Annotated in this window: 59 protein-coding genes, 1 pseudogene and 1 riboswitch (1 of these 61 only partly in view); of the genes and pseudogenes, 31 read left to right on the forward strand and 29 right to left on the reverse strand. The window is 65.9% G+C overall.

The features are described 5' to 3' along the window. Window positions 1-366: 366 nt before the first annotated feature. From EYB42_RS05100 to EYB42_RS05115, 4 genes are all read right to left on the reverse strand, one after another. Window positions 367-1,317 carry a hypothetical protein gene (locus EYB42_RS05100; protein WP_135448792.1) on the reverse strand — a complete coding sequence of 317 codons (951 nt, stop codon included), beginning with the start codon at window positions 1,315-1,317 and terminating at the stop codon, window positions 367-369. A gap of 431 nt (window positions 1,318-1,748) precedes the next feature. Then, window positions 1,749-2,360: a hypothetical protein gene (locus tag EYB42_RS05105; RefSeq protein WP_135448793.1), complete on the reverse strand. Its 612-nt coding sequence runs from the start codon at window positions 2,358-2,360 to the stop codon at window positions 1,749-1,751. Between the two features lie 503 nt (window positions 2,361-2,863). Then, window positions 2,864-3,214, reverse strand: a complete 351-nt coding sequence (locus tag EYB42_RS05110; RefSeq protein ID WP_135448794.1) for a hypothetical protein — start codon at window positions 3,212-3,214, stop codon at window positions 2,864-2,866. A gap of 426 nt (window positions 3,215-3,640) precedes the next feature. Continuing rightward, a complete protein-coding gene (locus EYB42_RS05115; RefSeq protein WP_135448795.1) occupies window positions 3,641-4,303 on the reverse strand; it encodes a recombinase family protein in 663 nt (220 codons plus the stop codon). 527 nt (window positions 4,304-4,830) lie between these two features. On the opposite strand from EYB42_RS05115, the gene EYB42_RS05120 reads away from it, so the two are divergent. After that, window positions 4,831-5,088: a hypothetical protein gene (locus EYB42_RS05120; RefSeq protein WP_167850933.1), complete on the forward strand. Its 258-nt coding sequence runs from the start codon at window positions 4,831-4,833 to the stop codon at window positions 5,086-5,088. Window positions 5,089-5,398: 310 nt separating this feature from the next. On the opposite strand, the gene EYB42_RS05125 is transcribed toward EYB42_RS05120, so the two are convergent. From EYB42_RS05125 to fabA, 3 genes are all read right to left on the reverse strand, one after another. Beyond that, a complete protein-coding gene (locus EYB42_RS05125; RefSeq protein ID WP_135448797.1) occupies window positions 5,399-6,187 on the reverse strand; it encodes an enoyl-ACP reductase FabI in 789 nt (262 codons plus the stop codon). A gap of 6 nt (window positions 6,188-6,193) precedes the next feature. Next, window positions 6,194-7,423, reverse strand: a complete 1,230-nt coding sequence (gene fabB / locus EYB42_RS05130) for a beta-ketoacyl-ACP synthase I (protein ID WP_135448798.1) — start codon at window positions 7,421-7,423, stop codon at window positions 6,194-6,196. Window positions 7,424-7,565: 142 nt separating this feature from the next. Further along, entirely contained in the window at window positions 7,566-8,075 is a 510-nt protein-coding gene (gene fabA / locus EYB42_RS05135) for a bifunctional 3-hydroxydecanoyl-ACP dehydratase/trans-2-decenoyl-ACP isomerase (protein WP_135448799.1), read from the reverse strand. 308 nt (window positions 8,076-8,383) lie between these two features. Between fabA and irrA the strand changes: the two genes are divergently transcribed. Next, window positions 8,384-8,794: an iron response transcriptional regulator IrrA gene (gene irrA, locus EYB42_RS05140; protein WP_135448800.1), complete on the forward strand. Its 411-nt coding sequence runs from the start codon at window positions 8,384-8,386 to the stop codon at window positions 8,792-8,794. A gap of 155 nt (window positions 8,795-8,949) precedes the next feature. Here the strand turns inward: irrA and EYB42_RS05145 are convergent, their stop codons facing one another. Next, window positions 8,950-9,819 (reverse strand): hypothetical protein, encoded by an 870-nt coding sequence (locus EYB42_RS05145; RefSeq protein WP_135448801.1) that lies wholly within the window; start codon window positions 9,817-9,819, stop codon window positions 8,950-8,952. A 120-nt stretch (window positions 9,820-9,939) separates the two neighbouring features. Here EYB42_RS05145 and miaB point away from each other — a divergent pair, with 120 nt between their 5' ends. The 9 genes and pseudogenes from miaB to trmB all read left to right on the forward strand — a co-directional run bounded on the left by miaB (window position 9,940) and on the right by trmB (window position 18,893). Beyond that, window positions 9,940-11,259, forward strand: coding sequence for a tRNA (N6-isopentenyl adenosine(37)-C2)-methylthiotransferase MiaB (gene miaB, locus EYB42_RS05150; RefSeq protein WP_135448802.1), 1,320 nt, complete (start codon window positions 9,940-9,942; stop codon window positions 11,257-11,259). A gap of 170 nt (window positions 11,260-11,429) precedes the next feature. Further along, window positions 11,430-11,993: an OmpA family protein gene (locus tag EYB42_RS17700; RefSeq protein WP_135448803.1), complete on the forward strand. Its 564-nt coding sequence runs from the start codon at window positions 11,430-11,432 to the stop codon at window positions 11,991-11,993. Next, window positions 11,993-12,415 (forward strand): hypothetical protein, encoded by a 423-nt coding sequence (locus EYB42_RS05160; RefSeq protein WP_135448804.1) that lies wholly within the window; start codon window positions 11,993-11,995, stop codon window positions 12,413-12,415. The genes EYB42_RS17700 and EYB42_RS05160 overlap by 1 nt, the downstream gene beginning before the upstream one ends. A 191-nt stretch (window positions 12,416-12,606) precedes the next feature. Continuing rightward, window positions 12,607-13,614, forward strand: a complete 1,008-nt coding sequence (locus EYB42_RS05165; protein WP_240783984.1) for a PhoH family protein — start codon at window positions 12,607-12,609, stop codon at window positions 13,612-13,614. Between the two features lie 292 nt (window positions 13,615-13,906). Beyond that, complete coding sequence (gene ybeY / locus EYB42_RS05170) at window positions 13,907-14,458, forward strand: rRNA maturation RNase YbeY (protein ID WP_135448805.1); 552 nt, start codon at window positions 13,907-13,909, stop codon at window positions 14,456-14,458. Further along, window positions 14,448-15,335: a transporter associated domain-containing protein gene (locus EYB42_RS05175; RefSeq protein ID WP_135448806.1), complete on the forward strand. Its 888-nt coding sequence runs from the start codon at window positions 14,448-14,450 to the stop codon at window positions 15,333-15,335. The genes ybeY and EYB42_RS05175 overlap by 11 nt, the downstream gene beginning before the upstream one ends. Continuing rightward, window positions 15,336-16,640: pseudogene (gene lnt / locus EYB42_RS17280) on the forward strand (apolipoprotein N-acyltransferase); the annotation flags it as partial. A gap of 195 nt (window positions 16,641-16,835) precedes the next feature. Then, window positions 16,836-16,885, forward strand: a riboswitch (SAM-SAH riboswitch). Window positions 16,886-16,892: 7 nt separating this feature from the next. Further along, window positions 16,893-18,059, forward strand: a complete 1,167-nt coding sequence (metK, locus tag EYB42_RS17285) for a methionine adenosyltransferase (protein WP_136645100.1) — start codon at window positions 16,893-16,895, stop codon at window positions 18,057-18,059. 141 nt (window positions 18,060-18,200) lie between these two features. After that, window positions 18,201-18,893, forward strand: coding sequence for a tRNA (guanine(46)-N(7))-methyltransferase TrmB (gene trmB, locus EYB42_RS05185; RefSeq protein ID WP_135448808.1), 693 nt, complete (start codon window positions 18,201-18,203; stop codon window positions 18,891-18,893). 6 nt (window positions 18,894-18,899) lie between these two features. Here trmB and EYB42_RS05190 read toward each other — a convergent pair whose 3' ends face one another. The 4 genes from EYB42_RS05190 to iolD are packed head-to-tail and all read right to left on the reverse strand — an operon-like array spanning window position 18,900 to window position 23,440. Beyond that, window positions 18,900-19,739: a class II fructose-bisphosphate aldolase gene (locus tag EYB42_RS05190; RefSeq protein ID WP_135448809.1), complete on the reverse strand. Its 840-nt coding sequence runs from the start codon at window positions 19,737-19,739 to the stop codon at window positions 18,900-18,902. Next, the gene (locus tag EYB42_RS05195) at window positions 19,736-20,590 is read right to left on the reverse strand and encodes a 5-deoxy-glucuronate isomerase (RefSeq protein ID WP_135448810.1); all 855 of its coding nucleotides are present in this window, start codon (window positions 20,588-20,590) and stop codon (window positions 19,736-19,738) included. The genes EYB42_RS05190 and EYB42_RS05195 overlap by 4 nt, the downstream gene beginning before the upstream one ends. 10 nt (window positions 20,591-20,600) lie before the next feature. Continuing rightward, a complete protein-coding gene (iolC, locus tag EYB42_RS05200) occupies window positions 20,601-21,578 on the reverse strand; it encodes a 5-dehydro-2-deoxygluconokinase (RefSeq protein WP_135448811.1) in 978 nt (325 codons plus the stop codon). Next, window positions 21,578-23,440: a 3D-(3,5/4)-trihydroxycyclohexane-1,2-dione acylhydrolase (decyclizing) gene (gene iolD, locus EYB42_RS05205; RefSeq protein ID WP_135448812.1), complete on the reverse strand. Its 1,863-nt coding sequence runs from the start codon at window positions 23,438-23,440 to the stop codon at window positions 21,578-21,580. Before iolD ends, iolC begins: the two co-directional genes overlap by 1 nt. Window positions 23,441-23,559: 119 nt before the next feature. On the opposite strand from iolD, the gene EYB42_RS05210 reads away from it, so the two are divergent. From EYB42_RS05210 to EYB42_RS05220, 3 genes are read left to right on the forward strand one after another with little or no spacing between them, the layout of a single operon-like run. Beyond that, window positions 23,560-24,675: a Gfo/Idh/MocA family protein gene (locus tag EYB42_RS05210; RefSeq protein WP_205909958.1), complete on the forward strand. Its 1,116-nt coding sequence runs from the start codon at window positions 23,560-23,562 to the stop codon at window positions 24,673-24,675. Window positions 24,676-24,682: 7 nt separating this feature from the next. Then, on the forward strand, window positions 24,683-25,573 hold the full coding sequence (locus EYB42_RS05215; RefSeq protein ID WP_135448814.1) for a TIM barrel protein: 891 nt from the start codon (window positions 24,683-24,685) through the stop codon (window positions 25,571-25,573). Between the two features lie 10 nt (window positions 25,574-25,583). Continuing rightward, window positions 25,584-26,726, forward strand: coding sequence for a Gfo/Idh/MocA family protein (locus EYB42_RS05220; RefSeq protein ID WP_135448815.1), 1,143 nt, complete (start codon window positions 25,584-25,586; stop codon window positions 26,724-26,726). A 91-nt stretch (window positions 26,727-26,817) separates the two neighbouring features. Here the strand turns inward: EYB42_RS05220 and EYB42_RS05225 are convergent, their stop codons facing one another. After that, window positions 26,818-27,852, reverse strand: a complete 1,035-nt coding sequence (locus tag EYB42_RS05225; RefSeq protein ID WP_135448816.1) for a LacI family DNA-binding transcriptional regulator — start codon at window positions 27,850-27,852, stop codon at window positions 26,818-26,820. 130 nt (window positions 27,853-27,982) lie between these two features. Here EYB42_RS05225 and EYB42_RS05230 point away from each other — a divergent pair, with 130 nt between their 5' ends. Next, complete coding sequence (locus tag EYB42_RS05230) at window positions 27,983-28,681, forward strand: SDR family oxidoreductase (protein WP_135448817.1); 699 nt, start codon at window positions 27,983-27,985, stop codon at window positions 28,679-28,681. 9 nt (window positions 28,682-28,690) lie between these two features. On the opposite strand, the gene EYB42_RS05235 is transcribed toward EYB42_RS05230, so the two are convergent. The 3 genes from EYB42_RS05235 to EYB42_RS05245 form a co-directional block, all read right to left on the reverse strand. Then, the gene (locus tag EYB42_RS05235; protein WP_135448818.1) at window positions 28,691-30,247 is read right to left on the reverse strand and encodes a trimethylamine methyltransferase family protein; all 1,557 of its coding nucleotides are present in this window, start codon (window positions 30,245-30,247) and stop codon (window positions 28,691-28,693) included. 102 nt (window positions 30,248-30,349) lie between these two features. After that, on the reverse strand, window positions 30,350-31,042 hold the full coding sequence (locus EYB42_RS05240) for an HAD family hydrolase (protein ID WP_135448819.1): 693 nt from the start codon (window positions 31,040-31,042) through the stop codon (window positions 30,350-30,352). Window positions 31,043-31,056: 14 nt separating this feature from the next. Continuing rightward, complete coding sequence (locus EYB42_RS05245; RefSeq protein ID WP_135448820.1) at window positions 31,057-31,341, reverse strand: DUF3572 domain-containing protein; 285 nt, start codon at window positions 31,339-31,341, stop codon at window positions 31,057-31,059. A gap of 128 nt (window positions 31,342-31,469) precedes the next feature. On the opposite strand from EYB42_RS05245, the gene EYB42_RS05250 reads away from it, so the two are divergent. Then, window positions 31,470-32,855 (forward strand): diguanylate cyclase, encoded by a 1,386-nt coding sequence (locus EYB42_RS05250; RefSeq protein WP_135448978.1) that lies wholly within the window; start codon window positions 31,470-31,472, stop codon window positions 32,853-32,855. Window positions 32,856-32,859: 4 nt separating this feature from the next. Here EYB42_RS05250 and EYB42_RS05255 read toward each other — a convergent pair whose 3' ends face one another. From EYB42_RS05255 to EYB42_RS05270, 4 genes are read right to left on the reverse strand one after another with little or no spacing between them, the layout of a single operon-like run. Then, window positions 32,860-33,333 (reverse strand): periplasmic heavy metal sensor, encoded by a 474-nt coding sequence (locus tag EYB42_RS05255; protein WP_135448821.1) that lies wholly within the window; start codon window positions 33,331-33,333, stop codon window positions 32,860-32,862. A gap of 3 nt (window positions 33,334-33,336) precedes the next feature. Next, entirely contained in the window at window positions 33,337-33,675 is a 339-nt protein-coding gene (locus EYB42_RS05260) for a dihydroorotate dehydrogenase (RefSeq protein ID WP_135448822.1), read from the reverse strand. After that, window positions 33,665-34,273, reverse strand: coding sequence for an RNA polymerase sigma factor (locus EYB42_RS05265; protein ID WP_135448823.1), 609 nt, complete (start codon window positions 34,271-34,273; stop codon window positions 33,665-33,667). Before EYB42_RS05265 ends, EYB42_RS05260 begins: the two co-directional genes overlap by 11 nt. A gap of 44 nt (window positions 34,274-34,317) precedes the next feature. After that, window positions 34,318-34,860, reverse strand: coding sequence for an EF-hand domain-containing protein (locus EYB42_RS05270; protein ID WP_167850934.1), 543 nt, complete (start codon window positions 34,858-34,860; stop codon window positions 34,318-34,320). A gap of 149 nt (window positions 34,861-35,009) precedes the next feature. Here EYB42_RS05270 and EYB42_RS05275 point away from each other — a divergent pair, with 149 nt between their 5' ends. Further along, window positions 35,010-35,426, forward strand: coding sequence for a DUF983 domain-containing protein (locus tag EYB42_RS05275; RefSeq protein WP_135448825.1), 417 nt, complete (start codon window positions 35,010-35,012; stop codon window positions 35,424-35,426). Continuing rightward, on the forward strand, window positions 35,419-36,027 hold the full coding sequence (locus tag EYB42_RS05280; protein WP_135448826.1) for an NUDIX hydrolase: 609 nt from the start codon (window positions 35,419-35,421) through the stop codon (window positions 36,025-36,027). Before EYB42_RS05275 ends, EYB42_RS05280 begins: the two co-directional genes overlap by 8 nt. Here the strand turns inward: EYB42_RS05280 and EYB42_RS05285 are convergent. Continuing rightward, entirely contained in the window at window positions 35,947-36,939 is a 993-nt protein-coding gene (locus tag EYB42_RS05285; protein ID WP_346763298.1) for a fatty acid desaturase, read from the reverse strand. The two genes, EYB42_RS05280 and EYB42_RS05285, sit on opposite strands and share 81 nt — an antisense overlap. A gap of 109 nt (window positions 36,940-37,048) precedes the next feature. Between EYB42_RS05285 and EYB42_RS05290 the strand changes: the two genes are divergently transcribed. Further along, a complete protein-coding gene (locus tag EYB42_RS05290; RefSeq protein WP_135448828.1) occupies window positions 37,049-37,915 on the forward strand; it encodes a helix-turn-helix domain-containing protein in 867 nt (288 codons plus the stop codon). A 74-nt stretch (window positions 37,916-37,989) separates the two neighbouring features. Here EYB42_RS05290 and EYB42_RS05295 read toward each other — a convergent pair whose 3' ends face one another. The 3 genes from EYB42_RS05295 to EYB42_RS05305 are packed head-to-tail and all read right to left on the reverse strand — an operon-like array spanning window position 37,990 to window position 40,171. Then, window positions 37,990-38,481 carry a lipocalin family protein gene (locus EYB42_RS05295; RefSeq protein WP_449342965.1) on the reverse strand — a complete coding sequence of 164 codons (492 nt, stop codon included), beginning with the start codon at window positions 38,479-38,481 and terminating at the stop codon, window positions 37,990-37,992. Further along, on the reverse strand, window positions 38,478-39,071 hold the full coding sequence (locus EYB42_RS05300; RefSeq protein WP_135448830.1) for a hypothetical protein: 594 nt from the start codon (window positions 39,069-39,071) through the stop codon (window positions 38,478-38,480). The genes EYB42_RS05295 and EYB42_RS05300 overlap by 4 nt, the downstream gene beginning before the upstream one ends. Window positions 39,072-39,130: 59 nt before the next feature. Next, the gene (locus EYB42_RS05305) at window positions 39,131-40,171 is read right to left on the reverse strand and encodes an aldo/keto reductase (RefSeq protein WP_135448831.1); all 1,041 of its coding nucleotides are present in this window, start codon (window positions 40,169-40,171) and stop codon (window positions 39,131-39,133) included. A 71-nt stretch (window positions 40,172-40,242) separates the two neighbouring features. On the opposite strand from EYB42_RS05305, the gene EYB42_RS05310 reads away from it, so the two are divergent. Next, the gene (locus EYB42_RS05310; protein WP_240783986.1) at window positions 40,243-40,902 is read left to right on the forward strand and encodes an ImuA family protein; all 660 of its coding nucleotides are present in this window, start codon (window positions 40,243-40,245) and stop codon (window positions 40,900-40,902) included. Window positions 40,903-40,912: 10 nt separating this feature from the next. On the opposite strand, the gene EYB42_RS05315 is transcribed toward EYB42_RS05310, so the two are convergent. The 4 genes from EYB42_RS05315 to fsa form a co-directional block, all read right to left on the reverse strand. Continuing rightward, window positions 40,913-41,617, reverse strand: a complete 705-nt coding sequence (locus EYB42_RS05315) for a CDP-alcohol phosphatidyltransferase family protein (protein WP_135448979.1) — start codon at window positions 41,615-41,617, stop codon at window positions 40,913-40,915. A 55-nt stretch (window positions 41,618-41,672) separates the two neighbouring features. Further along, window positions 41,673-42,596 carry a tyrosine recombinase XerC gene (locus EYB42_RS05320; RefSeq protein ID WP_135448980.1) on the reverse strand — a complete coding sequence of 308 codons (924 nt, stop codon included), beginning with the start codon at window positions 42,594-42,596 and terminating at the stop codon, window positions 41,673-41,675. Beyond that, entirely contained in the window at window positions 42,593-43,291 is a 699-nt protein-coding gene (locus tag EYB42_RS05325; RefSeq protein ID WP_135448833.1) for a DUF484 family protein, read from the reverse strand. Before EYB42_RS05325 ends, EYB42_RS05320 begins: the two co-directional genes overlap by 4 nt. Before the next feature lie 301 nt (window positions 43,292-43,592). Next, complete coding sequence (gene fsa / locus EYB42_RS05330; protein WP_135448834.1) at window positions 43,593-44,246, reverse strand: fructose-6-phosphate aldolase; 654 nt, start codon at window positions 44,244-44,246, stop codon at window positions 43,593-43,595. 132 nt (window positions 44,247-44,378) lie between these two features. Between fsa and EYB42_RS05335 the strand changes: the two genes are divergently transcribed. The 5 genes from EYB42_RS05335 to EYB42_RS05355 all read left to right on the forward strand — a co-directional run bounded on the left by EYB42_RS05335 (window position 44,379) and on the right by EYB42_RS05355 (window position 50,093). Then, window positions 44,379-46,553, forward strand: a complete 2,175-nt coding sequence (locus EYB42_RS05335) for a primosomal protein N' (RefSeq protein WP_135448981.1) — start codon at window positions 44,379-44,381, stop codon at window positions 46,551-46,553. A 185-nt stretch (window positions 46,554-46,738) separates the two neighbouring features. Further along, entirely contained in the window at window positions 46,739-47,971 is a 1,233-nt protein-coding gene (locus tag EYB42_RS05340) for an MFS transporter (protein WP_135448835.1), read from the forward strand. 50 nt (window positions 47,972-48,021) lie between these two features. Beyond that, entirely contained in the window at window positions 48,022-48,675 is a 654-nt protein-coding gene (msrA, locus tag EYB42_RS05345; RefSeq protein ID WP_135448836.1) for a peptide-methionine (S)-S-oxide reductase MsrA, read from the forward strand. 76 nt (window positions 48,676-48,751) lie between these two features. Beyond that, entirely contained in the window at window positions 48,752-49,624 is an 873-nt protein-coding gene (locus tag EYB42_RS05350) for a 50S ribosomal protein L11 methyltransferase (protein ID WP_135448837.1), read from the forward strand. 121 nt (window positions 49,625-49,745) lie between these two features. After that, on the forward strand, window positions 49,746-50,093 hold the full coding sequence (locus tag EYB42_RS05355) for a hypothetical protein (protein ID WP_135448838.1): 348 nt from the start codon (window positions 49,746-49,748) through the stop codon (window positions 50,091-50,093). 112 nt (window positions 50,094-50,205) lie between these two features. Here the strand turns inward: EYB42_RS05355 and EYB42_RS05360 are convergent, their stop codons facing one another. Beyond that, entirely contained in the window at window positions 50,206-50,409 is a 204-nt protein-coding gene (locus EYB42_RS05360; protein ID WP_135448839.1) for a DUF1127 domain-containing protein, read from the reverse strand. Between the two features lie 320 nt (window positions 50,410-50,729). Between EYB42_RS05360 and ruvC the strand changes: the two genes are divergently transcribed. The 6 genes from ruvC to tolQ all read left to right on the forward strand — a co-directional run. Continuing rightward, window positions 50,730-51,239, forward strand: a complete 510-nt coding sequence (ruvC, locus tag EYB42_RS05365; RefSeq protein ID WP_135448840.1) for a crossover junction endodeoxyribonuclease RuvC — start codon at window positions 50,730-50,732, stop codon at window positions 51,237-51,239. After that, window positions 51,236-51,910, forward strand: coding sequence for a Holliday junction branch migration protein RuvA (ruvA, locus tag EYB42_RS05370; protein WP_135448841.1), 675 nt, complete (start codon window positions 51,236-51,238; stop codon window positions 51,908-51,910). Before ruvC ends, ruvA begins: the two co-directional genes overlap by 4 nt. Then, window positions 51,907-52,935, forward strand: a complete 1,029-nt coding sequence (gene ruvB / locus EYB42_RS05375; protein WP_135448842.1) for a Holliday junction branch migration DNA helicase RuvB — start codon at window positions 51,907-51,909, stop codon at window positions 52,933-52,935. The genes ruvA and ruvB overlap by 4 nt, the downstream gene beginning before the upstream one ends. A 172-nt stretch (window positions 52,936-53,107) precedes the next feature. Continuing rightward, window positions 53,108-53,728 carry a hypothetical protein gene (locus EYB42_RS05380; protein WP_135448843.1) on the forward strand — a complete coding sequence of 207 codons (621 nt, stop codon included), beginning with the start codon at window positions 53,108-53,110 and terminating at the stop codon, window positions 53,726-53,728. Window positions 53,729-53,756: 28 nt separating this feature from the next. After that, window positions 53,757-54,161 carry a tol-pal system-associated acyl-CoA thioesterase gene (gene ybgC / locus EYB42_RS05385; protein WP_135448844.1) on the forward strand — a complete coding sequence of 135 codons (405 nt, stop codon included), beginning with the start codon at window positions 53,757-53,759 and terminating at the stop codon, window positions 54,159-54,161. A 209-nt stretch (window positions 54,162-54,370) separates the two neighbouring features. Next, on the forward strand, window positions 54,371-54,429 hold the start of the coding sequence (gene tolQ / locus EYB42_RS05390) for a protein TolQ (protein WP_135448845.1). It continues 637 nt past the right edge of the window; the window shows 59 of its 696 coding nt (coding positions 1-59); the start codon lies at window positions 54,371-54,373; its stop codon lies off the right edge, out of view.

Genomic DNA, 54,429 nt, shown 5'->3' on the forward strand with positions numbered 1-54,429 from the left:
AGCCGCAGCGACCCGCAAAAAGAAGGAAGACAGCCATGCCTTGACCCCAGCCTGAGCCGAAATCCATAATCAGAGGTGGCTCACTTCTCGATGGAAAACCCGGCTCAGTTCTGGGTGGAAATCAACAGCTCTGCTTGTATCAACTTGATACGAGCGACCGTATGGACCGCGCCGCCGCCATGTGGGCAGCCCATGACCCCGCATGGTTCGTCAACTTCCGCCATCTGCACCCCAAGGTCCGCACGGTGCGCGGCCTTCACGCCAAGTGGAAGGAAGCCCAGAAGCCCCAGCCTGAGGCACCCAAGGTGGGTAACCGAGGAGGAGGGCTTCCCCTCCCCGGTGCGTCGCAAGTTGCTGCTCACGACCTCAGGCGTTGCGGCTCAACTTGATGTAGCCAAGGCTGACCGCCTGCTTGAAGGTCATCTGGCCGAGGCCCTGTGCCGTGAGGTCGAGAAGGACGCCCCCTCCACCCATCCGGCTGAACTTGATGCCTGCCTCATGGAGGGCATCCTCCACGGATACCGGGTCTACCTTGTCGGCTGACATTGCGAACTCTTCCGCCAAGCCCTCAAAGCCCTTTGTCGAGTTGCTCATCATCAGGTCGCGGGTGCTCTCCACAAATCGCTGATGCATCTTCGGGTCGCTGTAGAGGAAGTTGGAGAAGGCGTCCGGGTCATAGACCCCGAGAGGTGCCAGGCGTTGCAGCACTGCCCCCGCCACTCCGTCCCGTGCGGTCTCCACGGCTTCCGCCATCAGATCATCGGGGACCCCTGCCTGCATTGCCAGCCGGTTCACGATCTTTGCATCAACTTCACCCCCGTTGCGGAGGAGGGAGTCGAGTGCGGCAATACGGGTATCGGCGCTGGTGCTTTGGATGATGGTGGACAGGGCCTCCTCGGTCTCCGGGGAAGTCGTGAAGCCACTCTCAAGGGCCTCCTCTGCGGTGCCCCCGGATGCCAATTCCAGCACACCCTTGGGGCCTTCCTTGGGGGCTGCCCCTGCCTGTCCTGTCGCGGTGGGGGAGAAGCCACCCCCTGCATCCTGCGAGAGGAAGCCAAGCTGAATGGCCATAGCTACGGTCATGCGGTGTCCGTGGGCTTGGATGGTGTCCGAGGGGCGCACCTCTCGGCCCACCACTGCGGACCCTGTTGGGGACTTGGCGGTGGACATGATGTCCCCTTGAACCTCGAAGCCGGTGTCAGCCTGAAAGGTCTCTGAGGTCGGCGCACTGGTGGCGGTGGTGCCTGCGCTGGTCATGGTGACCTCTGCGCCGTGGTCGTCGGTGTAGGTGCCGGTGTAAGAGTTGTATTCGCCCATGATGGGTGTGTTCCTTGTTTGGTGGGTTCGTGATGAAGGGGAGCGGGCGGGTCAGCAGGTCTGCATGACCACCCGAACGCCGACCTTGCCGGTGTTATGGTGGACCGTGACGCGGAGTTCATTTAGCGCCCCGATGTGCCGGGTCTCGGAGTAGACAAACGTCCCCACCTCTATCCAATGCAGGGAGGGGTGAGACCGGCCTTCGATGATAACCACAGCCCCATCCGAGATGGTGACCGTGACGGGGACCCCTTGGCCGGGTGTGACCAGTCCCCTCGGGATGCCCGATATGGGTCCCGTGAAGGTGGCTTCGGTGGTGCCTTGGGGGACCAGATCAGGGGTGAACCGTGCGGTGGGCCAGCGGTCCAGTTCGGGGGACATTGTGGAGGAGTGAACGCGCCTCTCATAGGGTGATCGCCGGGGGGCCATGGTCAAGCCCTCACTGCCGGTGGGAGGTGGTCGAGGGTGGCTGAGAGCATCCGCGAGGCCATCGAATAGGCCAAGTCGTCAGCCTCACAGGCCCCGAGGATGCTTGCCCGACCATGAGCATTGAAGATGCGGAAGTCATCGAAGGCGTCTGCCATCGCTCTCACATCCTGATAGAGGCGGCGGTGGCGAACTGGGTTCCCCCGTGAGTCATGCCAGTCCAGCCCCGGCCAGTATTCACTGGCCAGCCCCATCCCTGAGACAAGGCGTTGGGTGTCGGAGAAGACGGTGACCCTCTCAGTGTGCAGGGAGACCATGCGTTTGATGAGGCGAAAGGCTCCTGCCAAGGCGATGAGGGCTTCACGCTCCTCCGTGGACCGGGTGCTGCCATGAGATAGGCTGTGCTTGGAGACCACTTCACCATCGACGACATGGTGGACCACAGCACCATGACCGCAAGCGCCGGGACCTGACGGGGAGACATTGTAGGCCGAGACGAAGATGATGACATTCGTTCCGCTTTCAGCCCGAGAGACTGCACGGGAGAGGAGCTTCCGTTCACTGAGGGTGGGCTTCGGGGGTTTTGCGGGCATGGTTGTGGGTTGGACGGTATCCATAATGATGTTCCTTCGGTGATGGGAGGGGTGACGGGGTGCCAGCAGAGGCGCTGGGAGGCCCGTGGGGGTGCGTAGATGTGGGGCCTAAGGTAAGTGTAACTGCCGTTAGACCAGCCCTGTGAGGGCATCTCTGAGGGCTTCCTTGAGGGGTTCCCCGGTGACCCGCTGTGGCAGCGACGTGGCGCGATCATTGATGTCCCGCGACCATGTGCCTGAGGGCTTACGACCGGCAGCCTCAAGGGCCTTCTTGCGCCTCCGCATGACGGAGATGGTCTGAGGCGTGACCCCTCCTACACTGGCCAGACTGGCTATCGTGAAAATTGGACCATGCATCTCGGGGGTGGACTGGTGCAGGCAGACAAGACGCCAAGCGGCATCCTTCCGTTGCTCTGGGGTCCACCCTTGATGGGCTGACCCAAAGAGGGAGTTGAGGGTCTCGGTCATGGCGGCGGCGGTGTTGGAGTTCCGCCCGTAGTGCTTGGAGGGTGGAGCGTCGTTCATCATCATCCACGGAACCCCCGGCTGGTGAGGATGGGCAAAGCCTCGATCAGGGCAGCCGCGAGGACCTCTGAGGTGGACACTTCCCGTTTGCCGTCGTGCTGGGCCGCATAGCGTTCCTGGAGGGCCTCAATGGCCGCGATGATCTCCGGGCGGACTCTCACGGTGCGCCACTGTGCGGCCCTTCCTGTGGACTCTACGGGGCATCCTCGAAGCAACTCGGGGAGGTAAACCGCAAGGGTGCGTCTGAGGGTGCCCATGAACTGCAACTCGCGGCGGGTCTTGTCCTTGTCGCGGCGAGCGAAGGCGGTGGCGGTCTTGATGTTTGAGAGGGAGAGGGTCTGGCGGGTGGTCATGGTGAGAAGGTTCCTTGGATGTGTGACGCACAGAAAAAAACACCCCCGAGGAGGTGTCCCCGAGGGTGTGCGTGAAGGTGGGTTGGAGGTGTGACCGAGGGTGGACTAACTGATAACTTCAGGCCCTGTCTGAGAAGGACGGGTGATTTGCATCAAAGGTGTGGGTTCATCGGTGGAGGAGATGAGATGTGGTCATCATCATCATCATCATCAGGGGCAGATGGTCGAGTGTGTCTGGAGGAGGAGGAGGAGGAGTCATACCCTCTCATCCCATGCTCATGGTCATCCTGAGGCTAGGCACCTCATGACCATCCTGAAGCTCACTCACTGTCGTGGTCCAGCTTCAGTATACCTCAATCCATCTCAGGGCTAAGGTGTGGGTTAATTGCCCGCGCCCATAAGTCATTGATATTGCTTACCCCGGTTTCAGCCCGCTTTCAGCCTCTCCAGCGTCCTCATGACCTGCGAAGCCGACCACTGCCCGCCCCGTGGCGTGGTGACCCCTGAGGCGTTCAGCGCCCCTGCAATCTCCCTCAGGGACTTCCCGGCAGCCTTCAGGGGCAGTAACAGGGCAGCCACCTTCTGAGCGCTGGCATCGGCCCCAGCCTGAATAGCCTCGTTCCGTGCCTCGGTCTTGGGGCGAAGGCCCCCCAGCTTGACCCCACGCGCCTTGGCCTCTGCCAGTGCTGCCTTGGTCCTGAGGGAGATGAAGTCCCGCTCTTGCTCTGCCAACATGGCGTAGAGGTGCAACTCAATCTTGGAGGCCATGGGGATCGAGGCCACCCTGAAGGTCACCTTCGGGTCTTCCATCAAGGTGGCGATGAAGGACAGCTTGCGGGACAGGCGGTCCAGCTTGGCGACAAGGAGGGTGGCCCCGGTCTTCCGGCAGAGGTCTAGAGCCTTGGTCAACTCGGGTCTGGCATCATCGGTCCCCGAGAGAATGTCGGTGAACTCCCCGATGACCTCAAAGGGCACCTCTGCATAGGTGGTCAGGAAGAGGTCAAGGTCACGTTGCTGGGCAGCAAGCCCAAGGCCTGACTCCCCTTGCTCCTTGGTCGAGACGCGGCGGTAGAGGATGAACTGTTGCATGGCCTGACTCACTGGTTCCGAGGTGTGTTTCGCCCTTGTGAGTCAGGCCGTTGCAAATGTCAACGTTCCTTGTGATTGCAACACTAGCTTTGTGAGGCCCAAGAGACGGACACCCCCGGCAGATCAAGGGTGCCTCCGCTGATCGGGTCGCGGGTGATGCCATAGCGGGCAGCCGGTGCGGTCTCGCGTTGAGCGAAGACCTCCCATCGACCAAGGCGGATGGACAGGAAGGAACGGGAAGCGGTGAAGCTGATGGTGATGTGTAGGCTCCTTTAGGTGGACCGAGGGTGTTCCCCCGGTGCCCCTTCATGAGTCCCGCATGAAAACCTGTCAACCCATTGTTTTATTTAACTTAAAGGAATATTCCGCAGGTGGATGGAAGGTGAAACCTGTGGCCCTACCGGGGGGTCTGCGCGGTCTACATAGTGTATCTCTCTCTGACGAAAATGCGTGGTAAACCATAGTGACCCCCTGACAATCAGTGAGCCGTGTGGTTCAACCTCCCAAGGCATTGAATGTAGGCCCTAATGTTCTTCACCAAGGCGGGGCGAATTGCCGCGTGGATTGCAACCGTAGTAGCACTCATGTCCATCGCCCTGGGCTATGCAATCGGATGGGGTGGGACCGACTCCGTTCTGGCAGAGGCCTTCCGCATCGACTCTCCCCAGAAAGCCGTCGCTCAAAGCAAGCTGTCCCTGAGCCAAGGCTATGCCCTCCTGTTCTGCGGCCTCGTCTTGGGCATCCTGTCAGAGATTAGCGAGTCCATTGCAGGTCGCACGGATTGACCGCTTGCCTCGACGGCACACTTTCCCTACACCTCAGGCACACGCGACACTATCCAGCCGGAAGCAAAGCACTCAGGAAGCTATTGAGAAATAACAGAAAAGGCCAATGGCTCTAGGGTTCGATTTCCAAGCCCGGAGACCGCCGCCCGCTCCAGACCCTTCCCCCGAAGACTGGCGCGACCCATTCTGGATCTGTCGACTCTGGATCTGGAGACGGACCAGCCATCGCCCAGGCGACTTATAAGTGGCGGCACGCCTGGGCGCGGCGGTTTGATGACAAGGTAACGACGCCGAACGAGGAACGGCGCTGTCAGAGGTTTTCCGCCTGCGGGAAGCCCAGCGCGTGATAGCCGCCATCGACATGGACGATCTCGCCCGTCGTGCAGGCGCCGTAGTCGGAACAAAGCCAGACCGCCGTGCCGCCGATCGCCTCCAGCGTCGCATTGGCGCGCAGGGGGGCGTTTTCCTCGGTATGCCGGAAGGTCGCCCGGGCGCCGCCGATCGCCGATCCCGCCAGCGTCTTCATTGGCCCGGGAGAGATCGCATTGACGCGAATCTTCTGCGGCCCCAGATCGTTGGCCAGGTAACGGGTGGCCGATTCCAGTGCGGCCTTGGCCACGCCCATCACGTTGTAGTTCGGCGAAACGCGGTTCGATCCCTGGAAGGTCAGCGTCACCAGGCTACCGCCGTTCGGCATCAGCGGTTCGGCCCGGCGGGCAATGTCAATGAACGAAAAGCACGAAATGTTCAGCGAGTTCAGGAAGTTGCCCTTGGTCGTATTGATGAAGCGACCCGTCAGTTCCGTCTTGTCGGAATAGGCGATGGCGTGGATGACGAAATCCAGGCTTCCCCAGCGGCGCCCAAGTTCGGCGAAGCAGGCGTCAAGGCTGGCCTCGTTCGTCACGTCGACATCCAGAAGAAGATCCGACCCCACCGAGGCCGCCAACGGCTGCACTCGCTTGCCAAATGCTTCGCCCTGATAGCTGAAAGCCAGTTCCGCGCCTTCCGCATGCATTGCCGAGGCTATGCCCCAGGCGATCGACCGGTCGTTCGCCACGCCCATGACAAGCCCGCGCTTGCCCTTCATGAGGTCTGCCATGATGCGTTACCCCAGATATTTCGACATGACGAGGGTGGCGTTGGTGCCGCCAAAACCGAAGCTGTTCGACAGGACGGAATCGATCTCTACATTGTCGCGCATCGTGGTCACGATCTCGCCCTCGTCCAGGTCGGGGTCCAGCGTTTCGACATTGGCTGAGGCGGCGATGAAATTCCCGTTCATCATGATCAGCGAGAAGATCGCCTCCCACACGCCAGCTCCACCCAGGCAGTGACCTGTCAGGGATTTGGTCGAGGCGATGGGCGGCGTCTTTCCCCGGCCGAAGACGCGGCGGATCGCTTCGACCTCGATAACGTCGCCGACGGGGGTCGAGGTGCCATGGCTGTTGATGTAGTCGATCCTGCGACCTTCGGGCAGCGTGGACAGCGCCAGTCGCATGGCCCGCTCGCCCCCCTCGCCCGAGGGGGCGACCATGTCGTGCCCATCCGATGTGGCGCCATAGCCGGTGACTTCGCCATAGATCTTCGCGCCGCGGGCCAAGGCGTGCTCCAGTTCCTCCAGAACGACGATGCCGCCGCCGCCGGCGATGACAAAGCCGTCGCGGTTGGCATCATAGGTGCGCGAGGCGCGTTCCGGCGTGTCGTTGTATTTCGACGACATCGCCCCCATCGCGTCGAACAGGCAGGAGAGCGTCCAGTCCAGTTCCTCGCCGCCGCCGGCAAAGACGATGTCCTGCTTGCCCATCTGGATCAGTTCCGTTCCGTTGCCGATGCAGTGGGCGCTGGTCGAGCAGGCCGAGGTGATCGAATAGTTCACGCCCTTGATCTTGAACGGCGTCGCAAGGCAGGCCGACACGGTCGAGGACATGCCCTTGGTCACGCCGAAGGGGCCGATCCGCTTCGGGCTGCCGGATTCGCGGACGATGTTGTGTGCCTTGAAGAAGGATTTGGTCGAAGGGCCGCCCGAGCCGACGATGATGCCCGTGCGTTCGTTCGAGATGTCCTGGGGCGACAGACCCGAATCCTGCACCGCCTGCTGCATGGCGATGAAGGTGTAGGCCGCGCCGTCCCCCATGAAGCGCAGGTCGCGCTTGTCGATGTGTTCTTCCAGCACGATGTTCGGCGCGCCATGGACCCGGCAGCGGAAGCCGTGTTCGGCATAGTCGGGGGCAAAGACGATGCCGGACCTGCCGGCGCGCAGGCTGGCCTCGACCTCGGCAGCGGAATTGCCGATTGAAGAGACGATCCCGATCCCGGTGATGACGACGCGGCGCATTTGGCCTCCCTTGGTAAGCTTCCGCCTGTTTACGGGAGAGGGAGGAGGGGGGCAAGGAGGTTGCGGCCGGATCCGCCCATCCGCACTTGCGGGCAGCTGCGCGGTGCTGTTCGGCAAGGCAGCAGGTTGCTTCGGGCGACCGTCACGCCTCGCTGAGTGCGACCTTCATGTCCTTGACGAGGTAAATCGTTTCCCCATCAGCTTCTACGCGCCCGTCGGCCACGCCCATGGTCAGCCGACGGGTCTGCAATGCCTTGGTGAAATCGACATGATAGGTTAGCCGCTTGCGGTCGGGGCGCACCATGCCGGTCAGCTTGACCTCACCCACCCCCAGCGCATAGCCGCGCCCCTGCCAGCCCCGCCATCCCAGGTTGAAGCCCGTCAGTTGCCATAGCGCATCAAGCCCAAGGCAACCCGGCATGATCGGGTTGCCGGGGAAATGGCATTCGAAGAACCACAGGTCCGGGGTGATGTCGAATTCGGCCACGACATGGCCCTTGCCGTGCAGGCCCCCGTCCTCCGAGATGTCGGTGATCCGGTCCATCATCAGCATCGGCGGGGCGGGAAGCTGGGCGTTGCCGGGGCCGAATAGCTCACCCCGCGAACAGGCCAGAAGTGCTTCCTTGTCGAAGTAGGTCGGATACGACGCCATACCTTGTGGTCCCCCGGGTCAGTTCCCCCTCCCTAGCATCCGGTGCGGAAGGGTGGCAAGTCTGGCGCCCATGCGCCGGAAGGGGTGGAAATGTCGCAGCCCCGGCTTCCTCCTCAGCCGAAGGCGGCCCGGGCCCCGGGGGATGGATGCCGCCGGGACTGCCGTTTCGCACTGCTGCGGGGCGCAATCATGCAAACCGTTTTCTGCGTGTTTGCAGCCTTGTGACCGCAGGGGCCGCGGATTTCCGTTGAAGTTCCGGGGGCCGCCGCCCTATATGCAGTGACATGTAACATCCGCAGGACAGTCGCGTGAACAGCACGGACCATCTGGCAGATTGGCTGAAGGCGGGGGGGCTGCGCCCCACGCGCCAGCGGCTTGCCTTGGCCGAACTGCTGATCGGTGATGGCGAGAACCGGCATGTCACTGCCGAAAGCCTGTATGCCTTGTCCCGCCAATCGGGTGAGAAGGTAAGTCTTGCCACCGTGTACAACACGCTTCGTGCCTTCTGCGATGCCGGGCTGATCAACGAGGTCGTGGTCGATGGGGCGAAAAGCTATTTCGACACCCGCACCGACGACCATCCGCATTTCTATTGGGAAGACAGCAACATGCTGACGGACGCCCCGGCGGAAGAGCTGGAGATTGCCGCTCTTCCCAAGGTGCCGGAAGGAATGGAAGTGGCGCGGGTCGATGTCGTGATCCGCCTGCGCAAGGCCTGACCCGCAACGAGAAAAGGGCGGAGTTTACCCGCCCGCACCGTTGACTGCCACCAGATGGCACGGCCACCTTCTATCACATATGGCATAAGTCGTTGCCCTGCGCCACCTGTCACGTTTCCGTGATGCCAGGATGACGCTGCGTCGCGATTGAGAGGTCAGAACCACTGGCCGGGTTCCATCAGGCCAAGGTCCATGAGCTGCTGGCTGTGCCACTCGAACGGCACCGAGTTGCGCCAGCGGAACGTCTGGATCGCATCGCGCGAGCCGGGGTTCGCGCGCAGAGCCTTGGCCGCGCGGAAGGAACAGACTGCCGCTGTCAGGTTGTGGTGCCAGGGGCAGGAATAGGTGTTCATTTCCTCATCGTTCAGGGTGAAGTCTGGCGAAAGGCGCAGACCGGCCCTTGCCCGGAACAGCGAGATGCGGTCGATCCTGCGCCGGGTCCGGGGGACATGTTCCTCGAACCGCCAGCGCAGGCCGCCAAAGAAATCCATCTGGCGTTCCTTCGGCTGCCAGTTCCGCGCCGGATCCTTCCGTGCAAGCGCATAGTAGCCCGACTTGTCCAGCCACGCATCCCCAAGCGAGACCGCATCCGGCTGAGCAGTCAGATCGCCGGCATAAAGATCGATGACATAGGTCAGCATCGCCTCGCGCCGTTCCTCGGCATGGAAGGCCAGCATCTCGCCGATGCGGCGCGTTTCGCAGAAGGGGAAGAACAGATATTCCGTGTTGTAGCAGTAATGGACCCAGGCGCCGGCCACGCGGTCCATCATCGCGTTCACGGCATTGGGCAGGGCGGCCTCGGCAAAGACGTCGTGCGTAACGATATGGATGCGCTCGTCGTGATCAGGCGGCAACCCGATGCCCTCGGGCGCCAGAAGAATGACGTTGCGGAAACCGCATTTCAGCTGGTGGGCAATGGTGCTGGCGATTTCGACCTCGTCCTCGGCCATGACGATCGACAGGGGGCCTTTCGCCATCTGGGAGGCCTTGGAATCAAGCAGGGCGGCAAGCGTTGGATAGCGCATCTGGGTCAGGGTCCGGGGGCGGACGGCAGACTCGGCTATCCTTGGCAGGGATGCAAGGGTGGTCGGTTGCGGGGCAGGGCGGTTTCGGGGTAGAAGCCGCAGGTTCCCGGAGACCCGCCCATGACCGACGTGAAGAAGCTTTTCGTCAAGACCTACGGCTGCCAGATGAACGTCTATGACAGCGAGCGCATGGCGGAAGCCCTGGCTGCGCAGGGCTATGTCACGACCGATGTGGTGGAGGAGGCAGACTTGGTCCTGCTGAACACCTGCCACATCCGCGAAAAGGCGTCCGAGAAGCTGTATTCCGACCTTGGCCGCCTGCGCGCGCTGAAGGCAGACAAACCGGAGATGAAGATCGGCGTCGCCGGCTGTGTCGCCCAGGCAGAGGGCGAAGAGATCCTGCGCCGTGCCCCCATGGTCGATCTGGTCGTCGGTCCGCAGGCATATCACCGCCTGCCTGCCATGGTCGAGGCCCGGGGCCGGGTGGTGGACACCGAATTTCCGGTCGAGGACAAGTTCGCCCATCTGCCCGAACGCCGTGCGCTGCGTGGCCCAACGGCCTTCCTGACCGTGCAGGAAGGCTGCGACAAGTTCTGCGCCTTCTGCGTCGTCCCCTACACCCGCGGGGCCGAGGTCAGCCGGCCGGTCGCGCGCCTTCTGGACGAGGCGCGCAAGCTGGTCGCACAGGGCGTGCGCGAGATCACGTTGCTGGGCCAGAACGTCAACGCCTATCACGGCGAGGGGCCGGGGGGGGCGTGGGGTCTTGGCCGACTGCTGCGCGAGATGGCCCGGATCGAGGGTCTGGATCGGCTACGCTACACCACCAGCCACCCGAACGACATGCACGACGACCTGATCGCGGCTCATGGCGACCTGCCGCAGCTGATGCCCTATCTGCATCTGCCGGTGCAGTCAGGCAGCGACCGGATCCTGAAGGCGATGAACCGCAAGCACACGGCCGAAGCCTATCTGCGGCTGGTCGAACGCATCCGCGCCGCGCGGCCGGACATCCTGCTGAGTTCCGACTTCATCGTGGGTTTCCCCGGTGAAACGGACGCCGACTTCCGGGCCACGCTGGATCTGATCCGGGCAGTGGGCTTTGGCGCGGCCTTCAGCTTCAAGTATTCCGCCCGGCCAGGCACTCCTGCTGCGGAAAAGACCCCGGTCCCGGCCGAGGTGGCGGATGCGCGCCTGCAGGAGCTGCAGGCGCTGATTACCGCACAACAGCGTACCGTTCAGCAGGCGATGGTGGGACGCGAGGTCGCGGTGCTGTATGAAAAGCCCGGCCGCAAGCCCGGGCAGATGGTGGGAAAGTCCGATCATCTGCATGCGGTGCATGTCAGCGACCCCGAGGGCCGGATCGGCGACATGGTGCGGGCGCGGGTTTCGGTTTCGGCGCCCAACTCCTTGGCGGCGGATCTGATTTCCCGGATCGCTTGAAGAAATCCGACTGGTGCGCGCGTGGAACAGGTCGCAAGGTCTTTTCCATGGGCGCAACAGATTCCGGTTCTCAAGCGGACGGATCCTGCCGTAAGAGAATCGCTGTCGGCTGCCATGCGCGCATCGGATAGACGACCCGAAGGGGTCAGTAACGAGGAGTGGGGGAAGTTATGGATCGGAGTGGCAGGCTTTGCCGGGCGCTTCCGGTGATGCTGGCGGGCATGTGCCTGCTGGCGGCGCCGATGGCGACCGCGCAGGAGGGGGCGGTCTCGGGCCGGATCGAATGGGGTCTGTGGGTTGACCCGGACGGCTGCCAGCACTGGTGGGCCGATGGCGGAACCGAAGGCTACATGGTGCCCCGGCGCGATCCCAAGACGGGCAAGCCCGTCTGCCTGAAGCAGGTCAGCTGCCTGACCGAAAGCGTCGATACCTATTTCGCCACCGCCAGTTCCACGCTGACCGCCGCCGGCCGGCAGAAGCTGGAGACCTTCTTCCGCCAGACCCCGGCCTTTTCCTACACGATCGCGGGCCACACCGACAGCCGCGGCTCCGACGCCTACAACCAGGGCCTGTCCGAGGCCCGCGCCGCGGCGGTGGCGGCGGTGGCGCAGTCGGTCGGTGCGGTGGTGGACAGCGTGACGGGCTATGGCGAGACGCGCCCGGCGGCCTCGAACGCGACGGCCAAGGGCATGGCGAAGAACCGCCGTGTCGAAGTCTTCTGCAAGAAGGGCTGATGATCATGACGCTTGCAGGAAAACGGGACTTCGCACGGACCGCCCCCCTGGCGCGGGCGGGACTGATGCTGGCGCTGGGCACTTTGCTGTCCGGCTGCGGCGGGCTGTTCGAGGGGATCCAGGGCACGAGACCCTATTCGGGACCGGACTCGGTGATCGCCACCGCGCAGGATTACGGCCGTGACGATTCGAAGCTGGTCGATGGCGAAGCCGCGATCGCCTATGATCCCGACGGCTGCCAGGTCTGGATCATCGACGACGGGCTCGAGGGCTATTCCTCGCCCCGCTTCGACCCGAAGACCGGGCTGCCGGTCTGCGACGGCAAGTATCCGCCGGGCACGGTGATCGGCGTCTACGAGACGCGCGACGCCGGCATCCGCGACCGGGTCCCGGGCACGGCCGCGAGCCATTCCAGGCCCTGAGACGACCGGGTTCTGGCCCTTCCACGGCAGGCCCCGCCCCTGGCGGGGCCTTCTCCTTGGGCTTTCATGCGCCGACTGTCATCAATTCGGCATGATTTCCTACAACACTTTGTGTCGGCATCGGGTTTCGCTTGCCAGATGCCGTGTCCGGCTGCACACTTTCCCTGTGGCCCTGCAACAAGGAGACCCCTTTGGGCATCAGCGCGCTGACCCCCCCGTCCGCCGAGGATATCGTCGAGACCGTCCTCGAATTTCCCGACAACCGCTTGCTGATCGATCTCTGCGGCGAATTCGACCGCAACCTCGCGCAGATCGAACACCAGATGGGGGTGCACATCCTGCGACGCGGCAACCGCCTGGCGGTGATCGGCGAAAAGGGCGCCAGAGAGCAGGCCGCAGCAGTGCTTCGGTCGCTTTATGCCCGCCTCGAAGCGGGGCGCGGGGTGGCCGCAGGGGATATCGACGGCGCAATGCGGATGGGCCGCCCTGTGGGCGAGGCGCTGACCGGCGCGGAGCAGGGCGAGCTGTTCACCACCGGCATGGAGCTGCGGACACGCAAGAAGCCGATCGAACCCCGGACCGAGGCGCAGAAGGCCTATGTGGCCAACCTCTTCCAGAACGAGCTGGGCTTCGGCATCGGCCCGGCGGGAACCGGCAAGACCTATCTGGCGGTGGCGGTGGGCGTGACGATGTTCATCTCGGGCGCTGTGGAGAAGATCATCCTGTCCCGCCCCGCGGTCGAGGCGGGCGAACGGCTCGGCTTCCTGCCCGGCGACATGAAGGAGAAGGTCGATCCCTACATGCAGCCGCTTTATGACGCGCTGAACGACTTCCTGCCGGCCAAGCAGGTGGAAAAGCTGATGCAGGAAAAGCGGATCGAGATCGCGCCCCTGGCCTTCATGCGCGGCCGGACGCTCTCGAACGCCTTCGTCGTGCTGGATGAGGCGCAGAACGCCACCGGCATGCAGATGAAGATGTTCCTGACCCGCCTGGGCGAAGGCAGCCGGATGGTCATCACCGGCGATCGCACCCAGATCGACCTGCCGCGCGGTATGCCTTCGGGCCTGGCCGAGGCAGAACGCATCCTGAAGGGGGTGAAGGGCGTCAGCTTCAACTACTTCACCGCGAAGGACGTGGTTCGCCACCCGCTGGTCGCCAGGATCATCGAGGCCTACGAAACCGACGAAAGCGCCGGGTGAGTGGTGGTTTCACGGCGGTGCGCCGGCGCTCAGAACCCCTCTCTCGTCGTCGCGCCTCGGTGCTCCTCCTCGGTGGCAAAGGGGCGCTGCCCCTCGCGCTCCCCGGGATGTTTTCCCAGAGAGGAAGCCCCCCTTCCTCTCTGCACAAATATCCCACGGGGGTGCGGGGGTGTGAAACCCCCGCCACACGAGCCGCTGGGCCGGAACAGCCAGAGGCGAGATGAAAGGATTGCGCCCCTTCGCGCGCGCGATTTCATTTGCAGCGATCCAGATGCCGCGCTAGGGGGCAGGGATGGATCTGGTCGAGACACTGATCGAGGACGCGCGCTGGAACGGGCTTGGCCTTGCCGAGCTGGCGGAACGTGCAGCGGGGGCGGTTCTGGCCGATCTCGGACTGCCGGCCGAAGGGTTCCAGATCAGCCTGTTGGGATGCGACGATGCGCGGATCGCAGTCCTGAACGCCGATTTCCGCGGCAAGCCGCAGCCGACCAATGTGCTCAGCTGGCCATCCGACGAACGCGCGGCCGAGGTTGTCGGCGAGGCGCCGGATCTGCCGTACCCCGGACCGGCCGATGACCCCGAAAGCCTGGGTGACATTGCGATTGCCTGGGAAACCTGTGCGCGTGAGGCCGAGGAGCAGGGCAAGCCCATGGTTGATCATGTGACGCATCTGATCGTGCATGGTGTGCTGCATCTACTGGGCTACGATCACGTCGAGCCTGAAGATGCCGATCTGATGGAGGCGCTTGAGGTGCGGATACTTGCCAGCCTCGGGGTTCCTGACCCATATTATGTGGGCGACCAGGGATTGGCGCTTTCTGGACAAAGGACCGATGGGCAGTAGCACCGACGGGTCTGGTGCAGCGCAGGGTGCGCAGAGCGAGACCGACGAACCCGCCTCCGACCGCAGCCAGCGGGGCTTTTTCGGCAGGCTGCTTTCCGCATTCAGCCCCGCTTCCGAAACACCTGCCGATGACGGTGCATCCGGCACCGCACCTGCACCGCAGGGCCTGCATGTCCTGCGGCGGATGCGGGTGGACGACGTGGCCGTGCCCAAGGCCGAGATCGTGGCGGTCCCGCTGGACATCGGCAAGGAAGAACTGGTTGAGGTCTTTCGCGAGCACGGCTTTTCCCGCGTGCCCGTCTACAAGGGCACGCTCGACCATCCGCAGGGGCTGGTGCTCTTGAAGGATTTCGCCTTGCAGCATGGCTTTGGCGCCTCGGGCCGGTTCAGTCTGAAGCGGCTGCTGCGTCCGATCCTTTACGCCCCGCCCTCGATGCCGACGGGTGTGCTGCTGCAGAAGATGCAGAAGGAGCGTGTGCACATGGCGCTGGTCATCGACGAATACGGTGGAGTCGATGGGCTGGTAACGATCGAGGATCTGATCGAGACCGTTATAGGCGAGATCGAGGACGAACACGACGAAGAGGAAGGCGCCTTGTGGAAAGAGGAAAAGCCCGGCGTGTTTCTTGCCCAGTCCACCGCCCCGCTGGAGGAGATCGAGGCCGCCATCGGCCTGCCTTTGCGCACCGGCGAGGAGGATGAGGAGATCGATACCCTGGGTGGGCTGGTGTATGTGCGCATCGGCAGGGTGCCCGCGCGCGGCGAGGTGGTCGAACACGAATCGGGCGTGCAGTTCGAGGTGGTCGATGCCGATCCCCGACGGATCAAGCGGCTGCGCCTTCGGCTACCCCAGGCCAAGCAGGCGGGCGCTGCCTGAATGATCGTCCTCTCGACCTGGTCCCACGGGCGCCGGCTGGTGCTGGCCTTTGTGCTGGGCGCGTTAGGCGCGCTGGGGCAGGCACCATGGGGCCTTTGGCCGCTGACCGTGGCGACACTGGCCGGGGTGATCTGGTTGATTGCACAGGAAAGGCGGGTCTGGGCGGCGTTCCGGCTGGGGCTTGCTGCAGGCACCGGTCAGTTCGCGCTGGCGCTGTCCTGGATCGTGGAACCCTTCCTGATCGACGTGGCCACCCACGGCTGGATGGCGCCCTTCGCGGTGCTGTTCCTGTCGGTGGGGCTGGGCCTGTTCTGGGGCGCCTCGGCGGCGCTTGCAGTCATGACCCGTGTACCGGCCGTGGGCTTCGTCGCTGCCTTCGCCACGCTTGAATGGCATCGCGGCGTGATCCTGACCGGCTTTCCATGGGCGATGCTGGGCCACAGCTTCATCGGCACGCCGGCCGATCAGGTGGCTGCGTTACTCGGCCCTTCGGGCCTCAGCCTGATGATGCTGCTGGCAGCCGCGCTTCCGGTAGCGTGGCGCTGGCGCGGGGCTGCCGGGTCGGGAGTGATCCTGGCGGCTGCCTTCGGCTTCGGGCTCTGGCGGCTGGGCCAGCCCCTGCCCGAGCCGCGCGAGGGGGTGGTGCGCCTGGTCCAGCCGAATGCCGAACAATCGCTGAAGTGGGATCAGGCTCTGGCCGACATGCACCTCGACCGGCTTCTGGACCTGACGGCGCAGGGCGGTGCTGCCGACCTGACGCTCTGGCCGGAAACGGCAGTGCCGTTCATGCTGGAATATGCGCCGGTGGTGGCCGAGATGGTCACTGCGGCCTCGGGTGGTCGCCCGGTCGTTGTCGGCATCCAGCGCGAGGGCGAGGGGCGGTTCTACAACAGCCTGCGTGTGCTGCAGGACGAAGGGGCAGAGATCGCGCGTTACGACAAGGCGCATCTGGTGCCCTTCGGCGAATACATGCCGCTGGGTGATCTGGCCTATGACTGGTTCGGGCTGACAGCCTTTGCCGCGCAGGTGGGCAATTACTATTCCGCGGGGCCGGGTCCACGGGTGCTGGATCTTGGCCGCTTTGGCAAGGTGCTGCCGCTGATCTGCTACGAGGCGATCTTCCCACGCTTCGTCGCCACCGCGCCAGAGCGGGCCGACTGGATGCTGCAGGCCACGAACGATGCCTGGTTCGGCATCCGGACCGGCCCGTTCCAGCATTTTGACCAGGCCCGGCTGCGTGCGGTGGAACAGGGGTTGCCGCTGCTGCGGGTGGCCAATACCGGGGTGACGGCGGTGGTGGACGCTCGGGGACGCGTCGTCGAGGCCCTGCCCTTCGGCACCCTTGGCAAGCTGGATGCACGCATCCCGGGTGCCTTGCCGCCCACGCCCTACGCCCGTTGGGGGGATCTGCCCTTCTTCCTGTTGCTGGTGGGCCTCGTCCCGCTGGCCTTTCCGCGCCCATTGACGCCCATTCGGCTGCCGTCTAGTCAGATGCAACTTGAACCGCCACAACGGCTTCCTGGCGTGGCGGGGATTCATCCAACGGAGCACTTCCCCATGAGCCGCCTTGATTACGTCTTCACTTCCGAGTCCGTCTCGGAGGGTCACCCCGACAAGGTCTGCGATCGCATCTCGGATGCGGTTCTTGACGCCTTTCTCAGGGAAGAGCCGAACGCCCGCGTCGCCTGCGAGACCTTCGCCACGACGAACCGGGTGGTCGTAGGCGGCGAGGTGGGGCTGTCGTCGAAAGAGGCGACCCATGCCATGATGGGCCGCATCGACGGCATCGTGCGCGAATGCGTGCGCGACATCGGCTATGAACAGAAGAAATTCCACTGGGAAAAGATCAAGGTTCACAACTACATACATGAGCAGTCCGCCCACATCGCGCAGGGGGTGGACCGCGATGGCGCGGGCGACCAGGGCATCATGTTCGGCTACGCCACGCTTGAGACGCCCGAGTTCATGCCGGCGCCGATCCAGTATGCCCACGCGATCCTGCGCCGGCTGGCCGAGGCCCGCAAATCGGGCGCGGAACCTACGCTGGGGCCCGATGCCAAAAGCCAGCTGACGCTGCGCTACGCTGGCGGCAAGCCGGTCGAGGTGACCTCGATCGTGCTGTCCACCCAGCATGTGTCGAAGCGCCAGACCTCGAAGGTGATCCGCAGGATCGTCGAGCCCTACATCCGCGAGGTTCTGCCCGAGGGCTGGATCACGAAGAAGACCGAATGGCACGTGAACCCCACGGGAACCTTCGTGATCGGCGGGCCGGACGGGGATGCGGGGCTGACGGGCCGCAAGATCATCGTCGATACCTATGGCGGGGCGGCCCCGCATGGCGGCGGCGCGTTCAGCGGCAAGGATCCGACCAAGGTGGACCGCTCGGCCGCCTATGCCGCGCGCTATCTGGCGAAGAACGTGGTGGCGGCGGGCCTGGCCGAACGTTGCACCCTGCAGCTCAGCTATGCCATCGGCGTGGCCAAACCCCTGTCGATCTACGTCGATACCCATGGCACCGGCGTGGTGCCCGAGGCGGTGATCGAGGCAGCGGTGGCAAAGGTCATGGATCTGACCCCGCGCGGAATCCGCACGCATCTGGATCTAAACAAGCCCATCTACCAGCGCACGGCAGCCTACGGCCATTTTGGCCGCGCGCCCGATGCCGACGGCGGGTTCAGCTGGGAAAGGACCGATCTGGTCGAGGCGCTGAAGAAGGCGGTATAGCCGAGAGCCGATCAGTCGTCGCCGCCACGCGCTTGTTCCGGGTGGCCATGACGGGAAGATGACGTCGAACAAGGCGGCTCTGCCTTGACCCTTGGCGTCGGCTCTGCTTGAAGGCCCCGGATCACTTTCGGGGCCTTTCCGATGACCGACGCGGGCGAATACCGCAATTTCTATGGCCGCACCCGTGGCAAGACGCTGCGGGCGCAGCAAAAGGCCGATCTGGAAACCGGCCTTGCCGCGTGGTCGCTGAAAGGTGTGACGCGGCAGGAAAATCCCGGTCGCGCCAAGCTTGACCTGGCCTTCACCGGCGGTCGGCCGTTGTGGCTTGAGGTGGGTTTTGGCGGCGGCGAGCATCTGGTACACATGGCCGCCCGCAACCCCGGCGTCTTCCTGATTGGCTGCGAGCCATTCGTGAACGGCATCGCCATGCTTCTGGGCAAGCTGCGCGACGGCAGGCTGGACAATGTTGCGATCCATCCCGGCGACGTGCGCGATCTGTTCGACGTGCTGCCGGACGGCTGCCTGTCAAAGGTGTTTCTGAACTACCCTGACCCCTGGCCCAAGGCGCGCCACCACCGCCGGCGCTTCGTCACGCCGGGCTACCTCTTGCCTCTGGCCCGCGCCTGCGCCCCGGGCGCCGAGTTCCGGGTTGCAACCGACATCCCCGACTATGTCCGCCAGACGCTGGAGGAGGTGCCGCCTGCCGGGTTCGATCTTGTGGCAGAGGCCGGGCCCGGCGGGGCCTGGGACGACTGGATTTCCACCCGCTATGAGCAGAAGGCGCTTCGCGAGGGGCGCGCGCCGCACTATCTGACTTTCCGCCGCCACGGGTGAACCGGCTCAGGCCCGGCCCGAGGCGCCCAGGTTGCGCAGGATTGCCCGGGCGGCCTCGACCAGGGGGGCTTCGGTGTCCCGCAGGATCTCGATCCGGTCAAAGCGGGAAGGGTCGCGGTCCAGCGCGGCGCGCAGCGCATGGCCAAAAACCTGGCGCAGCTCGGTGCCGATGTTGAACTTGGCAATGCGCGAGCTGGCCGCAAGCGTCTGGCGCTGGTCCCACGGCACCCCGGAGCCGCCATGGATCACCAGCGGCACATCGGTAACCGCCTCGATCGCCCTGATCCGCGCAAGGTCCAGCCCCGGCCCCGCCTGCCGTTGCAGATGCACGTTCCCGACCGAGATCGCCATGGCATCCACCCCGGTTGCGCTGGCAAAGCGGGCGGCTTCGGCCGGGTCGGTTCCGTCCGAGGCCGCGCCTTCGGCATAGCCGACAAAGCCGATCTCGCCCTCGCACGACGCCCCGGCCGCATGGGCCATGCGCACGACCTCGGCGGTCAGGCGCATGTTCTGGTCCAGCGGCAGGCGCGAGCCGTCGAACATGACCGAGGTGAACCCGGCCAGAAGGCCCGCGCGGCACTCGTCAAGGCTTCCGCCATGGTCCAGATGTGCCACAACCGGGACCGAGACGCTCTCGGCCAGTGCCCGGAACATCGCGCCCCAGACCGCGACCGGCATGTGGGCCCTGGCTCCGGGGCCGGCCTGAAGGATCACCGGCGCGCGTTCGGCCTCTGCCGCCAGGGCATAGGCCCGCGCATCCTCCCAACCCAGGCAGACGAAGCCCGGCACGGCATGGCCCTTCGCCAGGGCCGGACCCAGCACATCGGCCAGTGTTGCGCGGGTCATTTGAACTTGGCCACCATGTCCATGATCCCCGGGATCGTCTGCAGCTGTGCGGCGTGTGTCGGCTGGAAGAACTGCTTCAGGCTGCGCTGCGAAAGGCCGCCGAGGATGGTGAAATAATACATCTCGTATCCCGGCAGCACGCAGCAGGGATGATAGCCCCGGTCGATCTTGACCGTCGAGCCATCGACGATATGGTACGCGTCGCCCGGTTCGTTATCCACCCGCTGCAGCATCTGGAGCCCCGAGCCGTAGTCCGGCCGGAAGCGGAAGTTGTAGCATTCGTCGTGCCGGGTCTCGATCAGCCTGCCGTCCGCATCGCGGCGGTCGGTGTCGTGCTTGTGGCTGGGAAAGCCGGACCAGCCGCCCGCGCCGACGGTGAACAGCTCGCTGACCAGAAGCCGCCCCACCCGGTCGTGGTATTTCGTGCCGAGGATGTGCTTGATCTTGCGGTGCGTCTTGGTGTCGTCCGACCCGTATTGCACCACGTCCAGATCGGCTGCGCGTACGGCGAAAGGTTGCAACGTTTCGAAAAACTGCGCCCCGGCGATGAAGGTTTCGGTATCGGTCAGCGCGGTCACCCGCGCGCCGGTGTCGGTCGGGACATAGACCCCCTCCGGCTCGCCATCCCAGACGTCGGCGCCCCGGTTGCCGATGCCGGCGAAGGTCTGGCCCGCCGTTTCGACCGTCACCGTTCCGGTCGCCGGGACAACGCAGGTTTCGTAGCCCGCGACGCGATAGTCGAAGGTTTCGCCGGTACGCAGCCGGATGCGGTTGAAATAGACCAGCGGCACCTGCGGGTCGTTCACATCGACGATGGGGTGGTTGGCGTTGTCGAAGGGGGCGATGTGCATGGCGGTCCTTTCACAAGGTCGGGCCGGGATGGGTGGCAAGAAAGGCGTCAAGCTCGGTCCGGGTCGGCATGGCGGGGGCGCAACCGACGCGGGCCACCACCATAGCTGCGGCGGCCGAGCCGCGCAGGACGGCCTCGCCGACCGGGCGCCCTTCTGCCAGGGCTGCAACGAAGGCGCCAAGGAAACTGTCCCCGGCGCCGGTGGGCTTCAGCGCCTGTGTCGGAAAGATGCCGGTGGCGAACTCGCCGTCGCGGGTGACGGTGACCGCGCCCTTCTCGCCGCGCTTGTAGACGACGATCTGCGCGCCGCTTGCGATCAGGCTGCGGGCCTTGTCGAGGCCCTTTTCGGCGTCTCCTGCCATGAAGCCGAATTCCACGTCATTGCCGACGATCACGTCGCACAAGGCGCCGGCGCGGGAATAGACCTCGGCCGCCATGGCGGCAGAGGGCCAGGAATAGGGCCGGTAGTCCACATCGAAGATCAGTGGCAGCCCTGCCGCGCGGGCAAGTTCAAAGGCACGGAAGGCTGCCGCCCGCGAGGGCTCGGCCGCCAGCACGGTGCCGGTGGTGATCAGGGCCGCGTATCGGGCGTAATCGGGACGCTCGATATCAGAAACAGTCATGGCGAAGTCGGCGGCATTGTTGCGGTAGATGACCGACTGGCAGTCCTCTAGCCGTGTCTCTACCACCGCGAGCGAATTTCGCGCCTCGCCCGCAACACTGCGGACATGGGTACGGTCGATCCCGTAGGCATCCAGCTGGTGCAGGCAGAACCGCCCCACCGCATCGTCCGAGACGCAGGTCACCAGCGATGCCCGGCACCCCTGCCGCACCAGGGCCGCCGCGATGTTGGCCGAAGACCCGCCAAGGGCGGCGGTGAAGCGGGTTGCCTCTTCCGTGCGGGTGCCGGGCGGGTCGGCGTAGAGGTCCATCCCCGCCCGGCCGATCACCAGGAAATTCCGGCCCGAAAGACGCGCAAGGTCTGCCATCAGATGCCCCGGCGCTGTCCTGCGCGCCCGGCCTCGACCTCGGCGTGTTTCGCACGCACGCCCGCATTTTCGGACACCTGGGCCGTGCCGATCTCCCACCAGGCATGGCCTTGTGTGGTCCAGCCTTCGTAGGGATCGACCTGCATCACGATGACATGGGTGCGCTCTGATGCCTTGGCGCGCTGGAAGGCCTCGGCCAGTTCCGCGGGGTTGGTCACGGTCTCGGCCACCGCGCCCATGGCGCGGGCGTGGGCCTCGAAATCCACCGCGAAAGGTTGCGAGACCGTAGGACAATCTCTGATCAGGTTGTTGAAGCTTTCCTGCCCCGTGTTGTTCTGCAGCTTGTTGATGACTGCGAATCCGCCGTTGTCCAGCACCAGAACGATCAGCTTCTTCCCGGTCAGGACCGAGGAATACAGGTCGGAATTCATGAGAAGATAGCTGCCATCGCCGACGAACACGATGGTGTCGCGGTCGGATTCCTGTTCGCTTTGTGCAATTCTGGCACCCCAGCCGCCGGCAATTTCATATCCCATGCAGGAAAATCCGAATTCCACATCCACCGTGCCGATCCCCAGCGTGCGCCAGTTCGCAGTCACCTCGGCCGGAAGCCCCCCGGCGGCCGTCACGATCCGGTCGCGGGGGTGGCAAAGCGCGTTCACCACGCCGATCGCCTGGGCATAGGAGTTCGGGCGGTTTCCGGGGCGGACGTTCTCGGCCACATAGGCATCCCAGGCATGGCGCTCATCCTGCGCCTTCTTCACCCAGCCGGGTGGCGCCCGGTAGCCTGACAGCGCCTGACCCAGCGCGAGGAGCCCCAGCCTTGCGTCCCCCACCACGGGCTGCGACAGGTGCTTTGCCGCGTCATGTCGCCCGGCGTTCAGGCCGATCAGGCGCGCATCCTTTGCAAAAACGGTCCAGGACCCCGTGGTGAAATCCTGCAACCGCGTGCCCACGGCCAGCACCACATCCGCCGCCCCAGCGATTGCATTGGCACTGTCCGATCCGGTGACGCCGATGGGGCCAATGTTCAGCGGATGGTCCGCCAGAAGATTCGCCCGCCCCGCGATGGTTTCCACCACCGGAATTGCGTGTGCCTCGGCGAAGGTTGTCAGTTCTGCCACTGCGCCGGAATACTGCACCCCGCCGCCTGCGACGATCACCGGCCTCTGCGCCCCGCGCAGCAGCGCCGCTGCATCCGCCACCTCGGCAGTGTCCGGCGACTGGCGGCGGATCCGATGCAGCCGCCTTGCAAAGAACGACACCGGATAATCGTAGGCCCACCCCTGGACATCCTGCGGCAGGCCCAGGAAGGCCGGGCCGCAATCAGCGGGGTCCAGCATCGTGGCAAGTGCTGCCGGCAGCGATTGCAGCACCTGCGCTGGATGGGTGATTCGGTCCCAGTAACGGCTTACCGCCCTGAAGGCGTCATTCACGCCAAGGGTCGGATTGCCGAAGTGTTCAAGCTGCTGCAACACCGGGTCGGGCAGGCGGGTCAGAAAGGTATCGCCGCACAGCATCAGCAGCGGCAACCGGTTGGCATGGGCCAGCGCGGCCGCTGTCAGCAGGTTCGCCGTTCCCGGACCCGCGCTTGCCGTGCAGAACATGAAGCGGCGGCGCAGGTGGTATTTGGCATAGGCCGCGGCGGCGAAGCCCATGCTCTGTTCGTTCTGGCCCCGGTAAAGGGGCAGCTCCTTGTGGACCGGATAAAGCGCCTCGCCAAGGCAGGGCACGTTGCCGTGGCCGAAGATGCCGAAGCCGCCGCCGCAGATGCGGAGCTCCTGCCCGTCTATCTCGATGAACTGGTTCATCAGCCAGCGGACGATGGCCTGGGCTACCGTCAGCCTGATCGTGTCACCCATAACTTGCCCTCCCGCAGCCGATCCGGCACCAATCCCGATGACGGGACTTGCGCGCCGTGCAACGGAACGATACAGCTTTTGCAACCGGTTGCAATACTGGTCTTGGGGGGGGGGGAACGATGGCGGAAATCGGAATCGGGCTGGTCGGCGGGGGTTACATGGGCAAGGCCCATGCCGTGGCGCTGTCGGCGGTGGGTGCGGTCTTCGACACCGCGCTGCGCCCACGGCTGGAGGTGATCGCGGCGACCAGCCTGGCCTCGGCAGAACGCTACGCAAAGGCCTATGGCTTCGCTCGCGCTGCCCGTGACTGGCAGGATCTGGTTGCCGATCCGAAAGTGCAGGCGGTGGTCATCGCCTCGCCTCAGTCCACGCACCGCGCGATTGCCGAGGCCGCCTTCGCCGCCGGCAAGCCGGTGTTCTGCGAAAAGCCTCTGGGCGCCTCGCTTGAAGATGCTCGGGCCATGGTCGCAGCGGCCGAGGCCAGCGGTCTGCCGAACATGATCGGCTTCAACTACGTCCGCACGCCTGCGACACAGTTCGTGCGCCGGCTGCTGGCCGAGGGCGCCATCGGTGACATCACCTGGTTCCGTGGCGAGCATACCGAGGATTTCCTGGCCGATCCCTCGCTTCCTGCCAACTGGCGCACGCGGGATCGGGCGAATGGTTGCATGGGCGACCTTGCCCCCCATCCGATCAACTGCATGCTGGCGCTCATGGGCCCCGTCGCCGAATTGTCGGCGCGGATCGAGACGGTGCACGCCACCCGTCCTGGCCCGGACGGACCCGAGGCCGTGACGAACGACGACCATGCCCAGATGATGCTGCGCTTTGCCAGCGGAGCTATGGGCCATCTTTACATCAGCCGCACGGCGACGGGGCGGAAGATGGGTTATGCCTATGAAATTCACGGCACGAAGGGCGCGATCCGCTTCGACCAGGAGGATCAGAACTCTGTCCATCTCTATCGCGCCGAAGGGCCCGAGGCCACGCGCGGCTTCACCCGCATCCTGACCGGCCCCGCACATCCCGACTTCCTCGCCTTCTGCCAGGGGCCCGGCCACGGCACAGGCTACCAGGACCAGATCATCATCGAGGCCCGCGATTTCCTGACCGCGATCCACACCGGTCAGCCCGTCTGGCCCACCTTCCGCGACGGGCTTGCCGTGTCCCAGATCGTCGAAACCGCCTTCCAGTCGTCGGACAGCGGGCGCTGGCTCGCCGTTCCCCCCACATGAGGATCCCATGACCATCCGTATCGGCAATGCGCCCTGCTCCTGGGGCGTGGAATTCGCGGACGACCCGCGCAACCCGCCTTGGCGGCAGGTTCTTTCTGACTGCGCGCAGGCCGGCTACAAGGGGATTGAGCTTGGCCCCATCGGCTACATGCCCGAAGATCCGGCGGTCCTGGCCGAGGCGCTGGCGGAACACGACCTTACCCTGATTGGCGGCGTGGTCTTCCGACCTTTCCACGACCCGGCCCGGTGGGACGAGGTAATGGACGCTGCCATCCGCACCTGCAAGGCGCTGACCGCGCATGGTGCGCAGCATCTGGTGCTGATCGACTCCATTTCCCCCCGCCGCGCTCCGACTGCCGGCCGTCCCGATGCGGCCGAACAGATGGGCCCCGCCGAATGGGCCGCCTTCCGCGACCGCATCGCCACCGTGGCGAAGATGGGGGCCGAGGATTATGGCCTGACCGTCGGGATCCACGCCCATGCCGCCGGTTTCATCGACTTCGAGCCGGAGCTGGAGCAGCTGCTGGAAGAGGTGGACGAGAAGATCCTGAAGATCTGCTTCGACACCGGCCATCATTCCTACGCCGGCTTCGACCCGGTGGCCTTCATGCGCCGCCATATCGGGCGGATTTCCTACATGCATTTCAAGGACATCGACCCGAAGGTGAAGGCCGATGTGATCGCGAAAGGCACCGGGTTCTACGACGCCTGCGGCCAAGGCATCTTCTGCAACCTCGGGCAGGGGGACGTGGACTTTCCCGCCATTCGCCAGATCCTGTTGGACGCGGGCTTCCAGGGATGGTGCACGGTCGAACAGGACTGCGACCCGACGCTGGACGTAAGCCCCATCGACGACGCGCGGAAGAACCGTGAATATCTGCAATCCATCGGCTTCTGAGGGGGCGACCATGGGCAAACTGAACTGGGGCATGATCGGCGGTGGCGAAGGCAGCCAGATCGGTCCGGCGCATCGGCTGGGTGCGCAGGCCGACGGGCATTTCGCCTTTGTTGCCGGCGCTCTCGACCACCGGCCCGAGGCGGGGCGCGACTATGCCCAGCGCCTTGGCATCGCCCCCGACCGCGCCTATGGCGACTGGCGAGAGATGCTGGAAGGCGAACGGAACCGCCCGGACCGCTGCGATCTGGTGACGGTAGCCACCCCGAACGCCACCCATTTCGAGATCACCAAGGCCTTTCTCGAGGCAGGGTTCCACGTCCTTTGCGAAAAGCCGATGACGATGACGGTTGAGGAAGGCGAGGAAATCGTCCGCGTCGCGGAACGGACGGGCCGCATCTGCGCGGTGAACTACTGCTATTCCGCCTATCCCATGGTCCGCCAGGCCCGCGCCATGGTGCGCAATGGCGACATTGGCAAGGTCAGGCTGGTGGTCACTAATTTCAGCCACGGCCACCACGGCGACGCCACCGATGCCGAGAACCCCCGCGTCCGCTGGCGGTATGACCCGGCGATGGCCGGCGTTTCCGGCCAGTTCGCCGACTGCGGCATCCATGCGCTGCACATGGCCAGCTTCATCTGCGACGACGAAGTGGAAAAGCTTTCCGCCGATTTCGCCTCGACCATCCCGTCCCGCATGCTGGAGGATGACGCGATGGTGAACTTCCGCATGTCGCGCGGCACGGTCGGGCGGCTCTGGACTTCGTCGGTCGCGATCGGGCGGCAGCACGGCTTCGACATCCAGATCTTCGGCGAAACCGGGGGCCTGCGCTGGGCCTCGGAACAGCCGAACCAGCTTTACTACACGCCGGTCGGCGGGCGGACGCAGATCATCGAAAAGGGCGAGGCCGGACTTTACGAGGATGCCAGACGCCTGTCCCGCGTGGCCATCGCCCACCCCGAGGGCTTTCCGCTGGCGGTGGCGAATATCTACTGCGACCTTGCCGACGCAATCCGTGGCGCAGCGCGTGACGGCCTGCCGACCGCACCGGCCGGGGTTCGTTCGATGGCTGCCGTGCATGCGGCGGTGGCATCGGCAAGGGCGGGCGGAGCCTGGACGGATGCCAGGCCGCCGATGTTCCGCAAGGCCGGTTGAACGCTTGTAGGTCCGGGCCCCGGCTGAAAGCGGACCGCTCCTCGTTCGACTCCGTCTCCTCGTCGCGGCACCTGCGCGAGGAGTGACGAAGTCATCGACGAGGCACCGGTTGCGGCTGCGATGACGTTTGTGCCAGCGAGCGCAGGGTCTGGCGTTCGATCAGTTCGCAGGGAAACAGCGTCACCTCTGCCGGGTGCTCGGGGTCGGCGATGGCGGCCGCAACCGCCTTGATCGCGGCGGCAATGATCCGGTCGATCGGCTGGCGGATCGTGGTCAGCCCGATGATCTGCCACCGCGCCATTTCCATGTCGTTCAGCCCGATCAACCCGATGTCGCCGGGCACTGACAGGCCTGCCTCCCGGATGGCGCTGAGTGCGCCGATGGCCAGCAGGTCATCGCCGCAGAAATAGGCTTCGGCGGGGCCGCCTTCCAGAAGGCGCTGCATTTCGGCCCGGCCAGCGTCGAAGGTGTAGTCCGAGGCATAGCTGGTGCTGACAGCAATCCCGGGCTGGCCGCGGAGGGCGGCCAGGAAACCGGTTGCCCGGTCCTGGGTCGAACTTGCCGCTTCCGGCCCGCCCAGAAAGCCGATCTTGCGATACCCCCTTGCGATCAGCGTCTCGGCGGCCATTCTTCCGCAGGCGATGTTGTCGATCCCGACAACTGGCACCTCGGGCGCCTCCGAAGGGCGGCCGAAAGCATGGACCACCGGAATACCCGCCTGCCGGAACGCCGCGGCAAAATCGGTCGGCAGGGTGGATGATGCGACGATCACGCCATCCACCGAATACTGGCGCAACATGCGCACCGATCCTGCCGGATCTGTCGCGGCGCTGAGGTTCACCACCAGCGGTCTCAGCCCCTGATCCTGAAGGCCGCGGGTGAACTGATCGAACACCTCAAGGATCGCGGGGTTGTGGAAATTGGTGACGACGAGGCCGATCAGCTTGGTCCGCCCGGTGGTCAGCGCCGAGGCCAGTGCGTTCGGCGCATAGCCCAGAGCCTCGGCCGCCGCCTCGATCCTGGCCCTTGTCCGGGGCGAGACCGACGCGCCGGGCGTGAAGGCGCGCGACACGGCCGATCGCGACACGCCCGCGCGTTCCGCCACATCCTTCAGCGTAACTGCCATGCGCCGTCCCGGTTCTGTTCCGTCCTGAGGGGCGCAGTCTACACGCAGCGGCCCCGGGGGCAATGCCGCAGCCACTTGTTCCGTGCTGCACGCAGGGGCATTCTGACCCCGCAGCACCGGGGGAAGCGCCATGACCAGAAGAACCTGCATCGTCACCGGGGCCGGGCGCGGCATCGGCGCGGCCGTTGCGCGCGAGATGCACGCCCGTGGCTATGCCGTGGTGCTGATGTCGCCGTCCGAGAACTGCCTGAAGCTGGCGGCAGAACTGGGCGGGGTTGCCAGGTGCGGGGTGGCGCAGAGCGAAGCCGATCTTGCCGCCATCGTCGATCTGGCGCTGCACACATACGGGCGGATTGACGCTGTACTGAACCATACCGGCCATCCGCCCAAGGGCGATCTGCTGGAAATCGCCGACGAGGGTTGGGATCTGGCCCATGAGATGATCCTGAAATCGGTCCTGCGCATGGCGCGCCTTGTCACGCCGGTGATGGAACGGCAGGGCGGCGGGTCCATCGTCAACGTAACGACCTACGCCGCCTTCGAGCCTTCGCTCTGGTTCCCGGCCTCCTGCACCTACCGGGCGGCGGTTTCTTCCTTCACCAAGCTTTACGCCGACCGCTACGGGCCGCAGAACATCCGCATGAACTGCCTGGCGCCAGGTTTCACAGACAGCCTGGATGTCGGCAAGTATGCCCACCTTGCCGCGCTGAAGCGGATCGCCACCGTGCAGGAACAGGCCAAGGCCGCGGCCTTCCTGCTGACTGACGATTCGAGCTATGTTACCGGCCAGACCCTGCGGGTCGATGGCGGACTGACCCGCCACGTCTGAGCCGGCGCCTCAGAAATCGGTCGGTGCCCCGCCTTCCTGCTTGCGCCGCGCCACGAACTGGCGCAGCTCTTCCTGATGGTCGCCATTCATGGGCGGTGGCTGGAACTCGGCCAGGATCTGCTTGTACAGGCGGTGCGCCCGTTCGACCGTCCAGACCGAACCGTCCGCCTGCCACGCTTCGTAGTTGCGCCAGTCGCTGACGAAGGGCGCATAGAAGGCGTGCTGATAGCGGTCCTGCGTGTGCTGGACGCCGAAGTAATGCCCGCCTGGTCCGACCTCGCGGATCGCGTCGAAGGCAAGGTCCGCCTCGGTCGTGGCCCAGGTCGCCTCTTCGAAATAGCGCTGGATCATCTGCAGCACTTCGCAGTCCATCACGAACTTCTCGGGGCTGGCGATCAGCCCTCCTTCCAGCCAGCCGGCCGCGTGATAGACCATGTTGGTGCGGCTTTGCACCGCAGCCCACAGGCTGTTCGAGGTTTCCCACATCGCTTGCCCGTCCGGCACGTTCGCCGCGCAGACGCCGGACGATCGCAACGGAACGCCGTAGAACCGCACCAGCTGGCCGGTCATCTGCGTTGCCCGCATGTATTCGGGCGTGCCGAATGCGGGGGCGCCCGACTTCATGTCCACGTTCGAGGTGAAGGTGCCGATCGCCACCGGACAGCCCGGCGCGATGTATTCCAGCAGCGCGATCGCCGCCAGCGCCTCGGCAATCGAAAGGGCCACCGCCCCGGCCATGGTCACCGGTGCCATTGCGCCGGCCAGCGTGAAGGGCGTTACCACCACGGGCTGCCCGCGCCGCGCCAGCCGCATTGCGCCATCCAGCATCGGATAGTCGTGCTTCAGCGGGCTGACCGAGTTGATGTTGGTATACATCCGTGGCCTGGCGCGGAACTCGTCGTCCGTCAGCCCACCGGCGATGCGGACCATTTCCATCACGTCCTCGACCCTCTCGGCGCCCAGCGAATAGGCATGCACGACCTTGTCGGTCAGCGTCAGCTTTTCATACAGGCAATCCAGGTGACGGACCGAGGCATGGATGTCCACCGGCTCTACGGGATAGCCGCCGGCGATGTGGATGCAGTTGAAATACTGCGTCAGCTTCATGAATTCCTTGAACGTCTCGAAATCGCCAGAGCGTTTGCCGCGTTCCATGTCCCAGGCGTTGGGTGGGGAAGAGACGTTGACGAAGACCATGTGGTTGCCGCCCATCACGATCTCGCGGTCCGGGTTGCGCGGGGTGATGGTAAAGCTTTCGGGCGCTCGGCCGACCATCTCCATCACGAAGGCTTCGTCCATGCGGACGTTGGTGCCATTCACGATGCAGCCGGCGCGGCGCAGATGGTCCACTGCATCGGGGTTCAGGAACTCGATCCCGATTTCGGACAGGATGCGCATCGCGGTCTTGTGAATGCGCTGGACACCCTCGGCATCAAGCGGCTCGATGGGCCGGTCCGGGTTTACCGGGATGCGCCAGGGCATCTGGTCGATTACCGCCGTTCCCGCGCGGGTCTGCATCCCCGCACGTCCTCCGGCGCGTTTCCTGCGGGTCGGCTCCTGGTTCATCGCCCTTCTCCCTTGTCTTGCGGCGAGGATGGCGGAAGCCGCAGCGGCATGGGAACCATGCGTGCGACACAAAAGCGTCGTTTTCGGACAATGGGCGAGGGTTCAGGCGGCCTGTGCGTCCAGCCAGCCGGGCAGTGCGCCGATATCGGGCAGGATCACGTCGGCCAGATCGGCCAGCTCGGGGGCTTTTGCGATACCGGTCAGCACCGCAACGGTGCGCATCCCCGCCGCCCGGCCCGCCTGAAGGTCGTGGCGGCTGTCGCCCACCATCGCCACCCGCGCCGGCTGCAGACCGAGGCCGTGGGCGAAGGCGAGGCACATCCCCGGGCCGGGCTTGGCGCCATGGCCGGAATCGTAGCCCGAGATGAAGTCGAAGCATTCGGTGATTCCGTGGGCAGCCAGGTGCTGGCGCGCGGGGGCCTCGGAATCGTTGGTGGCCAGACCCAGCCGAAGGCCACGCGACCGCAGCCCGGACAGCAGCGGACGCAGGGGCACCGCTTCCGACATGGGGGCTGCGCCGGCGGTGGTGTCGATCCGCTCGGTCAGCTCGGCGACCGATATCCCGCCCAGCTCCGGGGCCAGGGCCGCGGCGATGTCCGCGGCGGTGGCGGCAATCACCGGACTGTCGGGGGCAAAGGTCAGCGTGGCGGCGTCAAAGCCGATGGCTTGGCCCAGGCTCCGGGCATGGTCGGCATCTCGCGCCAGGTCGGCCAGAAAGCCGGCGGCCCAGCGGCCCCAGCTGACGCGAAAGTCGAACAGCGTCCCGTCCTTGTCGAAAAGCAGTCCGTCGATCATGGGCACCCTACAGTTCAGGTCCAGTGCGGCACCGCGCCGCCCGGCAGCGCGGCCCGGGCCGCCTGCGGTTCCGTATATGGGAGCGAATGCGCGTCACAGAAAGCCATCACCCGCCGATCGTCCATCAGCAGGAAATCGAGAATCGCCAGATGAAAGTCCGCATCTGCGGCGCGCGCGCGCAGATCGTCCGGGCCGGCTCCGGTTGCCGTCAGGAATTCGCGGATCAGCACCTCGTCGGAGGCCAGCCAGGCAAGTGCCCGGATAGCGAGCAGTTGCGCAGAGTCCTGTCGGTTATTCACGCGGTGTCCTGCGTTTTCGTTTTGCCTGGGCCGGTATTCCGGCCGCCACAGGGGCTTTGGAAAGGATTTCTTAACCACCTCGGTAACACACTGTTCACTGTCTGGGGAAGGAGTCGTGGCAGCGGATGATGAGCGGGCGGGTTCTCATAGTCGATGACGTGGCGACCAATCGCATCCTGTACAAGGCGCGGTTGGCTGCGGCATTCTATGAGCCGATCCTGGCTGCCGATGGCGCAGCTTGCCTGACCGCTGCCGTCGAACAGCGGCCGGATCTCATCCTGCTTGATCTGGTCCTGCCCGACATCCCTGGCCATGAGGTTCTGCGCCGTCTGCGCGCCGATCCGCGCACCGCCGCGATTCCTGTCATCGTGCTTACCGCCACCCAGGACGCGGGGGAACGTCTGGCCGCATTTTCTGCCGGGGCGGACGATGTGATCGTGAAGCCTGCTGCCGATCAGGTCTTGCTTGCGAGGGTGCGCAACCTGCTGCGCGCAAGGGCTGACAACGATTTCCCGGCCGGCGGGACGCCGATCCCCGGTCTTGCCGAACCGGCGGCAAAGTTCGAGCCTGCGGCCAGCGTTGCGCTGGTCTCGTCCCGGATCGACGAGGCGCGGCGCCTGCAACGGGAGCTGTCAGGCGTCCTTCGCGGCCGCCTGCGGGTGCTGTCGCGGCCACAGGCCCTGGCCGAGGCGGCACAGTTTCCCGCGGGTGCCAGCGTGCCGGATGTGTTCATCGTGCGCGATGACGGAAGCGACGAGGCGGGTGCGCTGCGCTTCCTGTCCGAACTGAAAAGCCACCAGGCCACGCGGCATTCCGCTGTCTGTGTCCTTGGCCCGGTCGGCGAGGGGGACGATGCGGCGATGGCCTTCGATCTGGGCGCCGATGATGTGGTGGGCCCGAACGTCACGCCTGCAGAACTGGCCTTGCGCACCAGCAGCCTGGTGCGGCGCAAGCGTCAGGGCGACCGGCAACGTGCCCGCATGCAGGACAGCCTGCGCCTTGCGCTCGTCGATCCGCTGACCGGGCTTTACAACCGCCGCCACGCCATGCCGCAGCTTGAGGCCATCGCCGCCGCCGCTGCCGACACCGGCAGCCCCTTTGCGGTGATGGTGATCGACCTTGACCGCTTCAAGCTGGTCAATGACCAGCATGGCCATGCCGCAGGCGACCAGGTTCTGGTCGAGGTCGCGCGTCGGCTGACGGCCAATCTGCGATCCACCGATCTGCTGGCCCGCATCGGCGGGGAGGAGTTCCTGGTCGCTCTGCCCGACTGCTCGATGGCCGAGGCCCGGCGTGTGGCCGAACGTCTGTGCGAGGCGGTCGAGGAACTGCCTGTCCGGCTGGCCTCGCGGCAGCGCCTTTCGGTCACGGTTTCGATCGGTGTGGCGGCGGCGAACCCGCGGCTGCATCAGCCCATCGCTGCCGAGAAGGTGGTGGAACAGGCCGACCTGGCCTTGCTTGATTCCAAGGGGGCAGGGCGCAACCAGGTCACCTATCGCCTGTCAGCCGCCTGACATCTCAGTTCCCGGACCGTCGGCGCAGGCCCTTTTCCAGCCGGTCGGCAAAGGCACGACGCTGGGCATCCGACATTTCCAGAAGCCGCCGCGCGATCAGCTCGCGGCCAAGGGCCAGCCGGTCGGCCATACGCACCTCGATGGCCGCCAGCGCGGCCTGCATGGCGTCGGCATCGAACGGGCTGGTGCGAAGGGCCACAAGCAGTGTGGCGAATTCCTCTTGCGTCGCCGCCCTTGCCTCGCGGAAGCCGGGGGCACGGTCCTGCAACGCCTTGCGAAGGGCGCGGCGGTCCTGCGCATCCAGCGCTTCGCTGAACGGCCCGAAGGACAGATCGCGCGGCATCCGGTCGCGAGGTGGGCCTTCCCTGACCCAGGCCCCAAGCGCCAGGCCCGCAACCGTCAGGTTTAGCGCCACCGAAATCGCCAGCGCAATCTTGATCCAGCGTGATGCGCCAATGCCTTCTGCCGGCTTTGCCATGACTCAGCCCTCCGTCATCAGGAAGTCGGTCGAAGGGAACAGGTCCACCGTCTCGGCTGAGGCGACCCCGCCGGTCAGGTAGTCGACTGTCGCGGGGTCGAGGTAGCCGACCACAAGGCCCACGATCAGGAAGGAACACACCCCGGCCAGGACCGGACCGCCGCCGAAGGCCTGAGCGAGGCGCGCAAGCCAGCCCACCCGCGGCGCGTCTTGCATCATGACCGGTGCCAGTACCTGTTCGCCGAGCGCATCGGCCAGAACCCGGTCCATCAGTCCTGGCGAGGGCTTGGGCCGCGTTCGGGCGGCCATGTCCAGCAGATCATCCAGATCCCTATCCCGCATCGCGGTCATCCTCATATCCCAGCGCCGATTTCTGCCCTGCAAGTGCATTGGACAAGGCCCTCTTGCCCCGCGCAGTCAGGCTTTCCACAGCCTCGACCCCGATCTCCATCACGGCGGCGATCTCGGGGTTCGAAAGCCCCTCGATATGCCGCAGCACCACGGCCTGACGCTGCCGGTCGGGCAGTCCGGCCAGTGCCGCCTCAAGCGCGGCCAGTCGGCGGGCATCCTGAAGCCGTCCGTCGGGGCTTGGCGCCCCGTCCACGGGCTCTGGCGCGGCGTCAAGCCCCACCTGCCCCTTCCGCCGCACCGACCGCTGCCGGTCGATGCACAGGTTCGTGGCGACCCGATAGGCCCAGGTCGTCACCTTCGTCTCGCCTTGCCGCCAGTCGCGCGCCACGCGCCACAGCCGCAGCATGGTTTCCTGCACCACATCCTCGGCCTCGGCCCGGTCGCCACCCAGCATCCGCACGGCATAGGCCAGGATGCGGGGGGTGATGCGCTGGGTCAAAGCCAGTGCCGCGTGACGGTCTCCATTCGCATAGAGCACCATCAGTGCCTCGTCCGAGGTGTCGCTGTCCGCATCATAGGCCATTGTCATGCTGCAAGGGGTCTAGCCTGTCCGGTGGCCGGGACAAAGCCCGATCAGTTCCAGTCGTGGCCCATCATGCCCTGCTTGCGCTTCTTGCCCATCCGTTGGCCGGCGGCCTCGAGTTCCTCTTTCGAGATCAGCCCGTCACCATCGCTATCGAGACGCGAAAAGGCCATTTCGGCTGGGCCCTTGCCCATTTCCTCCAGCGAAAGTCTGCCGTCGCCGGTGACGTCGCGCCGTTGCAGCATCCGGTCGGCACGCTGGCCCATGCGTTCGGTCATCATGGCCATCTGGTGCGCCGCGATCTCGTCGCGGTCCAGAACCCCGTCGCCGTTCGCATCGGCCGCGGTGAACATCGCCTCGCGGTGGGCGGCCAGTTCTGTCGGCGAAATCTTGCCGTCGCCGTCCGTGTCGATCCCGTCGAACATCTGCAGAAGCATCGCGCCAGGGCCGGGGCCGCGGCCTGGCCCCATGTCGGCCAGCGCGGCCGTGGCGACGGCTGACCCGATCAGGGCAAGCGCAACAAGGGTGGTCTTGGTTCGTGCAGGCATGGTCATCTCCATTTCCAGGCCGCTTTCCAGGGCCCTTCTGCGCATTCTCACGTCCGGCTTCCGCCATTCCGTCGCAAATCTTTGCGACATCGGGACACAGGGGCCGACTGCCCCCTTTTCCCTGCCCTGCCCGCGGCGCTAATGTCCCGGCCCTGTCCGGCGGGGCGAGTCCCGCCTTTGCGAAAGTCCGTCCGATGTGCCCTGTCGATACTGCCGTCCCTGTCTTTCCTGCGTTGGAGGATGATCGCCCCGTCCGCACTGCCCTGTTGCGTGGCTGGCGGCGGCGTTGTCCGAAATGCGGGGCGGGGCCCATGCTGCGCGGCTATCTGACCGTGCGCGATACCTGCCCGGTCTGTGGCGAGGCCCTGCACCACCACCGCGCCGACGACGGGCCTGCCTATCTGACGATTCTGATCGTCGGCCACCTGATGGCGCCCCTCCTGATGGTGGTCTTCACCACCTGGCGGCCCGAGCCTCTGACGCTGGCCGCGATCTTCACCGTGGGCACCGTCGCGCTGTCGCTGTATCTTCTGCCGCGGCTGAAGGGGGCGATGGTGGCGTTGCAATGGGCCAAGCGGATGCACGGTTTCGGTTCCAGCCCCGATGTCTGAACCGATCCGCCCCGCGGCTACCGTGATTCTGACGCTCAGGGGTCATGAGGGTCCGCAGGTCCTGATGGGCCAGCGTGGGGCCGGGGCGGTGTTCATGCCGTCGAAATTCGTCTTTCCCGGTGGCGGGATCGACCCGGAGGATCACACTGCGCCGCAGCGCGGCTGGCTGGCAGTGGACTGCGCCCGCCGCCTTGCGCTGCTGACGCCCGAGGACGCCCCCGCCCCGGATGTTACCGTCGCCGCCGCCCTGCGCGAACTGCGCGAGGAAACCGGATTGCGCCTTTCCGGCCCGCGCCAGGGCGGCCTGCGTTTCGTGTTCCGCGCGATCACACCGCCCGGCCGTCCGCGCCGCTTTGATGCGCGTTTCCTCTTGGCCGATGCCGATGACCTGGACGGCGACCCCGAGGATTTCGCTGCCGCCTCGGGCGAACTTTCGCATCTTGGTTGGTTGCCTCTGGCGCAGGCCCGCGCACTGGACCTGCCCTTCGTGACCGAGGTGGTGCTGGCAGAGGTTGCCGCCCTATTGGCCGGAGGCGATCAGCCCGGTGTGCCGTTCTTCGACAACTCTGGCCCCACGCCGCAGTTCCGGCGTCTCGTCTGACGTCACGGCGCCGCCCTTGTCCACCGGCCAGATCGGGTGCGGCACCGGATCCTTGGCGCGGAACAAATACTGGCGGAAGATCTCGGCATAGTTCCGGTAGCGGTAGCCTTCGTTTCGCCGCAGGTAATGTTCGCGGTTGGCGAAATACATCCCTGGCAGGCGATACCACGGCACGTTCGGGTGCATGTGGTGGACAACATGGAAATTGTTATTCAGGAACAGAAGCGAAAGCGGGCCACGGCTTTCGATTATGACGGTCCGCGCCCGGGCCGCCTCGTGCGCGCGGTGTTCCAGGTAGGTGCGGATCTTCAGCAGGCTCCAGCCCAGATAGGCCGCGACCAGCCACGCCCAAACCGGCATCGGCACCCAGGCCAGCCACAGAAGCACCAGTGCCACACCTGGCACATGCAGCGCCCAGGCCAGCCAGACCCGCCGGTCGCCGCGGCGCATTGCCGCCAGATCGCCCGTGACCAGCGCCCAGGTGGAAATCGCCGGGCCGACCAGCATGCGCCCGGCCAGCGTGTTGTTGAAACGCAGCAGAGCTCGCACCGGCATCGGCAGCCGCGCCCACACCGCCGGATCGAGGTAGTTCGATTCAGGGTCGTCATAGGGGTCGGTCAGCGCTGGGTCGAAGTGGTGCTGTAGATGCGTGTCCTTGAACCGCAGGTAAGGCACGAAGAACGTCAACCCCGGAAAGACCAGCGCCTCGGACAGTGTCTGGTTGCGGAACGGGTGGCCGTGCAGCACCTCGTGCGTCAGCGAGGAAAACTGCCCGATGGCCAGTGCGGCAGCCAGGATGGCAAGGGTGGGTGACAGCTGCCACAGCACGGTGCTGGCCAGCGCCCAAAGCGCATAGGTGGCGGCAAAGACGATCAGGGTGGGCCATTCGACGGCCCGGGTCGCAGTCTGCAAGATGATCCCCGGAAATATGACTCTGGCGTCAAGGGTAGCAAAGCCCCCGATGGAGCGGAATTCGGGATATTGTCTACCAAAGGCGACGCGTGATGCTATAAACAAACGCATGATGGATAAAATAGACAAGCGCGATCGTGCCCCCGTCTTTCGCGCCCGTTTGGCCGAGGCGATGGCCGCGCGCGGCATCACCCAGGCTGCACTTGCCCGCGCAACCGGGGTGGACCGGTCCACCATCTCGGCCCTGTTGCAGCCGGGCACGCGCCTGCCGAACGCCCAGCTTGCCGCGGACTGCGCGCGCGCACTGGGAATCAGTGCCGACTGGCTGCTGGGCCTGTCAGGCCGGCCCGAGCCCATCGCCGACCTGCTGGCCGCATCGCTGACCCTGACCGAGGCGCCGCGTGCGTTGATCGACGAACGCATCTTCGCCTGGCATCAGGAAGCGGCGGGCTACAAGATCCGCCATGTGCCCGCCACGCTGCCCGACATGCTGAAGATCCGCGGCGTGGTGGAATGGGAATACGAGCCGCAGCTGGGGCGCACCGCCGAACAGGCGATCGGCGCCTTCGAGGATCGCCTTGCCTGGATGCGTGGCGCTGGGTCAGATTACGAAATCGCGCTGCCCGTTCATGAACTTAGGGCATTTGCCACGGGCACCGGCTATTACGAGGGGCTGTCTGCTGACCTGCGCCTCGCACAGCTGCGACATCTGCAGACGCTTTGCGCACAGCTTTATCCGTCGCTTCGCCTGTGCCTGTTCGATGCGCGCAAGCTGTTTTCCGCCCCCGTCACCATCTTCGGCCCGCTTCTGGCGGTGATCTACCTTGGTGGGCATTATCTTGCGTTCCGCGACACGGCTCGGGTCGAGACGATCACCCAGCATTTCGACCTTCTGGTGCGCGAGGCAGATGTCGGTGCGCGCGACATGCCCGCGCATCTTGATGCGCTTTGCGCGCGGGTGGGCGAGAGTCGCTGATCCAGCCCTGACGGCCTGTCCTGGCCGACCTCGGACAGGATCGGCCGATAGATGGGCAAGTACGCCCGAATGCGTCAGAACGGGCGCAAGCCGCCAGGCACATAGCCGTTGAACTCGAATATCTCGCGCGCGGCGCTCAGCCGGTCGGGCGAAATCGTGCCCCGGTCCAGCACGAAACCGAACCGGCCCGACGGCGTGCCGATCGCCAAAGTCCGGTAGCCCGAGTCGACCCACAGCACCCACCAGACCTCCTGCCCCTCGACAGCCAGCCGCCCGGGCCCTACCGGGCGGGCCAAGGCAGCGACCGGCTGAGTCTTGCCGTCCAGACACAATGTTCCGCGCAGCGCGTAGCCCCCTGCTGCGGGTATCACCTCCAGCTCGCCTGAGGCACATCCGCCCGGCCGGACGGCATATCCCGCCACCTGCTGCCACCTTCCGGCAATCCGATCGGGCGCAAAGGCGGCGGCTGACCAGATCGGCACATCGGCCTGACGGAAACCCGCAACCCGCTGCGGTGAGGTTACGCAGGCAGCCAGCATCAGGGCCGCCAGCAGGGCAGGGATCACTCGATGCATTCTGTCGCCCGCATCCCGTTGTCCAGCAGCACCTCGTGGCAGCCGATCAGCGGCTTGAACGGTGCGCATGTGCCCGACCTGGCCAGGCAGGCGCCCTCGCACTGGCTGCTTCGGCTGCATTGCCTGCCCGCATCCCCCGTCGAGAAGACGCAGGTTCGCAACTGGCCGGTTATGCCGATGGGCACCCAGCGCCCCTTGCGCCTTTCGCAGGCCAACTGGGCCTCTGACTTCTGGATTTCTGGCACTTCGGCCACTGGTTCGGGCAGGGTCATATCCGCCGCGGTGGGCGGGGGGGCGGATGCAGGGGTGTCTGCCGGGGCGGCCGACGCTGCCGGTTGCGGGCTGGACGCGGGACCGGGTCCGGTCACAGCGGCACTGGCCTGTGTCTGCACCGCGGAACCTGCGGTCTGGCTGTCATCCAGTGCGGTGACCTCGATCGCGCCGCCGGTCACCGCGTTCGGTGTCACATCGGCCGACTGCCCGCCCCCGCCCGGCGGCGACAGCTGGCACCCCTGCACCACAAGCGACAGGCCAAGGGCCAGCATCAGGCGGAAAAGCACAGGTCGGGTCGGACGGGGCATCGCGCTCCTTCGGGTCGCGTCCGAGATGTGCCCCGATCCGGCCCGTGCCGCAAGCCCCGTCAGTAGGGCGCCGGGAAGGCACGGTGGGTTTCCGCGATTTCCTCCAGCACCTCTGACGAAAGTGTGATCCCTGCGGCGCCGATATTGGTGCGCAACTGATCCAGCGTCGTAGCTCCGATGATCGGGATGGTGGTGAAGGGCCGTGTCCGGCAGAAGGCAATCGCCATCTGGCAGGGATCCAGCCCGTGGCGCCCTGCGATCCCCAGATAGGCCGCCACGGCGGGAAAGACCTGCGGCGTGACCCGTCCGCCAAGATCAGGGTTCACGCTGCGGCGCGAGCCTTCGGGGATCACGTCTCCGGCGTACTTGCCCGACAACAGGCCCGTTGCCAGGGGCGAGAAGGCCAGAAGCGGCATGTCCTCGACGATGGAGAGCTCGGCCCAGTCGGTGTCGAACTGCCGGCACAGCAGCGAATATTCGTTCTGCACCGTCGCCATGCGCGGCAGGCCAAGGCTGTCGGCCAGGTGCAGCCAGCGCGCCGCCCCCCAGACGCTTTCGTTCGACAGGCCGATCGCCCGGATCTTGCCTTCCGCCACCAGAGCCTGCGCCGTGGTCAGGATATCAGTCATGTTCGCCGTTTCGGCGGCCTTGTCTATGCCGGTCGGGGCATAGCGCCACATCTGGCGGAAGTGATAGCTGCCCCGGTTCGGCCAGTGCAGCTGGTAAAGGTCGATGTAGTCGGTCCGCAGGCGTTTGAGGCTGGCCTCGCAGGCGGCCCGCAGTGTTGCGCCGGTGATCGGCTGGCCGGGGCGGATGATCTGGCCCTTGCCCGCGATCTTGGTTGCGATCACCAGCCGGTCGCGCCCGCCGCGCGCGGCAAGCCAGCTACCGATGATTTCTTCCGTGCGGCCCACCGTTTCGGCCCGCACCGGGTTTACCGGATACATCTCGGCCGTGTCCCAGAAGGTCACGCCGTGATCCAGCGCCAGATCGGCCTGGGCGTGGCCCTCGGCTTCCGTGTTCTGCGTGCCCCAGGTCATCGTGCCGAGACACAGTTCGGAAACCGTCAGGCCGGTCTTGCCAAGGGTCAGGGTCTTCATCTTGCCTCCATTCTACTCGCCCAAGCTAGGCCGGATATGTCACGGGGCAAAGGCCCGGACTTGAGAACATAATGCGAACGTACTACCCTTTCCGCATGAGTCTGCCGATCCACCATCTGGTTGCACCGCGCCCGCAGGACCTGCAACCGCTGGCGGGCGACCTGGCGCTGCGCCGGGGGCGGGTGCATGAATTCTGCGGGCCGTCCCGGGTGCGGCTGGCGGCGGGGGTGATGGCGCGCAGCGACGGGCCGGTGGTCTGGATCCGCCCGGCCTGGGGGACCGAACGGCTGAACGCGGCTGGTTTGCAGCCCCTGGCCAACCCTGCGCGGCTGATTCTGGTCGAAGCCCCGCGGGACGAGGGCCTGTTATGGGCCATGGAGGAGGCATTGCGTTCGGGCGCCGCGCCCCTGGTCGTGGCCGAACTGGCAGCGCCGCCGGGCCTGACGCCGATCCGCCGGCTGCACCTTGCCGCTGCCGCAGGGGGCGAGGCGGCGGGCCGCGACGGTGCGCATGCGCCCCTGGGGCTGATCCTGCTGCCGGGCGAGGGTGGGGCGCCGGGGGTGGAAAGCCGCTGGCACCTGGCCCCGGCGCCCAGCCCCGCGCTGTTGTGGTCGGACGAGGCGCGCTGGACCCTGACGCGCCTGCGCGCCCGTCTTGCGCCCCCCGCCGCCTGGCGGCTGGCCAGACGCGACGGGGACGAGGTGTTGGAGACGCTGTCCTCTGCCAGCTGATGCCCGTTGCTCAGCGCACGCGGCGGATACCTTCGGGGACAATCTGCTGCACGATGCCGGCAAGCATCAGGTAAAGCGAGGTCAGAACCAGAAGCCATTGCGCAACCGGACCTTCCTCGAAGTTCCACCATGCGGCCCAGGCGGCAAGGGCGATCCATGCGATGCAGACCGTCAGCGAGATTTCATACCAGCGGCTCGTCCTGACCGGATGGATGAACTTGAGGTTGGTGAACATGGCCGCGGTCAGGAAGATCACCACCAGAAGGATCACCGTCTGGCTGGGCTGGGTGGCGAAAAGCACAAGCACCACCATGTTCCAGCAGGCCGGAAATCCAGCAAAGCTCTTGTCCTTGGTCTTCATCCGGGTGTCGGCGAAATAGACGACGCTGCCGTAGCAGATCACGATGATCGCAAGCCAGCCCGTCCAGCCGGGTAGCAGGCCGGACTGGAAAAGCGCGAAGGCTGGAATGAAAACGTAGGTCAGGTAATCCACGATCAGATCCATCAGGACGCCGTCATACGTCGGCCAGTTGGTCTTCACATGGTAGCGTCGCGCCAGCGGGCCATCGATCCCGTCGACGATCAGCGCGACGACCAGCCAGAGGAACATCATGCTCCAGTCCTCACGCACGGCAGCCAGCATGGCAAACATTGCCAGCACGGCGCCTGTGGCAGTAAGCAGATGCACAGATAGGGCTTTGAGACGCGGGCTCATCATCACGTCTTGATGGCCGATATCGCGCCATGGCGCAACAGGATCGGGCGCCCTGTCAGGCGCGGGGATGGACTTTTTCATAGACCGCCATCAGCCGGGCGGCATCCACCGCGGTATAGGCCTGAGTGGTGGACAGCGAGGCATGGCCCAGAAGTTCCTGGATCGCGCGCAGGTCGCCTCCGGCAGACAGAAGGTGGGTCGCGAAGCTGTGGCGCAGGGCATGGGGCGTGGCTGTGGCAGGCAGGCCCAGGCGCAGGCGGGCACGTTCCATAGCGGCCTGGATCAGCCGGGGATTGACCGGGCCGCCGCGGGCGCCGCGGAACAGCGCCTCGCCCGGCGCCAGATCGAAGGGACACAGCCGCACATAGGCCGAAACCGCGGCTGCGGCGACCGGGACTACCGGCACGATCCGGGTCTTGCCGCCCTTGCCGGTGATGCGCAGGGTTGGCGGCAGCGGATGGTCCGCCCCGGTCAGCGAAAGGGCTTCGGAAATACGTAGTCCCAGGCCGTAAAGCAAGGTCGCTACGGCGGTGTCGCGGGCGGCGACCCAATCCTCGCGCGCGTCGCTGCCGATCTCGGTCAGCATCAGGGCGGCGCCGTCTTCCGTCAGCGGCCGAGGCAGTTTCCGGCGGAATTTCGGGCCTCGGGCGGACAGGACCGTGGTTGCGTCGGCCCCGGTCCTGTCGGCGGCCCAGGCGGTAAATCCCTTTACGGCGGACAGGGCCCGGGCCAGCGAGCGGGGCGAAAGGCCGCGCCCGCGCTCTTCGGCCATCCAGGCGCGCAGGTCGGACTGCGTGGTGGCCGCAACCCCTGCCAGCCCTTCGGCGCCGCCCCGGTGCCGCGCCAGAAAGGAAAGATAGCGTGACACGTCGTGCCGGTAGGCCTCGACCGTGTTGGCGGATGCCCCCTGCAACGCTTGCAGCTGGCTCAGCCACTCGTCCAGCGCGGCGGCAAGCGCCGGGGCAAGGAAGGGGGTCAGCCCAACCACCGCCGCATCATGCGTTCGAAGACACCGACAAAGAAGGCAAGCAGATCGGTGCCATGCTGCGCCTTGAACTGATGCGGATCCTGAGAGCCGAAGACCAGCATTCCGGGCAGCCGTCCAGCCCCGAAGTCCAGCCGCATCAGCGCCTCCGAACGGATGTCGGCGGCATCCGGCCCGTAGACGGTTGCTGCTAGGCCGGTGGCAGGGCGGAGCAGAATGGGGCGGGACGCGACCTTGCGGCCGTTGGTCATGTAGTTGTGTACGAAGCCCCGCGGGGCGACATGGACGATCTGGCCCAGCCGGCGGAGCGCAGGGTCGGCATCGCCGTTGTCCTGAACGGTTTCAAGCACCAGGCGGATCACATCCACCCGCAGGATCTGGGCCACCTCGTCCCCCAGCGTGGCCATGAAGCCTTCGAAACTGGCAGGTTCGAGAAGGCAAAGGATCGCGCGGTGCACCTGGTTCGTGCCGGCCAGGTTCTCATAGGCGGCGGCAATCACGGACCGGTGCGTGTCCTCCAGGTCTTCCAGCCTGTCTTCCAGGCGTCGCATAGCGATGCCGCGCAGATCGACAATGTTTTCCCCCATGGCGCGGTCGTTGGCTGCCACCAGGGCATTCATCACGTCGCGGTCGGCAAGAACGCGGTCGGGTTGGGCAAGGATCCGCTCGCGAAGGTCGGGCTCTATCATGTCACTCGCCGGTTTTTCCATGCGCTTTCATGGACTATAGGCCGAAGCTCCGGTGCGAAGCGATGGGTTTGTGCCCCCCGCTGCCCCGGCTGTGGGTTCGCTGCAACATGGCCCGCGCATACCCTGCCGAACAGCAGGCACAAATGCAGGGGGGCCGCAGCCCGCGCCACGCACCTTCCGCGACGGGTTTTGCGGTGGATCCTCTCCGCCCAGGTGGGGCATGCCAGGCGCATGGGGCTGGTGGCGGTGCAGCGCAGCCTGCACCGCACCCTTCGGCCGGTTCGCGGGCCCGCTTGTGCGCTTACAGGATCTTCTGGCCCGTCTTAGCCCAGTCCTTCATGAACTGGTCGAGGCCCTTGTCCGTCAGCACATGGCTTGCCATTGCCTTGATGACGGAAGGGGGCGCGGTGACGACATCGGCGCCGATAAGGGCGCAGTCCTTGACGTGGTTCGGCGTCCGTACCGACGCCGCCAGAACCTGGGTCTTGAAGTCGTAGTTGTCGTAGATCGTGCGGATGTCGCCGATCAGGTCCAGCCCGTCGAGGTTGATGTCGTCCAGCCGCCCGATGAAGGGCGAAATGAAGGTCGCCCCCGCCTTGGCGGCCAGCAGCGCCTGATTCGCGCTGAAGCAGAGTGTGACGTTCACCATGAAGCCTTCCGAGGACAGCACCTTGCAGGCCTTCAGCCCGTCCCACGTCAGCGGCACCTTCACCGCGATGTTCGGGGCGATGGCGGCGAGTTTCCGGCCCTCGGCGATCATCTCGTCGGCCTTCATCGCCACGACCTCGGCCGAGACGGGGCCGGTGACAAAGGAGCAGATCTCTTTCGTGACTTCGAGGATGTCGCGGCCCGATTTCAGGATCAGCGAGGGGTTGGTGGTCACGCCATCCACCATGCCGAGATCGTGCAGCTCGCGGATCGCGTCTACGTCGGCGGTGTCGATGAAGAATTTCATGGGGTTCTCCGTGAGGCGGTTGCGGCAGGTGCCGCGCGGGGGTTGAATGCTCTCGGGGGGCGGTTTACCCGAAACCTCGGGAAAGCGAAAGGTTGCAGCTTGGGCGAACGGGTCTATCGGGCGGGCGACCTGGTGGGGGTGCTGATCACCGAAGCCCTGGGCGGGGCGTTGGGGGGGCGCACGCTGGACTATCGCGCGCCCGAGGGCGGCTGCGGCGACGGGGATTTCGTCGAGGTGCCGCTGGGGCCCCGCCGGGTCATGGGCGTGGTCTGGGGGCCGGGGGAAGGCGGCTTCGACCCCGCCAAGATCCGCCCGGTGACCCGAGTTCTGGACGCCCGGCCGATGCGGGCGGAACTGCGCGCCTTCCTTTCCCGTGCGGCCGACTACACGCTGACCCCCTTGCCGGCCATGCTGCGGCTTGCCACTCGCGCCCCTGGCCTGGGCGATCCGCCGTCCACGCGGCGGGTCTATCGGCTGGCCGGGCCGGTCCCGAACCAGCTGACCGAGGCGCGCCACCGGGTGATCGAGGCCCTGCGCGACTATGGCGGCGCGCCGGTCACGCTGGGAGAGCTGGCCGTCGCCGCGGGTTGCGGGGCAAGCGTCATCAAGGGGCTGGTGAAGCTGGGCGTGGTGGCCGAGGAGGACGCCCCCCGCGACACGCCCTATCCTCGCTTGCGCGCCGATGTGGGGATGCGGCTTCAGGGCGATCAGGTGGCGGCGGGGGATGCCTTGGTCGCCGATGTCGCGCGCGGGGACTATGCGGCGACGCTTCTGAAGGGCGTCACCGGGTCGGGCAAGACCGAGGTCTATCTGGAGGCGGTGGCCGAATGTCTGCGCCGGGGGCGGCAGGCGCTTGTCCTTCTGCCGGAAATCGCGCTGACCGCCGAGTTCCTGACCCGCGTCAAGGCCCGCTTCGGCGCGCGGCCGGCCGAGTGGCATTCCGGCGTCACCATGACCGAGCGTCGCCGGCTCTGGCGAATGGCAGCCGAGGGCGAGGCGGGGCTGGTCGTCGGTGCCCGGTCCGCCCTGTTCCTGCCGTTCCGGGACCTGGGGTTGATCGTGGTCGATGAGGAACACGACACCTCCTACAAGCAGGAGGATGGCGTCCTTTACAACGCCCGCGACATGGCCGTCCTGCGGGCGGCGATCTGCGGCTGCCCGGTGGTGCTGGCCAGCGCCACGCCGTCCCTGGAGACCTGGGCCAACGTCGAGGCGGGGAAGTATCGGCGGCTGGACCTTGGCAGCCGGTTCGGCGCGGCGGAGATGCCCGAGATTCGGGCGATCGACATGCGGACCGAGAAGCTGCCGGCGGACCGCTGGATTTCCGAGACCCTGGCCGGGAAGGTCGGCGCGGTTGTGGCGCGGGGGGAACAGGCGCTTCTGTTCCTGAACCGTCGCGGGTTCGCGCCCGTGACGCTGTGCCGGGCCTGCGGGCATCAGGTGGGCTGCGACCAGTGCGATGCCCGGATGGTCGAACACCGGTTCCAGAAGCGGCTGGTCTGCCACCAGTGCGGCGCGACGAAGCCGGTGCCGGTGGCCTGTCCTGCCTGCGGGGTGGAGGGCCGGATGGCCGCCGTGGGGCCGGGCGTGGAGCGGCTGGCCGAGGAGGTGGCGGCGCGGTTCCCGGACGCGCGGGTAGCGGTGCTTTCGTCGGACCTGTTCGGGTCGGCGCGGGCGCTGAAGGAGAAGATCGCCGAGATTTCGGGGGGCGGGGCGGATATCATCATCGGCACGCAGATCGTGGCCAAGGGGCACAACTTTCCGCTCCTGACGCTGGTCGGCGTGATCGACGCGGATTTGGGTTTGCAGGGGTCCGACCTGCGCGCGGCAGAGCGGACCTTCCAGCTGATGCGGCAGGTCGCGGGCCGGGCGGGGCGGACGGCGGACCGGAAGGGCGAGGCCTGGCTACAGACGCATCAGCCCGACCATCCGGTGATCCGCGCGATCCTCGGGGGCGACGAGGAAGCCTTCTGGCGGGCCGAGGCGGCCGAGCGCCGCGCCTCGGGCGTGCCGCCCTATGGCCGGATGGCGGGGATCATCCTGTCCTCGACCGACCTCGCGCAGGTGTTCGATTTCGGGGCGGAGCTCGCACGGCGGGCCGAGCCGCTGCGCCGGATCGGGGCCGAGGTCTGGGGGCCTGCTCCGGCCCCTATCGCCCGCGTGCGGGGGCGGCACCGGGTGCGGCTTCTGGTGAAGGCCGGGAAGGGGGCCCCGTTGCAGGCGGCGCTGGCGGAGTGGCTGGCGCAGGTCAGGGTGCCGAGGGATCTGCGGCTGGCGGTGGACATCGATCCGCAGAGTTTCTTGTGAGGGGTCGGATTCCGGGGCGATCCAGCAGCCCCGCCGGGTCACGGAACGGTGCAGAATTCCACGCCGAAGCCTTTGAAGGCTCCGGTCCGATTACCGCGAAGAAATCGGTGGAGCTGCGGTCCGCGGATTGTGCCCGGCACAACCTTGCCCTTTGCCTCGGCCCCCGGTTTGGCTAAGTCAGGCCCATGGCCCGCCTCATGCCCAGCTCGGAAACCGGCCACCTGCCTGCCTGGCGGCGGCCGGAGGCGCTGCTCTACCTCATGGCGGCCGCGATGCCGCTGAGTTTCGCTACCTGGTCGGCACTGCTGAACAACTTTGTCGTCGAGGTGGCATCCTTCTCGGGCAAGGAGATTGGCTGGCTGCATACGGTGCGAGAAATCCCGGGGTTTCTGGCCATCGGGGTGATCCTGGTTCTGCTGGTCATGCGCGAACAGGTGCTGGCACTTCTGGCGCTTGGTCTGCTGGGGGCGGCGACGGCGGTGACGGCCTGGTTCCCAAGCTTTACAGGCCTGCTGGTCTGCACACTGATGTCCTCGATCGGGTTTCACTATTTCGAGACGGTCAACCAGTCGTTGCAACTGCAATGGATCGACAAGGCCCGGGCTCCGATCGTGCTGGGACGGATCGTCGCGGTGGGTGCCGGGGCCTCGCTGGCGGCCTACGGCGCTATTGTCGTGCTGTGGGACCGTCTGGGGCTGGACTACAACACGGTCTATCTTGCCTCGGGCGGGCTGACGCTGGCCATCGTGCTGTTCGCGGCGCTGGCCTATCCGCAGTTCCAGTCGCCCCATCCGCAGCACCGGCACATGGTGCTGCGCCGGCGCTATTGGCTGTATTACGCGCTGCAGTTCATGGCCGGGGCCCGGCGGCAGATCTTTGTGGTCTTTGCCGGCTTCATGATGGTGGAACGCTTCGGGATGAAGGTCAGCGAGATGACCGCGCTGCTGTTGGCCAACTACCTGATCAACATGCTGGTCGCCCCGTCCATGGGCCGCGCGCTGGGCAAGTTTGGCGAGCGCAATGTCATGGGCTTCGAATACATCGGCCTCACGCTGGTGTTCCTGGCCTACGGGGGCCTCTACTGGTTCGGCTGGGGAATCGTGATTGCCGGGGGGCTTTACATCCTGGATCAGCTGTTCTTCGCGCTGTCCTTCTCTCTCAAGACCTATTTCCAGAAGATCGCCGATCCGAAGGATATCGCGCCCACCGCTGCGGTGGCCTTCACGATCAACCACATAGGGGCGGTCTTCCTGCCGGCGGCGCTGGGCTATCTCTGGGCGACCTCGCCCGACCATGTGTTCCTGCTGGGCGCAGGGATGGCGCTGGTGGCCTTCGGGTTGATCTGCCTGATTCCGCGCCATCCCTCACCGGGATACGAGACGATCCTGTCGCGCGGCCTGCCGCTGCCGGCCGAGTAGGCTGGCACGGGCCGCAGGGTGCCCTATATTCACGCAAACGGAGGTCAGCCATGTTCTTCACCCGCAAGCCCGTGGAAATGGTCACGCCCGACAAGGCCCTGCCCGGACGGACCGACCCGATCCCGACGGCCGAGGTGCATTTCCTCTCCGGCATCCCGCTGAAGTCTCCGGTGCCTGGGGGCATGGAACAGGCCATGTTCGGCATGGGCTGCTTCTGGGGGGGAGAACGCAAGTTCTGGCAGACGCCGGGCGTGTGGCTGACCATGGTCGGCTATGCCGGCGGCTACACCCCGAACCCCACCTACAAGGAGACGTGTACCCAGCTGACCGGCCATAACGAGGTGGTGCGGCTGATCTACGATCCGAAGGTTATCACCTACGAGGGCCTGTTGAAGGTCTTCTGGGAGGGCCACGACCCGACCCAGGGCATGCGGCAGGGCAATGACGTGGGCTCGACCTACCGGTCGGGCATCTATTGCTACAGCGACGCGCAGATGGCAGCCGCCAAGGCCTCGAAGGAGATCTATGGCAAGGCGCTGAAGGCGGCGGGAATGGGGCCGATCACCACCGAAATCCTGCCCGCGCCGACCTTCTATTATGCCGAGGACTATCACCAGCAGTATCTGGCGAAGAACCCCGGCGGCTATTGCGGGGTCGGCGGCACCGGCGTGGCCTGCCCGATCGGTACCGGCGTTTCGGCCTGAAGGGGCCGCCCCGCGGCGCTGATCGCTTGTCAGCCCGGCACGGTCGGCGTAAGGGCGGGGAAAAGGAGTGCCGCCGATGCCCACCTATTCCGCCCTGACCACCCTGCCTGGTGAAGAGGCCGCCCAAGCCTTGGCCGAGGCCATGGAGCGGATGGAGCCCGAACCCACCGGCGTGGGCGTTTTCGAAATCGAGGACGGCTCCGGACTGTGGGAGGTTGGCGCCTATTTCCTGGAACCGCCGGATCAGGTGATGCTCGAGGTGCTGGCCACCGCTTTCGGGGCCAAGCCATTCGCCCTGTCGGAACTGCCCGAAGTGGACTGGGTGGCCCATGTGCGCCGCGAACTGTCACCCGTCGAGGCCGGACGCTTCTTCGTGTTCGGCAGCCATGACGCAGACAAGGTGCCCCACGGGAGGGTGCCCTTGCAGATCGAAGCAACGGTCGCCTTTGGCACGGGGCACCACGGCACGACTCTGGGCTGCCTGCTGGCGCTCGATCGGTTGCTGGCCGAGGGATGGCGGCCCGCGAAGGTCGCCGACATCGGCTGCGGCACGGCGGTTCTGGCGATGGCGGCTGCGGCGACGTTGCCGGAGGCTGCTGTCCTTGCCAGCGACATCGACCGGGTGGCGGTAGACGTGGCAGAGGCGAATGTCGCCATCAATGCGCTGGAAGGCCGGGTGGAATGCCTGGAGGCCGCGGGACTGGACCATCCCCGGCTGAAGGCCGAAGCGCCATATGACCTGATCTTCGCCAATATCCTAAAGGGCCCGCTGATCGAACTTGCGCCGGCAATTGCCGCCAATCTGGCGCATGCGGGCAGGGCGATTCTCTCTGGCCTGCTGGTCGTGCAGGCCGAATCGGTCATCGAGGCTTACAGCGAGGCCGGACTTCGTCTCGAATCCCGCAACGATATCGGGGAATGGTCCACTCTTGTGCTACAGAGGTTGTGAGATCGCGGACAATGCCCGGCGTGCAGCCCGGTAAGGCCGCCAATCCGGCAACTCGCCGTAATTTCGCCATAAAAATCTACCAACCTTGCCCAATGCAGAGCTGTCACTCTGGGGTATGATCATGTGGGTAGATCCCAATCTTAACGAATTCTACAGCCGCGTCGCCAGGATCGAGAAGGCGCATGCCAAGGGCTACGGTTTCGAAGCCAGGGGGACACTGGGCCGCAAGGCCTCGTCGCGCCGCGGATCGTGGAGCCTTCGGTTCCTGCGCCCGCTGGTGATGGCGCTTCTGGTCGGGGTCGGCCTGAAGGGCATCATCCATTATTACATCGGTGCCCAGACCTATGAAAGCCGGGTCAGCGCGCTTGCTGCGGGCAACGGTTTTGATCCGGTCGGCGCCTGGTTGATGCACGCCGATCCAGTGACCGTCGCGATTTCCACACAGCTGCAGACCCTGCTGCCGCGCTGATCCGACGGGGATCCAGGCAGGGATCGCGTGATGCAAAATGAAAAGGCCGCATCGACGATGCGGCCTCTTGCGTATCCTGACCCATCAGCCGTGGGCCCCCAGCTTCCAGCCCTCAGCGACCGATGAACTCGATGTCGCCGCGGCAAAGACCGATATCGTCCAGTTCACGATCGGAAAGCCTGTTCAGCGCCTTGCGCGTCACGCGGGCGTCGTTCCAGGCCCGCAAGGCGGCGGCGACGTTCGACAGGGCGTTGATCGCACGGTAAGAGGTGATGGCGCCAAAGGGCGCCGGGCGGGTCGTCTCGACAGCGGCCATGGCATTCATCCTTGTTTACAAACTGCTCACTTTGGAGGCTTCGCCCTCCACGACTTGCCAGATAGTCGTGCTGCATGTGCAAAACAAGCAACAGCGCAGCATGGCCGCGTTGCAGTTGCTGCATGACTAGGCGCCAAATTTATTCTTTTTTAGCAGCGCGTTATCCGTTCGGCTGGTCTTGGTGTCGCATTTCGGGGCCGGGAAGTCGGATTCTGCAAGCGCAAAATCGCAATCCGACCGGCGAAGAGGATACGGAAAGCCGTTGGCGGATGTTCCCTTTTCGTGCTAGCCCTTGTGGCGAGGCAAGGGACAGGACCAAGATGCGGGTCATCGGCATCGATCCGGGGCTTAGAAACCTGGGGTGGGGTGTGATCGACGTGGCAGGCTCGCGGCTGATCCACGTCGCCAACGGGATCTGCCATTCCGACGGCGGTGATGGCGAACTGGCGGTGCGGCTGCTGTCGCTGCATGCCCAGCTGACCGAGGTGCTGCGGCTCTGGCAGCCCGAGGCGGCGGCAGTGGAACATACCTTCGTCAACAAGGACGCGGTGGCGACGCTGAAGCTGGGCCAGGCGCGGGGGATCGCCCTACTGGCACCGGCTCAGTTCGGGCTGAGCGTCGGGGAATATGCGCCAAATGCAGTGAAGAAGACGGTGGTGGGCGTAGGGCATGCGGCGAAGGTGCAGGTCGATCATATGGTGCGGCTGCATCTGCCGGGCGTGAAGGTCGCGGGGCCGGATGCGGCCGATGCGCTGGCGGTGGCGATCTGCCATGCGCATCATCTGCAGTCGTCGGGCCGCCTGGCTGCCGCGCTGAGGGCTGCCGAATGATCGGGCGGATCTCGGGCCGGCTGGACTGGCGGGGGCCGGACCATGTGCTGATCGACGTGCGCGGGGTGGGCTATATCGTCCATGTCAGCGACCGCACGCTGGCCGCCCTTCCGGGGGTGGGTGAGGCGGTCAGCCTTTATACCGATCTGCTGGTGCGCGAGGATCTGTTGCAGCTCTTCGGCTTTCCGACGCTTCTGGAAAAGGAATGGCATCGGCTGTTGATGACGGTGCAGGGGGTGGGGGCGAAGGCCTCGATGGCCATTTTGGGCACGCTGGGCGCGGAAGGCGTTGGCCGTGCAATCACGCTGGGCGACGCGCGGGCGGTTCAGGCGGCGCCGGGGGTCGGACCGAAGCTTGCCCAGCGGATCATCCTGGAACTGAAGGCCAAGGCGCCGGGCATCATGGCCTCGGGCGCGGGGCTGTCGGTTGACGCCGGTGCCGCAGAGGTCGTGCTTGTGGAAAGCGCGCCCGCACCGAAGACGCCCGCACGGACGGATGAGGCGGCCTCGCGCCGCGCGACGGCCTCGGCCGATGCACTGTCGGCGCTGGTGAACCTGGGCTACGGGCAGGGCGACGCGGCGCAGGCGGTGGCGACGGTCGCGGGCGACCTGCCCGACGGTGACGCGGCGGCCTTGATCCGGGCCGCGCTGAAACTTCTGGCGCCGAAATGACCCCTGACCCCACGCTGCGACCCGACCGGCTACCCGAGGATACCGACAAGGCGCTGCGGCCGCAGATGCTGGACGACTTCATCGGCCAGGCCGAGGCGCGGGCGAACCTGAGAGTCTTCATCGAAAGCGCCCGGATGCGCGGCGAGGCGATGGACCACACGCTGTTTCACGGGCCCCCGGGCCTCGGCAAGACGACGCTGGCGCAGATCATGGCGCGGGAACTGGGGGTGGGGTTCCGCATGACCTCGGGGCCGGTACTGGCGAAACCGGGGGATCTGGCGGCGATCCTGACCAATCTGGAGCCGCGCGATGTGCTGTTCATCGACGAAATCCATCGGCTGTCCCCGGTGGTGGAGGAGGTGCTTTATCCCGCGCTGGAGGATTTCGCGCTGGATCTGGTGATCGGCGAGGGCCCGGCGGCCCGGACGGTGCGGATCGACCTGCAACCCTTCACGCTGGTCGGCGCGACGACGCGGCTGGGCCTGCTGACCACGCCGCTCCGCGACCGGTTCGGCATCCCGACGCGGCTGGAATTCTATTCCGAGGTCGAGCTTTACGAGATCGTCGCCCGGGGTGCCCGGCTGATGGGCCTGACGGCGGACCCGGAGGGTTGCCGCGAGATCGCCCGCCGCGCGCGGGGAACGCCGCGGATCGCCGGGCGGCTTCTGCGCCGTGTGGCGGATTTCGCGCTGGTCGAGGCCGGCGGGCGGATCACGCGGGAACTGGCCGACCGGGCGCTGACCCGGCTTCAGGTGGACAATCTGGGGCTGGATGGCGCAGACCGGCGCTATCTGACATTGCTGGCCGAGAATTACGGCGGCGGGCCGGTGGGGGTGGAGACGATCGCGGCGGCGCTGAGCGAACCGAGGGATGCGATCGAGGAGGTGATCGAGCCTTACCTCTTGCAGCAGGGCCTCATCCTGCGCACCCCGCGCGGGCGGTTGCTGGGGGCGAAGGCCTGGCGGCACCTGGGATTGCAGCCGCCCAAGGCGGCTGGCCAAGCGGATCTGTTCGAAGGAAAATAAGCAGAGCGCGTCCCGCGCAAGCCCTTCATCTCGTCGGAGGGCGATGCCGCCCTTCTCCTTTGGGCATGGGGCGTTTTACCCCCATGCCCCCGGAGTATATGGAAAGGAGCAAGGACTTGTGTCGCAACTCTGCCGGATGCTACCGCAGCCGGGAATACGAAGGAGGCGGGGCATGGAGCCGGCAGAGGTAGAGGCATTGTTCACCCGCAGCGACGGGGCCTATCTGTTCGCGCGCTGGGGGCGGCCGGTGGTGCCCGTGGTGTTCGGCGTCGATGATGCGAGTCTGTCGGTCTTCAAGGGGGCCTTCGAGGCGGTAGTGGCGCTGGCAGGGCACAAGATGGCCGAGACCGACCCGGAACTGGGGGTGAACCTGATGGTCTTTGCCTTCCGCGACTGGGCGGAGCTGCCGGAGGTGCGCGACCTTGGCCGGCTGGTACCGGAACTGCCGGCGCTGGTGGCGCGGCTGCAGGCGGCGGGGGCGAACCAGTATCGCATCTTCCGCTTTGACGCGGGCGGCGCGATCAGGGCGGCCTTCGTCTTTCTGCGGATGGACGATGCCTTGTCGGAGATGCCGGCTGAGACCCTGGCGCTGGCCCAGGCGGTGCAGACGATCGTGCTTTGGTCGGATCGGGCTTTCGATGGCAGTTCCCCGCTGGCACGGGTAGGGGAAAGGGTGATCCTGCGGCCCGAGATCGGCGCGGTGATCCGGGCGGGATATGATCCGGTGTTGCCCGCCGTGGCGCGGGACGCGAGCCATGCGCTGCGGCTGGCGGCGCGGTGCCGGCTGGGCTAGGCTGGCCCCGAGGCCGTTCGGAGAGCCCATGACCCCGCACCAGTTCCGCACCCGCGTCTATTATGAAGACACCGACCTCGCGGGCATCGTCTATTATGCGAACTACCTGAAGTTCATCGAGCGTGCCCGGACGGAATGGGTGGCGTCGCTGGGCGTAGACCAGATGGCGCTGAAGGCGCGCGACGGGATCGTCTTTGCCGTGCGGCGGGTTGAGGCAGATTTCCTGCGTCCCGCCCGCTTCGGCGACGATCTTCTTGTCGAGACCACGTTGACCGCGCTGGGCGGGGCCAGGATCGGGCTGGAACAGCTGATCACGCGCGCAGGCGAGCGGCTGTTCGTGGCGCAGGTCACCCTGGTCTGCCTGACAGAGGACGGCCATGCCGCGCGGCTGCCAGCTGAGGTGCGGGCAAGGCTGGCGGGGCCGGTGCACTGAACCGGACACGGTGGGGCGTCGTTGATGGCGCCACCCCTCGCCGCCGAGGCGCCTGTGCCGCGCGAGCAGGAAACCCGGCCAGCAGCATCCGCCCTCACCGGGCGGCGAATCCTTGCTGCCCACACCATTGTGTTGGCAAAGCCCTTCCAATCTTGATACAAACTCGGCTAACGGCGCTGGGAAACGGCCCGATCAACAAGAGCAGGCGTATGGACACCAACACCCTTGCGATGGCGCAGGAGATCGATTTCTCCATGGTCGCCCTCTT

The organism is Tabrizicola caldifontis (genome assembly GCF_004762095.1).
Classification (GTDB): Bacteria; Pseudomonadota; Alphaproteobacteria; order Rhodobacterales; family Rhodobacteraceae; genus Tabrizicola; species Tabrizicola caldifontis.

Coding starts and splice junctions, on each gene's coding strand:
- ruvA (WP_135448841.1), top strand. CDS start 51,236: ATGATCGGGCGGATCTCGGGCCGGCTGGACTGGCGGGGGCCGGACCAT.
- EYB42_RS05325 (WP_135448833.1), bottom strand. CDS start 43,291: ATGATAGAGCCCGACCTTCGCGAGCGGATCCTTGCCCAACCCGACCGC.
- EYB42_RS05265 (WP_135448823.1), bottom strand. CDS start 34,273: ATGACAATGGCCTATGATGCGGACAGCGACACCTCGGACGAGGCACTG.
- fabB (WP_135448798.1), bottom strand. CDS start 7,423: ATGCGCCGCGTCGTCATCACCGGGATCGGGATCGTCTCTTCAATCGGC.
- EYB42_RS05125 (WP_135448797.1), bottom strand. CDS start 6,187: ATGGCAGACCTCATGAAGGGCAAGCGCGGGCTTGTCATGGGCGTGGCG.
- EYB42_RS05215 (WP_135448814.1), top strand. CDS start 24,683: ATGACCATCCGTATCGGCAATGCGCCCTGCTCCTGGGGCGTGGAATTC.
- fabA (WP_135448799.1), bottom strand. CDS start 8,075: ATGGCGTCGTATCCGACCTACTTCGACAAGGAAGCACTTCTGGCCTGT.
- msrA (WP_135448836.1), top strand. CDS start 48,022: ATGTTCTTCACCCGCAAGCCCGTGGAAATGGTCACGCCCGACAAGGCC.
- EYB42_RS05120 (WP_167850933.1), top strand. CDS start 4,831: ATGTTCTTCACCAAGGCGGGGCGAATTGCCGCGTGGATTGCAACCGTA.
- iolD (WP_135448812.1), bottom strand. CDS start 23,440: ATGGGTGACACGATCAGGCTGACGGTAGCCCAGGCCATCGTCCGCTGG.
- EYB42_RS05380 (WP_135448843.1), top strand. CDS start 53,108: ATGGAGCCGGCAGAGGTAGAGGCATTGTTCACCCGCAGCGACGGGGCC.
- fsa (WP_135448834.1), bottom strand. CDS start 44,246: ATGAAATTCTTCATCGACACCGCCGACGTAGACGCGATCCGCGAGCTG.
- EYB42_RS05340 (WP_135448835.1), top strand. CDS start 46,739: ATGGCCCGCCTCATGCCCAGCTCGGAAACCGGCCACCTGCCTGCCTGG.
- EYB42_RS05110 (WP_135448794.1), bottom strand. CDS start 3,214: ATGACCACCCGCCAGACCCTCTCCCTCTCAAACATCAAGACCGCCACC.
- EYB42_RS05240 (WP_135448819.1), bottom strand. CDS start 31,042: ATGATCGACGGACTGCTTTTCGACAAGGACGGGACGCTGTTCGACTTT.
- EYB42_RS05145 (WP_135448801.1), bottom strand. CDS start 9,819: ATGCGCTATCCAACGCTTGCCGCCCTGCTTGATTCCAAGGCCTCCCAG.
- EYB42_RS17700 (WP_135448803.1), top strand. CDS start 11,430: ATGGATCGGAGTGGCAGGCTTTGCCGGGCGCTTCCGGTGATGCTGGCG.
- EYB42_RS05305 (WP_135448831.1), bottom strand. CDS start 40,171: ATGAAGACCCTGACCCTTGGCAAGACCGGCCTGACGGTTTCCGAACTG.
- EYB42_RS05230 (WP_135448817.1), top strand. CDS start 27,983: ATGACCAGAAGAACCTGCATCGTCACCGGGGCCGGGCGCGGCATCGGC.
- ybeY (WP_135448805.1), top strand. CDS start 13,907: ATGGATCTGGTCGAGACACTGATCGAGGACGCGCGCTGGAACGGGCTT.
- EYB42_RS05315 (WP_135448979.1), bottom strand. CDS start 41,617: ATGAGCCCGCGTCTCAAAGCCCTATCTGTGCATCTGCTTACTGCCACA.
- ruvC (WP_135448840.1), top strand. CDS start 50,730: ATGCGGGTCATCGGCATCGATCCGGGGCTTAGAAACCTGGGGTGGGGT.
- EYB42_RS05105 (WP_135448793.1), bottom strand. CDS start 2,360: ATGGATACCGTCCAACCCACAACCATGCCCGCAAAACCCCCGAAGCCC.
- iolC (WP_135448811.1), bottom strand. CDS start 21,578: ATGGCAGACCTTGCGCGTCTTTCGGGCCGGAATTTCCTGGTGATCGGC.
- ybgC (WP_135448844.1), top strand. CDS start 53,757: ATGACCCCGCACCAGTTCCGCACCCGCGTCTATTATGAAGACACCGAC.
- EYB42_RS05360 (WP_135448839.1), bottom strand. CDS start 50,409: ATGGCCGCTGTCGAGACGACCCGCCCGGCGCCCTTTGGCGCCATCACC.
- ruvB (WP_135448842.1), top strand. CDS start 51,907: ATGACCCCTGACCCCACGCTGCGACCCGACCGGCTACCCGAGGATACC.
- trmB (WP_135448808.1), top strand. CDS start 18,201: ATGACCGACGCGGGCGAATACCGCAATTTCTATGGCCGCACCCGTGGC.
- miaB (WP_135448802.1), top strand. CDS start 9,940: ATGACCGACGTGAAGAAGCTTTTCGTCAAGACCTACGGCTGCCAGATG.
- EYB42_RS05290 (WP_135448828.1), top strand. CDS start 37,049: ATGATGGATAAAATAGACAAGCGCGATCGTGCCCCCGTCTTTCGCGCC.
- EYB42_RS05250 (WP_135448978.1), top strand. CDS start 31,470: ATGAGCGGGCGGGTTCTCATAGTCGATGACGTGGCGACCAATCGCATC.
- EYB42_RS05175 (WP_135448806.1), top strand. CDS start 14,448: ATGGGCAGTAGCACCGACGGGTCTGGTGCAGCGCAGGGTGCGCAGAGC.
- EYB42_RS05160 (WP_135448804.1), top strand. CDS start 11,993: ATGATCATGACGCTTGCAGGAAAACGGGACTTCGCACGGACCGCCCCC.
- EYB42_RS05270 (WP_167850934.1), bottom strand. CDS start 34,860: ATGCGCAGAAGGGCCCTGGAAAGCGGCCTGGAAATGGAGATGACCATG.
- metK (WP_136645100.1), top strand. CDS start 16,893: ATGAGCCGCCTTGATTACGTCTTCACTTCCGAGTCCGTCTCGGAGGGT.
- EYB42_RS05255 (WP_135448821.1), bottom strand. CDS start 33,333: ATGGCAAAGCCGGCAGAAGGCATTGGCGCATCACGCTGGATCAAGATT.
- EYB42_RS05100 (WP_135448792.1), bottom strand. CDS start 1,317: ATGGGCGAATACAACTCTTACACCGGCACCTACACCGACGACCACGGC.
- EYB42_RS05115 (WP_135448795.1), bottom strand. CDS start 4,303: ATGCAACAGTTCATCCTCTACCGCCGCGTCTCGACCAAGGAGCAAGGG.
- EYB42_RS05275 (WP_135448825.1), top strand. CDS start 35,010: ATGTGCCCTGTCGATACTGCCGTCCCTGTCTTTCCTGCGTTGGAGGAT.
- EYB42_RS05190 (WP_135448809.1), bottom strand. CDS start 19,739: ATGACCCGCGCAACACTGGCCGATGTGCTGGGTCCGGCCCTGGCGAAG.
- EYB42_RS05300 (WP_135448830.1), bottom strand. CDS start 39,071: ATGCCCCGTCCGACCCGACCTGTGCTTTTCCGCCTGATGCTGGCCCTT.
- EYB42_RS05210 (WP_205909958.1), top strand. CDS start 23,560: ATGGCGGAAATCGGAATCGGGCTGGTCGGCGGGGGTTACATGGGCAAG.
- EYB42_RS05310 (WP_240783986.1), top strand. CDS start 40,243: ATGCGAACGTACTACCCTTTCCGCATGAGTCTGCCGATCCACCATCTG.
- EYB42_RS05235 (WP_135448818.1), bottom strand. CDS start 30,247: ATGAACCAGGAGCCGACCCGCAGGAAACGCGCCGGAGGACGTGCGGGG.
- EYB42_RS05220 (WP_135448815.1), top strand. CDS start 25,584: ATGGGCAAACTGAACTGGGGCATGATCGGCGGTGGCGAAGGCAGCCAG.
- EYB42_RS05225 (WP_135448816.1), bottom strand. CDS start 27,852: ATGGCAGTTACGCTGAAGGATGTGGCGGAACGCGCGGGCGTGTCGCGA.
- EYB42_RS05195 (WP_135448810.1), bottom strand. CDS start 20,590: ATGCACATCGCCCCCTTCGACAACGCCAACCACCCCATCGTCGATGTG.
- EYB42_RS05350 (WP_135448837.1), top strand. CDS start 48,752: ATGCCCACCTATTCCGCCCTGACCACCCTGCCTGGTGAAGAGGCCGCC.
- EYB42_RS05260 (WP_135448822.1), bottom strand. CDS start 33,675: ATGCGGGATAGGGATCTGGATGATCTGCTGGACATGGCCGCCCGAACG.
- EYB42_RS05355 (WP_135448838.1), top strand. CDS start 49,746: ATGTGGGTAGATCCCAATCTTAACGAATTCTACAGCCGCGTCGCCAGG.
- EYB42_RS05280 (WP_135448826.1), top strand. CDS start 35,419: ATGTCTGAACCGATCCGCCCCGCGGCTACCGTGATTCTGACGCTCAGG.